This window comes from Bartonella vinsonii subsp. berkhoffii ATCC 51672 (genome assembly GCF_902825225.1).
GTDB lineage: Bacteria > Pseudomonadota > Alphaproteobacteria > Rhizobiales > Rhizobiaceae > Bartonella > Bartonella berkhoffii.
Genome location: NZ_CADEAK010000004.1, coordinates 115,343 through 171,603 on the forward strand (window position 1 = coordinate 115,343; position 56,261 = coordinate 171,603).

At 38.8% G+C, this 56,261-nt stretch carries 45 protein-coding genes, 1 tRNA gene and 4 pseudogenes (1 of these 50 cut by a window edge); 28 read left to right on the forward strand and 22 right to left on the reverse strand.

Annotated features, from left to right (window positions below; all coding sequences use genetic code 11):
• The 3 genes from carB to J7R10_RS03330 all read left to right on the forward strand — a co-directional run.
• On the forward strand, positions 1–2,091 hold the 3' portion of the coding sequence (gene carB, locus J7R10_RS03320; RefSeq protein ID WP_010705460.1) for a carbamoyl-phosphate synthase large subunit. 1,395 nt of this gene lie to the left of the window's left edge; 2,091 of the gene's 3,486 nt are visible here — the last part of the coding sequence; its start codon lies off the left edge, out of view; its stop codon occupies positions 2,089–2,091.
• 250 nt (positions 2,092–2,341) lie between these two features.
• Positions 2,342–2,551 carry a cold-shock protein gene (locus J7R10_RS03325; RefSeq protein ID WP_010705461.1) on the forward strand — a complete coding sequence of 70 codons (210 nt, stop codon included), beginning with the start codon at positions 2,342–2,344 and terminating at the stop codon, positions 2,549–2,551.
• A gap of 900 nt (positions 2,552–3,451) precedes the next feature.
• Entirely contained in the window at positions 3,452–4,654 is a 1,203-nt protein-coding gene (locus J7R10_RS03330; RefSeq protein WP_010705462.1) for a pyridoxal phosphate-dependent aminotransferase, read from the forward strand.
• Between the two features lie 767 nt (positions 4,655–5,421).
• Here J7R10_RS03330 and J7R10_RS03335 read toward each other — a convergent pair.
• Both J7R10_RS03335 and trxB read right to left on the reverse strand, forming a co-directional pair.
• On the reverse strand, positions 5,422–6,327 hold the full coding sequence (locus J7R10_RS03335; protein WP_010705463.1) for a LysR family transcriptional regulator: 906 nt from the start codon (positions 6,325–6,327) through the stop codon (positions 5,422–5,424).
• A gap of 18 nt (positions 6,328–6,345) precedes the next feature.
• The gene (trxB, locus tag J7R10_RS03340) at positions 6,346–7,299 is read right to left on the reverse strand and encodes a thioredoxin-disulfide reductase (protein WP_010705464.1); all 954 of its coding nucleotides are present in this window, start codon (positions 7,297–7,299) and stop codon (positions 6,346–6,348) included.
• A gap of 306 nt (positions 7,300–7,605) precedes the next feature.
• Here trxB and J7R10_RS03345 point away from each other — a divergent pair, with 306 nt between their 5' ends.
• A complete protein-coding gene (locus tag J7R10_RS03345) occupies positions 7,606–9,000 on the forward strand; it encodes a TrkH family potassium uptake protein (protein WP_010705465.1) in 1,395 nt (464 codons plus the stop codon).
• Positions 9,001–9,540: 540 nt separating this feature from the next.
• On the opposite strand, the gene J7R10_RS03350 is transcribed toward J7R10_RS03345, so the two are convergent.
• Positions 9,541–10,599: a glycosyltransferase family 4 protein gene (locus J7R10_RS03350; protein ID WP_010705466.1), complete on the reverse strand. Its 1,059-nt coding sequence runs from the start codon at positions 10,597–10,599 to the stop codon at positions 9,541–9,543.
• A gap of 6 nt (positions 10,600–10,605) precedes the next feature.
• Positions 10,606–11,079, reverse strand: coding sequence for a transcription elongation factor GreA (gene greA, locus J7R10_RS03355; protein ID WP_010705467.1), 474 nt, complete (start codon positions 11,077–11,079; stop codon positions 10,606–10,608).
• 324 nt (positions 11,080–11,403) lie between these two features.
• On the opposite strand from greA, the pseudogene J7R10_RS10330 reads away from it, so the two are divergent.
• The 3 genes and pseudogenes from J7R10_RS10330 to J7R10_RS03370 form a co-directional block, all read left to right on the forward strand.
• A pseudogene (locus tag J7R10_RS10330) lies at positions 11,404–11,697 on the forward strand (SH3 domain-containing protein); the annotation flags it as partial.
• A 244-nt stretch (positions 11,698–11,941) separates the two neighbouring features.
• A complete protein-coding gene (gene uvrB / locus J7R10_RS03365) occupies positions 11,942–14,110 on the forward strand; it encodes an excinuclease ABC subunit UvrB (RefSeq protein ID WP_010705469.1) in 2,169 nt (722 codons plus the stop codon).
• 717 nt (positions 14,111–14,827) lie between these two features.
• Positions 14,828–15,553: a BA14K family protein gene (locus J7R10_RS03370; protein WP_010705470.1), complete on the forward strand. Its 726-nt coding sequence runs from the start codon at positions 14,828–14,830 to the stop codon at positions 15,551–15,553.
• Positions 15,554–15,622: 69 nt separating this feature from the next.
• Here the strand turns inward: J7R10_RS03370 and J7R10_RS03375 are convergent, their stop codons facing one another.
• Positions 15,623–16,267, reverse strand: coding sequence for an MBL fold metallo-hydrolase (locus tag J7R10_RS03375; protein WP_010705471.1), 645 nt, complete (start codon positions 16,265–16,267; stop codon positions 15,623–15,625).
• 142 nt (positions 16,268–16,409) lie between these two features.
• Between J7R10_RS03375 and J7R10_RS03380 the strand changes: the two genes are divergently transcribed.
• Entirely contained in the window at positions 16,410–17,114 is a 705-nt protein-coding gene (locus tag J7R10_RS03380; RefSeq protein ID WP_010705472.1) for a response regulator, read from the forward strand.
• A 7-nt stretch (positions 17,115–17,121) separates the two neighbouring features.
• Positions 17,122–18,465 (forward strand): annotated as a pseudogene (locus tag J7R10_RS03385) (ATP-binding protein).
• A 50-nt stretch (positions 18,466–18,515) separates the two neighbouring features.
• Here J7R10_RS03385 and J7R10_RS03390 read toward each other — a convergent pair.
• Together J7R10_RS03390 and J7R10_RS03395 are read right to left on the reverse strand one after the other, a co-directional pair.
• Positions 18,516–19,016, reverse strand: coding sequence for a type III secretion system chaperone family protein (locus J7R10_RS03390; protein WP_010705474.1), 501 nt, complete (start codon positions 19,014–19,016; stop codon positions 18,516–18,518).
• Positions 19,017–19,380: 364 nt separating this feature from the next.
• Positions 19,381–19,638: an accessory factor UbiK family protein gene (locus J7R10_RS03395; RefSeq protein WP_010705475.1), complete on the reverse strand. Its 258-nt coding sequence runs from the start codon at positions 19,636–19,638 to the stop codon at positions 19,381–19,383.
• A 279-nt stretch (positions 19,639–19,917) separates the two neighbouring features.
• On the opposite strand from J7R10_RS03395, the gene lgt reads away from it, so the two are divergent.
• The 4 genes from lgt to J7R10_RS03415 all read left to right on the forward strand — a co-directional run bounded on the left by lgt (position 19,918) and on the right by J7R10_RS03415 (position 24,104).
• The gene (gene lgt, locus J7R10_RS03400; protein WP_026501302.1) at positions 19,918–20,796 is read left to right on the forward strand and encodes a prolipoprotein diacylglyceryl transferase; all 879 of its coding nucleotides are present in this window, start codon (positions 19,918–19,920) and stop codon (positions 20,794–20,796) included.
• Positions 20,771–21,853 (forward strand): class I SAM-dependent methyltransferase, encoded by a 1,083-nt coding sequence (locus tag J7R10_RS03405; protein WP_010705477.1) that lies wholly within the window; start codon positions 20,771–20,773, stop codon positions 21,851–21,853. The genes lgt and J7R10_RS03405 overlap by 26 nt, the downstream gene beginning before the upstream one ends.
• A gap of 81 nt (positions 21,854–21,934) precedes the next feature.
• Entirely contained in the window at positions 21,935–22,726 is a 792-nt protein-coding gene (gene pgeF / locus J7R10_RS03410) for a peptidoglycan editing factor PgeF (protein WP_010705478.1), read from the forward strand.
• 445 nt (positions 22,727–23,171) lie between these two features.
• Positions 23,172–24,104 carry a ribose-phosphate pyrophosphokinase gene (locus J7R10_RS03415; protein ID WP_010705479.1) on the forward strand — a complete coding sequence of 311 codons (933 nt, stop codon included), beginning with the start codon at positions 23,172–23,174 and terminating at the stop codon, positions 24,102–24,104.
• Here J7R10_RS03415 and J7R10_RS03420 read toward each other — a convergent pair.
• Positions 24,101–25,600, reverse strand: coding sequence for an ATP-binding protein (locus tag J7R10_RS03420; protein WP_010705480.1), 1,500 nt, complete (start codon positions 25,598–25,600; stop codon positions 24,101–24,103). The genes J7R10_RS03415 and J7R10_RS03420 overlap by 4 nt on opposite strands.
• 284 nt (positions 25,601–25,884) lie before the next feature.
• On the opposite strand from J7R10_RS03420, the gene J7R10_RS03425 reads away from it, so the two are divergent.
• Positions 25,885–26,511 (forward strand): 50S ribosomal protein L25/general stress protein Ctc, encoded by a 627-nt coding sequence (locus J7R10_RS03425; protein WP_010705481.1) that lies wholly within the window; start codon positions 25,885–25,887, stop codon positions 26,509–26,511.
• Positions 26,512–26,589: 78 nt separating this feature from the next.
• A complete protein-coding gene (pth, locus tag J7R10_RS03430; RefSeq protein WP_010705482.1) occupies positions 26,590–27,174 on the forward strand; it encodes an aminoacyl-tRNA hydrolase in 585 nt (194 codons plus the stop codon).
• 136 nt (positions 27,175–27,310) lie between these two features.
• Here pth and J7R10_RS03435 read toward each other — a convergent pair whose 3' ends face one another.
• On the reverse strand, positions 27,311–28,054 hold the full coding sequence (locus tag J7R10_RS03435; RefSeq protein ID WP_010705483.1) for a L,D-transpeptidase: 744 nt from the start codon (positions 28,052–28,054) through the stop codon (positions 27,311–27,313).
• A 280-nt stretch (positions 28,055–28,334) separates the two neighbouring features.
• On the opposite strand from J7R10_RS03435, the gene ychF reads away from it, so the two are divergent.
• Positions 28,335–29,438 (forward strand): redox-regulated ATPase YchF, encoded by a 1,104-nt coding sequence (gene ychF / locus J7R10_RS03440; protein ID WP_010705484.1) that lies wholly within the window; start codon positions 28,335–28,337, stop codon positions 29,436–29,438.
• A 133-nt stretch (positions 29,439–29,571) separates the two neighbouring features.
• On the opposite strand, the gene J7R10_RS03445 is transcribed toward ychF, so the two are convergent.
• The 5 genes and pseudogenes from J7R10_RS03445 to J7R10_RS10230 all read right to left on the reverse strand — a co-directional run bounded on the left by J7R10_RS03445 (position 29,572) and on the right by J7R10_RS10230 (position 33,324).
• A complete protein-coding gene (locus J7R10_RS03445; protein WP_010705485.1) occupies positions 29,572–30,012 on the reverse strand; it encodes a PRC-barrel domain-containing protein in 441 nt (146 codons plus the stop codon).
• A gap of 111 nt (positions 30,013–30,123) precedes the next feature.
• Positions 30,124–30,999, reverse strand: a pseudogene (locus J7R10_RS03450) (cytochrome c1).
• Positions 30,993–32,246 (reverse strand): annotated as a pseudogene (locus tag J7R10_RS03455) (cytochrome b). The pseudogenes J7R10_RS03450 and J7R10_RS03455 overlap by 7 nt, the downstream one beginning before the upstream one ends.
• Before the next feature lie 4 nt (positions 32,247–32,250).
• A complete protein-coding gene (gene petA, locus J7R10_RS03460; RefSeq protein WP_010705486.1) occupies positions 32,251–32,796 on the reverse strand; it encodes a ubiquinol-cytochrome c reductase iron-sulfur subunit in 546 nt (181 codons plus the stop codon).
• 402 nt (positions 32,797–33,198) lie between these two features.
• Entirely contained in the window at positions 33,199–33,324 is a 126-nt protein-coding gene (locus tag J7R10_RS10230; protein ID WP_275039542.1) for a hypothetical protein, read from the reverse strand.
• An 83-nt stretch (positions 33,325–33,407) separates the two neighbouring features.
• On the opposite strand from J7R10_RS10230, the gene J7R10_RS03465 reads away from it, so the two are divergent.
• Positions 33,408–33,884, forward strand: a complete 477-nt coding sequence (locus J7R10_RS03465; protein ID WP_010705487.1) for a tRNA (cytidine(34)-2'-O)-methyltransferase — start codon at positions 33,408–33,410, stop codon at positions 33,882–33,884.
• A gap of 313 nt (positions 33,885–34,197) precedes the next feature.
• On the opposite strand, the gene J7R10_RS03470 is transcribed toward J7R10_RS03465, so the two are convergent.
• Positions 34,198–35,448, reverse strand: coding sequence for a CCA tRNA nucleotidyltransferase (locus J7R10_RS03470; RefSeq protein WP_010705488.1), 1,251 nt, complete (start codon positions 35,446–35,448; stop codon positions 34,198–34,200).
• A gap of 238 nt (positions 35,449–35,686) precedes the next feature.
• Here J7R10_RS03470 and J7R10_RS03475 point away from each other — a divergent pair, with 238 nt between their 5' ends.
• From J7R10_RS03475 to J7R10_RS03495, 5 genes are all read left to right on the forward strand, one after another.
• Complete coding sequence (locus tag J7R10_RS03475) at positions 35,687–36,718, forward strand: AAA family ATPase (RefSeq protein ID WP_010705489.1); 1,032 nt, start codon at positions 35,687–35,689, stop codon at positions 36,716–36,718.
• Positions 36,719–37,630, forward strand: a complete 912-nt coding sequence (locus J7R10_RS03480; RefSeq protein ID WP_010705490.1) for a DUF58 domain-containing protein — start codon at positions 36,719–36,721, stop codon at positions 37,628–37,630.
• Positions 37,627–40,434, forward strand: coding sequence for a DUF4159 domain-containing protein (locus J7R10_RS03485; protein ID WP_010705491.1), 2,808 nt, complete (start codon positions 37,627–37,629; stop codon positions 40,432–40,434). The genes J7R10_RS03480 and J7R10_RS03485 overlap by 4 nt, the downstream gene beginning before the upstream one ends.
• Positions 40,431–42,527, forward strand: coding sequence for a membrane protein (locus J7R10_RS03490; RefSeq protein WP_010705492.1), 2,097 nt, complete (start codon positions 40,431–40,433; stop codon positions 42,525–42,527). Before J7R10_RS03485 ends, J7R10_RS03490 begins: the two co-directional genes overlap by 4 nt.
• Before the next feature lie 626 nt (positions 42,528–43,153).
• Entirely contained in the window at positions 43,154–44,056 is a 903-nt protein-coding gene (locus J7R10_RS03495; protein ID WP_010705493.1) for a metallophosphoesterase family protein, read from the forward strand.
• 366 nt (positions 44,057–44,422) lie between these two features.
• On the opposite strand, the gene J7R10_RS03500 is transcribed toward J7R10_RS03495, so the two are convergent.
• A complete protein-coding gene (locus J7R10_RS03500) occupies positions 44,423–45,331 on the reverse strand; it encodes a cation diffusion facilitator family transporter (RefSeq protein WP_026501306.1) in 909 nt (302 codons plus the stop codon).
• Positions 45,332–46,121: 790 nt separating this feature from the next.
• Here J7R10_RS03500 and J7R10_RS03505 point away from each other — a divergent pair.
• Positions 46,122–46,937, forward strand: a complete 816-nt coding sequence (locus tag J7R10_RS03505) for a TrmH family RNA methyltransferase (protein ID WP_010705495.1) — start codon at positions 46,122–46,124, stop codon at positions 46,935–46,937.
• A 65-nt stretch (positions 46,938–47,002) separates the two neighbouring features.
• Here the strand turns inward: J7R10_RS03505 and mnmA are convergent, their stop codons facing one another.
• On the reverse strand, positions 47,003–48,211 hold the full coding sequence (gene mnmA / locus J7R10_RS03510; protein WP_010705496.1) for a tRNA 2-thiouridine(34) synthase MnmA: 1,209 nt from the start codon (positions 48,209–48,211) through the stop codon (positions 47,003–47,005).
• Positions 48,212–48,559: 348 nt separating this feature from the next.
• On the opposite strand from mnmA, the gene sciP reads away from it, so the two are divergent.
• Entirely contained in the window at positions 48,560–48,835 is a 276-nt protein-coding gene (sciP, locus tag J7R10_RS03515; RefSeq protein WP_010705497.1) for a CtrA inhibitor SciP, read from the forward strand.
• 133 nt (positions 48,836–48,968) lie between these two features.
• Here sciP and J7R10_RS03520 read toward each other — a convergent pair whose 3' ends face one another.
• Positions 48,969–49,349 carry a hypothetical protein gene (locus J7R10_RS03520; RefSeq protein ID WP_010705498.1) on the reverse strand — a complete coding sequence of 127 codons (381 nt, stop codon included), beginning with the start codon at positions 49,347–49,349 and terminating at the stop codon, positions 48,969–48,971.
• A 561-nt stretch (positions 49,350–49,910) separates the two neighbouring features.
• Between J7R10_RS03520 and ctrA the strand changes: the two genes are divergently transcribed.
• A complete protein-coding gene (gene ctrA / locus J7R10_RS03525; protein WP_010705499.1) occupies positions 49,911–50,612 on the forward strand; it encodes a response regulator transcription factor CtrA in 702 nt (233 codons plus the stop codon).
• Between the two features lie 171 nt (positions 50,613–50,783).
• Here ctrA and chpT read toward each other — a convergent pair whose 3' ends face one another.
• Complete coding sequence (chpT, locus tag J7R10_RS03530) at positions 50,784–51,422, reverse strand: histidine phosphotransferase ChpT (RefSeq protein ID WP_010705500.1); 639 nt, start codon at positions 51,420–51,422, stop codon at positions 50,784–50,786.
• Positions 51,423–51,639: 217 nt separating this feature from the next.
• Here chpT and J7R10_RS03535 point away from each other — a divergent pair, with 217 nt between their 5' ends.
• The gene (locus J7R10_RS03535) at positions 51,640–52,236 is read left to right on the forward strand and encodes a DUF1134 domain-containing protein (RefSeq protein ID WP_010705501.1); all 597 of its coding nucleotides are present in this window, start codon (positions 51,640–51,642) and stop codon (positions 52,234–52,236) included.
• Between the two features lie 25 nt (positions 52,237–52,261).
• The gene (locus J7R10_RS03540; RefSeq protein WP_010705502.1) at positions 52,262–52,909 is read left to right on the forward strand and encodes a hypothetical protein; all 648 of its coding nucleotides are present in this window, start codon (positions 52,262–52,264) and stop codon (positions 52,907–52,909) included.
• Between the two features lie 195 nt (positions 52,910–53,104).
• On the opposite strand, the gene J7R10_RS03545 is transcribed toward J7R10_RS03540, so the two are convergent.
• Entirely contained in the window at positions 53,105–54,223 is a 1,119-nt protein-coding gene (locus J7R10_RS03545; protein ID WP_010705503.1) for a DegT/DnrJ/EryC1/StrS family aminotransferase, read from the reverse strand.
• A 52-nt stretch (positions 54,224–54,275) separates the two neighbouring features.
• On the reverse strand, positions 54,276–55,229 hold the full coding sequence (locus J7R10_RS03550) for a Gfo/Idh/MocA family protein (protein ID WP_010705504.1): 954 nt from the start codon (positions 55,227–55,229) through the stop codon (positions 54,276–54,278).
• A gap of 169 nt (positions 55,230–55,398) precedes the next feature.
• Between J7R10_RS03550 and J7R10_RS03555 the strand changes: the two genes are divergently transcribed.
• Positions 55,399–55,475: transfer RNA gene (locus tag J7R10_RS03555), tRNA-Met, on the forward strand.
• 389 nt (positions 55,476–55,864) lie between these two features.
• Here the strand turns inward: J7R10_RS03555 and J7R10_RS03560 are convergent.
• Positions 55,865–56,261, reverse strand: a 397-nt coding sequence (locus J7R10_RS03560; protein ID WP_246787406.1) for a DNA adenine methylase, incomplete at its 5' end; no start/stop codon positions are given.

Sequence of the window (56,261 nt, forward strand, 5' to 3'; positions counted from 1 at the left end):
GTCATTCCTGAACATGCAGAAGGTGATAAAAAGAGTTCTATACGTTCCGCCATTGCAATCCCAAGTCCTGATCGCCTACGCTACATTGCCCAAGCAATGCGTGCGGGCTTACCTTTAAATGAAATTCATCAAATCAGCAAAATTGATCCGTGGTTTTTGGAACAAATAGCCTCAATTATTGAAATGGAACAATACATCCGCATCCATGGCTTACCTCAAGATGCGGATAATCTACGCATGTTAAAAGCGATGGGCTTTTCAGATGCACGTTTAGCCACCCTTACGGGACAAAAGCCTGATGATATTGCCGCTTTGCGCAAAGCACTGAATGTTAAACACGTTTTCAAAAGAATTGATTCGTGTGCAGCTGAATTTTCTTCACCTACAGCCTATATGTATTCAACATATGAAGCTCCCTTTGCTGGGATAGAACACTCAGAAGCACAAGTTTCTGAACGCAAAAAAATTGCGATTTTAGGCGGGGGACCAAACCGCATTGGACAAGGCATTGAATTTGACTATTGTTGCTGCCACGCTGCTTTTGCACTCCGTGAAGCAGGCTTTGAAGCCATTATGATCAACTGCAATCCTGAAACTGTCTCAACAGATTACGATACCTCTGATCGTCTTTATTTTGAATCTTTAACAACAGAAGATGTTATCGCTATTCTAGAAACAGAACAGCAAAAAGGTGAATTGGTTGGAGTCATTGTTCAATTTGGTGGACAAACACCACTGAAGTTGGCAAGTACACTAGAAAAACATAATATCCCTATCCTAGGCACTTCCCCTGAAGCCATTGATTTGGCAGAAGATAGAGATCTCTTTCAAAAATTATTGTTCAAACTTAACTTAACTCAGCCTCAAAACGGTATTGCTCATTCAATCGAACAAGCACGTCTTATCGCCTATGAATTAGGCTTTCCATTGGTTGTGCGCCCTTCTTATGTTTTAGGGGGACGTGCTATGCAAATTATCCGAGATGAACGCAGCTTACAAAATTATTTGCTTGAGAGTGTCCCTGAATTAGTTTCAGAAGATATTAAAGCTCGTTATCCCAACGACAAAACAGGACAGATCAATACATTGCTTGGTAAAAATCCGCTTTTATTTGATACCTATTTGACAGAAGCAATTGAAGTTGATGTTGATTGTCTTTGCGATGGAGAAGAGACACTCGTTGTTGGTATTATGGAACATATTGAAGAAGCCGGCATTCACTCTGGTGATTCAGCATGTTCTTTACCAGTCCATACGCTCTCTCATAACATAGTTGCTGAATTAGAACATCAAACCAAAGCATTAGCACAAGCACTTCATGTTCGTGGCTTGATGAATGTACAATATGCCATTAAAGATGGCACGATTTATGTCTTAGAGGTTAATCCGCGTGCTTCGCGTACTATCCCCTTCGTTGCAAAAACAATTGGTCGGCCCATTGCTAAAATAGCCGCACGTATTATGGCAGGAGAAACGCTTCATAAAACTCTTCAAGCTTATGGAGGATTACCCTCTCTGCAGCAAAAACAACATATTGCTGTCAAAGAAGCGGTTTTTCCTTTTGCTCGTTTTTCAGGTGTCGATACACTTCTTGGTCCAGAAATGCGCTCAACTGGTGAGGTTATGGGACTTGATTATGAATTTGCTCTTGCTTTCGCTAAAGCTCAACTTGGAGCTGGTGTTGAACTCCCAAAAGAGGGAGCTTTGTTCGTTTCAGTGAGAGATGAAGATAAAAAGCGTATCTTAAACCCCGTAAAATGTTTAACTGAGCTTGGTTTTACTGTTTTAGCAACAAGTGGAACACAAAAATTTCTGACCGAACATAATGTTGAAGCAAAAAAAATTAACAAAGTCTTAGAGGGGCATCCTCATATTGAGGACGCTATTCGTAATCGTCAAATTCAATTGATTTTTAATACAACCAGCACTGCCAGCGCCATCTCAGATTCCAAATCATTACGCCAAGCAGCACTTATGCAAAAAGTCCCCTATTATACAACAATAGCTGGAGCTGAAGCTGTCGTAGAAGCAATCAAAGCCCTTAAAAAGAAGTGTCTTGAAGTGCGCTCACTGCAAAGCTATTTTACTTGAGTTTCTTGTCATAGTACAATGCATACACACTCCTTCATATTTTTTCTTTATATGAAAACATAAATTAAGGCTTGCTTTTTATTTTAAAGACTTTTATATGGACTTTATCGAACTTTCGGTTATGTGACTTTCTTTCCTGTGCGACATGCACTCTCGACGAAACTTCTCCCACCTAATTTCGATCTAAAACCGTATTGAGAGCTTTTTAGTTCCAATACACAATACAATTATATATTTTAAGGAATCTCCTATGTCTACAGGAACAGTTAAGTGGTTTAATACAACAAAAGGTTTTGGATTTATTCAGCCTAGTGATGGCAGTGCAGATGTATTTGTGCATATTTCCGCTGTTGAGCGTTCTGGTTTAAACAACCTTAATGAAGGACAAAGAATTTCTTATGATGTTCTTCAAGATCGTCGTTCTGGAAAATTTGCTGCTAGCAACCTTGCAGCACTTTAATCTTTTAATTCTGCAATAGTTTAAAAAAAATCTTCGTCTGTAAAGACGAAGATTTTTTCCTTTTTATGAAGCGTAATTTACCTTTATAAAATAAAAAACGAATTCTCTCATAATGCTTTTTCCCCTTCAATCTTCCATGAATCACCGCGCTTGACTCTTTCCTGTAAAACCTCAAAAAACTACAGTACACAAGTCTATTTGAAACAAAAATTCCTCAGCTCTCTGCACCTATCACTCTAAACCAAAGGAGGACGAAGGCATCCTTCAGAAACCTTACAAAGAAAAAGCTTTTTTATCAAATCCCTAGAAAATAGGTTTGGCCTATTTGATCTTTTTGCGTAAACATCCGATAAAATATCCTTCTTTGTAAATGTATTTGTCGTTATGCACTGTTTTTCGTTTGAGCGAGAAAAATGCTAGACATGAGCACAGACAAAAAGAGTATTAAACATTACAGTTTTACACTCACAGCCCTTAGTAATTTTTCTCAATTTGATGTCAGCCCTCTCGTCTTATACAAAGAGACATAACATGTACTGAGACCATACCATATACCGAGCAAAGGAAAAAATTTACCATTGATCCCTTGTTTAAAAAATCAAATGGACAGCTTCAACAAAACAACAAGGAAAGCTTTCAGTCTTCACGTAAGTTCCAGAAATTTCTCTCAATAGAATCATATCTCCCTTTCAATCTCTACTCTTGAGATAAAATCTCTCTCTGCTATGGCTCATATTGTCTATAAATGGAAGATATCACCCATTCACCTTTCTTTCAAATCTTACTGAAGAGCAAAAAGCTTGAGAAATTTTCCGCAATTTTTTATTGCATACAATATAATCTCTTATAAAATAGTTCTAACTTAATAATTATTTTCTGATATATATAAGGATTGAAATTATGGCTTTTATCGCCGACCGGCTTTCCTATATCAAGCCTTCTGCAACAATTGCTGTTTCCCAAAAAGCCCGTAATTTGAAAGCATTAGGTCGTGATGTTATTGCTTTAAGTGCTGGAGAACCGGATTTTGATACACCAGACAATATCAAAAATGCCGCCATTGAAGCTATTCGACGTGGAGAAACAAAATATACCCCCATATCTGGTATTCCAGAATTGCGCCAAGCAATTGCGGCAAAGTTTAAAAGAGAAAATAATCTCACCTATCAACCAGAGCAAATTATTGTTGGTACCGGTGGTAAGCAAATCCTCTTTAATGCGCTGATGGCAACTTTAAATAAAGGAGATGAAGTTATCATTCCCTCTCCTTATTGGGTCAGTTATCCAGAAATGGTTACCCTCAATGGTGGAAGACCTGTCTTTGCAGAAACCAAAACCGAATTTTCTTATAAACTGCAACCGAAAGAGCTAGAAGCTGCTATTACCCCCAAAACCAAGTGGTTCATCTTTAACTCTCCTTCAAATCCATCAGGTGCCGCTTATACACATGACGAATTAAAAAAACTAACAGATGTTTTAATAGAACACCCTCATATTTATATTCTCACCGATGATATATATGAACATCTCACATACGAAGGTTTTACTTTTGTCACTCCAGCAGAAGTAGAACCAAAACTCTATGACCGTACACTCACAATGAACGGTGTTTCTAAAGCTTATGCCATGACGGGTTGGCGTATTGGTTACGCAGGCGGACCGCAAGAATTAATTAAAGCCATGGATACCATTCAAGGCCAGCAAACATCTGGTACAAGTTCTATCTCACAATGGGCGGCTGTCGAAGCACTCACTGGTCCCCAAGATTTTATTACTCAAAATAAAAACATCTTCCAAGCACGCCGTGATCTCGTCGTTTCCATGTTAAACCAAGCTCCCGGCATTCATTGTCCAACACCTGAAGGCGCTTTTTATGTTTATCCTTCCTGTGCAGAACTCATTGGAAAAAAAACACCTGAAGGTAAAGTAATCTCTCATGATGAAGACTTTGTAATAGCACTTCTGGAAGCAGAATCAATTGCTGTCGTTCATGGATCTGCTTTTGGATTCGGACCAGCTTTTCGTATTTCTTATGCAACATCAGAAAAATTACTTGAAGAAGCTTGCTTACGTATCCAGCGCTTTTGTAATAACTTACTTTAAAAACTTTGAACATCATCTCCTGTTATAGTTTTGTTGGAGATTAGTTTATCTGAGGGATTTTCGGCTGTAAGACTACGTGGGTTTTTCAAAAAAGGATCCCAGTGAAATGAGATATCAATCGAAAACAGAAAAAAAAGGAATGCACTATTCCGCCCTGTGAAAAACAAGAAACTTTAAAAACGAGTTCTCTTATATAAGGTACTTTCTCTTCCACATTTAAACCTGTATCATTGACTATTTAAAATGCAGTGATCAAGAAACAACTCTTTCAGAACTCTAGAAACATAGTAAATGATTATCACTCAAAAAGCTTTTTATGGTGCGTAAAGTCCCTACATCTTCATTAAATTTGATAGCTAAAGAAACTTTGATCCTTACAAATACTATGCCTCTCTGTCAAACCTGACATATTCCGCAATGGTCATCACAACCCAAATGATCTTTAAAACTTCTTATCACACCTCGATGTACCGAAAAATATTGGATATCCATAAAAGTGATATTTTTTTATCATCTGCCAAGATATCTGCATTTTTAGGTACTATCCTAAGAATCAAAAAAAAGCCGGACAAATCGCCCGGCAAATTTGGAAAATCCCCAGAGATAAAATCAATCCGAAAGACTTTCATAAGGGAACACTCAAGAAAATGCAATGGGAGGCAACATAATCAAGAGATAATACTCTATGTCATTTTATAAGGAAAAATACAATAAAGACTTCAGCGTATCTGCTATGCAATAAACACATAGCTTAAAATGTTACACCATTAAAAAGACCACTGACGCGCTTTTAAAAAAATATAATCTCGAAAAGCTTTCAACTTAGCCAAATTCTTTAAAGCGTAAGGGTAACAAAAAAAAGTATCAAAGGAAGGAATATCAACTATATCAGGAAAAAGACGTACGAGTCGCTCATCATTATTCACAATATAATCAGGAAGCACAGCAATACCAAGATCACACATAATCGCATTCTTGATTGAGATAATATTGTTGATTCGTAATACTGAAAGACGCAAAGATCCGTCATTTCTACCAGCCTTTTCCAACCAATTTAAACCAGATAAATAAGGTGGAACAGGTTCACCAAACGAAATAATACGATGCGCATCCAGCTCAGAGAGTGTTTCTGGTTTGCCATAATTCACAATATAATTCTCAGAAGCATAAACATGCATATGAATTGTAAAGAGTTTTCTTTGTATAAGATCAGGCTGTTGAGGCTGATGTAAACGAACAGCACAGTCTGCGTGACGCATTGTCAAATCAAGTTCCTTATCATCAAACAAGAGTTGAACCTGTATATCCGGATAAAGCCTAAGAAATTCTGGCATACGCTCCATAAGCCATCCTGCCCCCACTCCAAAGGTCGATGTAACACGTAAACTCCCTGTTGGCTTTTCACAACTTTCACTTAATTGCGAACGTGCACTCTCAAGCTTCATCAAAACTTCATGTGTTGTACGATAAAGAATTTCACCCTGCTCAGTTAAGATTAACCCACGAGCATGCCGCTGAAACAAGGAAACACCAACCTCCTGCTCTAAAGCTGAAACCTGTCGTGAAATCGCTGATTGAGATAAATAAAGCTTTTGGGCTGCATGGGTAAAAGAACCTGCCTCTGCCACAGCATGAAAGACCCTTAATTTATCCCAATCCAACGGTGATGTCACAATTGAATCTCCTATTTTCTACGCTTGCAGATCTAAAAAACGTTCCGCTTCCAAGGCTGCCATACATCCTCTTCCTGCTGCTGTTACAGCTTGACGGAACACCTCATCTGCGACATCCCCTGCAGCAAACACACCAGCAATGCTTGTTGCTGTTGAATCTGGTATAGTCCATAAATAGCCCCCTGGCTTTTGTTTCAGTTGTCCTTCAAACAAAGAAACAGCAGGATCATGACCAATGGCAATGAATATTCCCTCGGCATTCACCTTCATTTCTTGACCAGTCTTAACATTTTTAAGACGTGCACCGGTCACAACAGCTCCCCTTGAATCTTGAGCTGGCAAACCAACAATTTCTTCTACAACATGATCCCAAAGAACGCGTACATTATCATGAGCAAACAATCTATCTTGCAAAATTTTCTCTGCCCGAAAATAATCTCGCCGATGAACCACGCTTACACTTTTTGCCAAATGTGATAAATAAAGCGCTTCTTCAACGGCTGTATTTCCACCTCCCACAACAATAACATCTTTATTGCGATAAAAAAATCCATCACACGTAGCGCAAGCAGAAACCCCACCACCCATAAAAGTTTGTTCACTTTCCAAACCAAGCCAACGTGCCTTGGCCCCTGTTGCAATAATGAGGGCATCGCAACAATATTGCGTTCCTGAATCTCCATATAAGATAAAAGGGTACTTTAATAATTCAGCCTTTGTAATAGTATCATAGACAATTTTTGTACCCATATTTTCAGCTTGTTTTGCCATTTGTTCCATCAACCATGGTCCTTGAATTGAATCAGCAAAACCTGGATAATTCTCAACATCAGTTGTAATCGTCAACTGTCCACCCTGCTGTACGCCAGTAACCAAAACGGGCTTGAGCATTGCTCTCGCTGCATAAATCGCTGCTGTGTAACCAGCTGGACCTGAGCCAATAATAAGCAGACGAATACGCGACTGTACCATAGAATCCCCTTCATTTTTTCTTACTTAATTATTATAAATATAAAGAAATGGAGCCTTTTAAAAAAACATTTTTCAACAACTTAAATTATTGTGTATATGTAATCCTTTTTAAATGTAGTGAAAAGATTATCATCAATTCATCAAGGCACGTATAATATAGAAATTAATCTTTATCCTATAAAGAAAAAAACGTAAATTCTTATGAGCATAAAATTGTAACAAAAAGTCATACAAAGATAGGTAACGGTCATTTTTCAGTTTATTATCAATGTCTGTGCACGCTTTGCATTAATCATGGGAGGAGCAATGCTTCTGCCAATTTTTGTGGATTTGCACGACAACAATCATAATTGGATAATCTTTCTCTACTCTTGCGCCATAACCACCATGCTAGCAACGCTGATTCTTTTAGCAACGAGTGGTGCAACCTGTCGTTTTTCGGCACGGCTTGGCTTTATGCTCACTGTTTGTCTTTGGCTAACAGGAAGTGTTGTGGGTGCCCTTCCTCTTTATCTTTCTCCGCTACCAATTTCGCTAGCAGGAGCAATCTTTGAATCCGTCTCTGGAATTACAACCACAGGTTCCACAGTACTCACTGATCTTGACAATTTGTCACGAAGTATTTTGTTATGGCGTTCCCTCATATGTTGGATTGGAGGTATTGGCTTTATCGGTTTAGCTTTATTGCTTTTGCCTTCACTACGTGTTGGTGGAGTGCGATTATTTCATATGGAATCATCAGATAAATCTGAAAAAATATTACCCCGCATCAACCAAATTGCTAACGGAATTATCATAGCTTATGTTGGACTAACATTGGCTTGTATGCTTTCCTATTTTGCTTCAGGCATGAGCTTATTTGATGCCATCAACCACGCAATGAGCACAGTAGCAACAGCTGGTTTCTCAACCCATGACGCCTCTTTTGGTTATTTTTCTGATAAACCAGCTATTTTGATTGTTTCAACAATCTTTATGTTGCTCTCTGCCTTACCCTTTGTGCTTTATGTTAAATTAGTGCTTCCAGGTCACTCCAAACGCTTTATTGATCCACAAGTAATTGTTTTTCTCAATATTGTTTTCTTCTTTAGCTTTGCCTTAGCAGCATGGTTGCGTCTTCATGATCATCGCACCTTTCACTGGATTTTCCTCGATGTTATTTTTCACCTTTCATCTATTATAAGCACTACTGGCTATAGCGCAGAAGATTACCAACTTTGGGGACCTTTTGCACTTGGAATTTTTTTCATTATTTCTTTTACAGGGGGGTGTGCAGGCTCTACCTCTGGTGGTATGAAAATCAATCGTCTCATTATTCTTTGGCGTATTACACAAACCAATATAGCAAAACTTCTTTCGCCTAATGTTATTGTAAAAACACACTATGATCACTCAAATATATCCAATGACGTTGCCAAAGCAGTTTTGTTTTTTGTATGTCTTTACATGTTCTGTCTTGTTATCGGCACTGCACTTTTGCTCACAACTGGACTTGATTTTACATCTGCATTTACCGGAGTTTTAACCGCCCTTTCAAATATTGGTCCAGGTTTTGGAGATATTATCGGTCCTGCTGGTAATTTTTCCACAATTAATGATAACGCACTATGGATTTTGAGTTTCCTCATGCTCGCAGGACGTCTTGAGATTATAACCATATTTGTCCTTTTTATTCCCGCTTTTTGGCGTGAACAATTTTAATGAATAGCATTTAATTTTGTAATGATAAGAAATTGATACGCTCAATAATGTATGCATAAAATTGAACTTTAATTCAATCTATTGAAGAATCTTTAAAAACTTCACGCACTTCAGCTAAGTTATTTTAACAATGGTTTCTCTTTGAGAAAATAATCGATCCTTTATAAATACTTTTTTCTACTGTGGTGCACCTAATAGAATTTTTATTATTGAAAAATGCACAACCTCTCCTCTCAAGGAGCAATACAAACAGCTTCAAGAGTTCAGGTCCATAATAAAGAACAGCACTCTCTCTTTAAAAAACATTACAAAAGTAAGAAATAATCACCCTTTTACCTATGATCTCCATCATTCTGAAAACATAAAATTCCAATTCTTTTATGAAAAGCCCTGAGAGTTTGTCGTTACATCACTTCAAAAACATATCTCAATTTTATGACATAATATTTGATTATTGAACTGTTTCCTTGAAATATTTATTTATGGAAATCTTTAAAGAAGGCCATTCTTTCCACTTCTCAAGAAAATTTTCGGATATATTTAAAGTGTTTTCTCCGCAAACATTTCCTCGTAAACACTTCCGATTGCTGCCGCCTCCTTTTCCAAAGGGAAATGTGTACGAACATGGGTTAACGCTTTTTGCCCTGCTGCTAAGGTTTTTTCTAAATCAGCAAAATAAGGTTCAATGGCTTCTGTTAAAGCATCTCCATCTCCTACTTTCACAACCGTTCCTGTCCCCTCTACCACCAATTCTTTAAAAATCCCCACATCACTGGTCACGACAGCTGTTTGTGACGCCATTGCCTCCAATGGAGTTAAACCAAAACCCTCCATACGAGAAGGTGCTACATAAAGCGACAAGCGACGATACCACACCGGTATATTCAGCACTTCACCAAGAAAAATAATACGGTCATCCAAACCGGCTTCAGTAATCTTCTGACGCAATTTTTTTTCAAAATGATAATGTTGTTCTGTCGTACGACCAGCAATAAGTGCTGTCCACTCAGGATAGTGTGGTAATAATGTTATCATTGCATCCACAAACAAATCGATGCCCTTTAAATAACGCACACGGCCAAAACACCCCACCGCGTATTTTCCAGGAAACCCCGACGAAGAAAAACAATCTTCAACAGTTTGCGGTGGAGAAAAACGCCTAACATCCACCCCATGCATAATAACCTGATGAGGCACCTCTAAGTAAGTCCCCGTGCATGCACTGATAGCAATAACCTTATCCATACGGCGCAACAACCATTTGGTAAAAGGCTTATGATGACGTCGAGAAGCTGATGTAAAGATGAGCTTTAGCCTCATCCGCAAAACATCACGTAAAAAGACTCCACAAAGCATTTCAATATTGCGTCGTGCATGCCAAATACGAAAAGGCCTTCCCTTCGGACTTTTCCAAAGCCCAAAAAGATCTTTAAAAGTAAGAGCGGGCAAATTCGGCGGTAATCCAAAACCAAAAGTGGATATACACACACCTTGCTTGCGCTGTAATGGAATAAGCTGAACAACCGTAGACGTTACGCCCGATAAGCGCTTTTTAAAATGAGGAGCAATAATCTCAGTTTCTTTTAAAGACACACGCATAACAGTTTAGATATACTGAACCTCAATAATTTCATAATTATGGGCTCCACCAGGTGCATTCACTTCAACCACATCACCTTCTTGCTTCCCAATAAGTGCACGTGCAATAGGTGAGGAAATAGAGATTTTCCCTGTTTTTACGTCAGCTTCTTGATCACCCACAATCTGATAAACCTTTTTTTCTTCAGTATCCTCGTCCAAAAGTTTGATAGTGGCACCAAATTTAATTTTGTTACCTGAAAGACGCGAAACATTAATAACTTCCGCCCGCGCAATATAATCCTCAAGCTCATTGATACGGCCCTCATTATGACTTTGCGCTTCTTTAGCGGCATGATATTCGGCATTTTCTGAAAGATCCCCATGCGCACGTGCCTCAGAAATTGCTTCAATAATCCGTGGACGTTCCTGTTGTTGACGCCAACGCAACTCTTCTTTAAGACTTTCAAAACCAGCTGTAGTCATCGGAACTTTTTTCATAATCCGTCCCTTTCTGTTACACGGAAAGCTCAATAAAAACATAAAAAACGGCTTCCAAAATCACTTTTGGAATCCGAAAAACACAATTTATAATTATATAGTACAGCGTCCTTATTTTCCATATAAAAATAAAAAGGAAGACAAAGCACTCACCAAATTTTGTTTAAATAATTCCAATATTGGTGAGTGAAAATATTCAACTAAACTCTTATAATCAAAAGCTTAAAGAAGAAACAATTGTATTTTTTCTTCTTTATCATAATATAGTGAAGGAGAGCTTATAGGAAATGAAGAGAAATCTCTGAAGGGACCCTCTGTGGAAAAATGAAAAATTTAATATTTTTTCTTGTGTTTAACTTTCTCTTTCTAAACACAACGGCATCCAGAGCCGCAGAGGCTTTTGTTGTAAGCAATCTTAATTTGAGAGCAGGACCAGGAACACAACATGCGCTTCGTGGACTCATTCCTGCAGGGAAATTGGTCTTTGTCCAAACCTGTGAAGGAAATTGGTGCCATATCAGATATAACTCTCAAACAGGTTGGGTATCATCTCGTTACCTCGGATTTAAAGAAGGAAATGATCTTTATCATACATATGCAACATTTCTAGAAACAAATTGCAATATGCATGACCTTAATATCCGTAATCGGCGTAGTGAACATTTTTATGGTATAAACGAAAGCAGCTGTTATCACACTAAAAACGTCAAAAAACTCTTCAGAGAACCAATCAAATATCCTATGGAATATTCAATAAGCCGAAATAAAAATGCTAAATAACGCTTTATCGTTCTTTTGCTCAAACTGGTAAATGGAATATTTTCTTAAAAAACACATATATTTCTATATCAAGGAACAATGAATGAAAAATGGTGTTACTGCAACAGTTGAAGCTCTTTCCGCACTGATTGCCTCGGGGAATCCTCTTTTTAAAAATGGAGTCTTATGGACTCCCCACCGTCCTGTTCGCCCTGAAAAATCTGAAGGGGGCATTCCATTTCAACTCAACACATCCTTTGAACCAGCAGGGGATCAACCTAAAGCAATCAAAACTTTGGTTGAGGGAATTGAAAAGAATGAACGTACGCAAGTGCTTTTGGGCGTTACTGGATCAGGAAAAACTTACACAATGGCCAAAACCATTGAAAAAACGCAGCGTCCAGCTTTGATCTTAGCACCCAATAAAACTCTAGCGGCACAACTTTACGGAGAATTTAAAAATTTTTTTCCCCACAATGCCGTAGAATATTTTATTTCCTATTACGACTATTATCAGCCGGAAGCCTATGTTGCACGCTCTGACACTTATATTGAAAAAGAATCCTCGATTAATGAACAAATCGACCGTATGCGCCATGCTGCAACACGCGCTGTCCTTGAACGTGATGATGTCATTATTGTTGCATCTGTATCCTGTATTTACGGGATTGGTTCAGTAGAAACCTATACTGCGATGACTTTCAAAATAGAAAAAGGTGACAAACTCAATCAACGAAAATTACTGACTGATTTAGTTGCGCAACATTATCGTCGACAAGATATCAATTTTATTCGCGGTTCCTTTCGTGTCCGTGGAGATACAATTGAAATTTTTCCTGCCCACCTTGAAGATCGCGCTTGGCGTATTTCTCTTTTTGGTGATGAAGTAGAAACAATTACTGAATTTGATCCACTCACAGGACAAAAAACAGATAACCTTCAATCTATTAAAATTTATGCCAATTCACACTACGTAACACCGCGCCCCACATTAAATCAGGCAATAAAGTCAATCAAAATGGAACTTGTTCAACGCCTCGATGAGTTGAATGCAGCAGGACGTCTTTTAGAGGCACAACGTTTAGAACAGCGTACAATTTTTGATTTGGAAATGTTAGAAACAACCGGCTCCTGTTCGGGAATTGAAAATTATTCACGCTACTTAACAGGAAGAAAACCCGGTGAACCACCGCCAACCTTGTTTGAATATATTCCAAACAATGCTCTTGTGTTTATTGATGAAAGCCATGTCACGATACCCCAAATTGGAGGTATGTACCGAGGAGACTTTCGAAGAAAAGCAACCCTAGCAGAATATGGATTTCGCCTCCCTTCCTGTATGGACAATCGTCCTTTACGTTTTGAAGAATGGGATGCCATGCGCCCACAAACTATTGCTGTCTCCGCAACACCTGGACGCTGGGAAATAGAACAATCTCGAGGCATTTTTGCTGAACAAATTATTCGTCCAACAGGCCTTATTGATCCCTCAACAGAAGTTCGCCCAGCGCACAATCAGGTTGATGATGTTGTGAACGAAATTCGCAAAACGATTCATAAAGGCTACCGTACATTGGTAACTGTCTTGACCAAGCGTATGGCCGAAGATTTGACAGAATATCTCCACGAACAAGGTATCCGCGTACGCTATATGCATTCTGATATTGATACATTAGAACGCATTGAAATTCTACGTGATCTTCGACTTGGCACCTTTGATGTCCTTATCGGCATCAACCTGCTTCGAGAAGGCTTAGATATTCCAGAATGTGGTTTTGTCGCCATTCTAGATGCCGATAAAGAGGGTTTTCTGCGCTCTGAAACTTCACTCATACAAACAATCGGACGTGCTGCACGTAATGTAGATGGCCGTGTTATCCTCTACGCCGATACAATGACGGGTTCCATAGAACGAGCCTTACGGGAAACACAAAGACGTCGACAAAAACAAATCGCTTATAATGAAGAACACCATATCAAACCGACCAGTATCAAAAAAAATATCAGCGATATTCTTAATTTAGTGTGTGAAAATGAGCATACTCCTACAAATATTCCTGATTTCATGATGCAAAACAATAGGACCGGCAACAGTTTAGCACTTCATATTCAATATCTCGAAAAATCAATGCGTGAAGCAGCCGCCGACCTTAATTTTGAAGAAGCAGCACGCCTTCGTGATGAAATTAAACAACTACAGAAAATTGAATTGGCAATTGCAAATGATCCCTTAACACATCATAGCGAACAATCCATCCATGAAACTACATGATACAATAAAATCTTTTTGCTCAAAAATATTTTTCTAAGAAAGAGCTTAAGCAGGTAATTTCAACCAAAAGCTCCATCATTTTGGAGAATCATAAGATAAAAAGAAGATATCAAACTGTCTAAAATAGATCTCAGCTTCTCTAAAACTTGATAAAACAAGCAGTAAAAGAACCCTTTCCCATAAAATGCCCCCTTAAGGTCAATGATGTTCCAATTGAGCTAAAAAACAATTGAAAGAGAAGATTTCCGATATATAAAAACTTCCTATATAGAGTATCTGCATACAATTGTATCATGATCGCTTATCAGCCCTATAAAGGCAATCAAACAGGGCAGTGCTCTATAAAACAAAGAGGTAAAATAAGATTTTATGACCATTCTATAAGTCTATGATGACAAAATCGAAACCCTGTGTTCTCACATCTTTTGTTTAGTCTCTATTTATCAAAATGATGTAAAGAAAGTATTAGAGAGAGAATTTTTCCCTCAGCAATAAAAAATCAGCTGTTATCCATAAGAGTTTATAACTTAATCTGAGCAGAATATATTTTTTAAAACAAATTTCTATCACTATAGTATTCTATGATTTTATAAAATATACTAAACTCAATGGATTTTTATTCGTTTTGACATAATAAAGTCTAAAATTGTTCAGGCTCTATTCAGTTTGAGATGTGTAGGATGTGAAAAAATACGAATTTACATAAGGAGTATCGCTATGCAAAAAGTGATTAGGCTAACAGTATTATCCGCAGTATCAACAGCAAGTGTTTTGACGCCACTAGAGACAACACTTGCAGACAAGTCATGGACTCATAGTGATCATATTTCAAGAGAAATAGATAGACGAATGCAGAGTGTAAATAAAAAAATAGATGATACGATGAGGAACATGCGGGTAGGCACCCATTTCCCTTCTCACAACTCTAGCATCCGTTCTAATCATTCTAGCTCTCATACAGCTTTTACGAAGTATCACCCTTCTCATTCTTCTGAGAGACATCACCACCATCATAATGTTGACCATAGAAGGACAGAACACAGTCATCATCATATTGAAAGCAAGACACATCGTTATGTGGAACGTCATACGACAACGAACCGTAATATTCATGTGAATTCTGGTAACTCCGGTGATGCTTTAGCTGTAGGTATTTTAGGACTTGCGACCGCTGCAGTTTTGGGTAAAGCTCTCAAAAAACCAGAACAGCCTCAAATTATCTATCAAGCCCAACCACAAAATCAGATAATTTATCAAAAAGGTCCAAAAAATCAGGTGGTTTATAAAGTACAACCACCAGTGCAAAATCCACCACTCAACCAATCTTCAAAAGCTAAGTGGCTTGAATATTGCACAAAAAAATACCGTTCATTCAACCCTAAAACAGGAACTTTTCGGGGTTATGATGGCTTAGATCATCCCTGCTATGCTCCGGTAGATTGAATTAACTTGGTAATTAACATAACATTATAAAAAAACCCGCTCTCAAGCGGGTTTTTATGGATCTTTCTCTTAAATTTCTTGAAGAAAAGGATTGTTTTGGCGCTCATAACCTATGCGACTTCCTGGCCCATGTCCGCAAAGAAAACAAACATCATCACCTAAAGGCAAAACTTTTTCTCGAAGAGATGTCATTAATTTTTCATGAGAGCAGAATGGAAAATCGGTGCGTCCAATAGAGCCACGAAAAAGGATATCACCCAAGAGGGCAAAACGTTCTTTTTCACTGAAATAAATGACATGACCAGGAGAATGTCCTGGTGTGTGAAAAACCTTGAAGACATGTCCAGCAAAATGAACGCACTCATCATCTTCTAACCATTGGTCAGGAATACAAATGCGTGTGTCAGTGATGCCATAATTTTTTGCACTTTCTCTTGCCGCATCCATCACAGGCTTATCATCGCGATGGGAACCAATAATTTTAACACCAAGCGCTTGTTTTGCCTGCATTGCAGCTCCCACATGATCAAAATGACCATGTGTTATCCAAATAGCTTCAACAATAACACCACTCTTTTCAATCACTTCTTGAATGCGAAACCAATCACCACCAGGATCAACGAGAACACCCACTTTTTGTTCATTATCAAAAAGCAAAGTGCAATTTTGTTGAAAAGGTGTAACTGGAATAATATATGTGCTAAGCTTTCCCATGATATCCTTTTCAAAAGTAAGATTTCTCAACTTACAAGCAGCATTCTTCTCCTGTATAGGAAAATAGCCTTCTCAACAGTTTTATGCAAGTTATGTAAAGTTGGGCTTTATTTAAACTCAATTTTTGTCAAGGTTTTGAAGAATGACCGATCACATTCAAGTTTTATGTGACGATGCCCCTCACCTTCTTGTGATTGATGATGATACTCGTATTCGCAATCTTTTATCTCAATTTCTCATGAAAAATGGATTTCGTGTTTCAGTCTCAGCCAATGCCGATCAAGCAAGACGACAGCTCGCAAGCTTAGATTTTGATCTTCTGATAGTTGATGTCATGATGCCCGGCGAGAATGGCATCAATCTCACCTCTTCATTATGTCAGACAAAAGATATTCCCATTCTCATGCTCACAGCTTTATCAGAAATAGACAATCGTATCGATGGCCTAGAAGCCGGAGCAGATGATTACCTCGCTAAGCCGTTTGACTCTCGTGAGCTTCTCCTTCGTATCAATGCCATTTTGCATTGTGGTTTTCCGCTGAACCAACCCAAAATTGAGCAGATCGTTTTTGGACCTTATATATTTTCAATTTCACGACGCGAACTTAAAAAAGAAGGAGAAATTATTAAATTGACAGAGAAAAAACAAGAGATGATGTCTATTTTTGCGGAAAATGCGGGCAACACAATTGCCCGCCATAAATTTGTAACGGATGACAGCAATATCAGTGAACGTTCTATTGATGTACAAATCAATCGTCTTCGCCGTAAGATCGAAAAAAATCCAACAACCCCCATATGGCTCCAAACGGTGCGAAGAATAGGTTATAAACTCACAATTGAATAGACATATAATGATCAAACCTTTAAAAAAATTTGTCCGATGGTTAACAAAGAAAATGCCTAAACGGCTTTATGCCCGCTCTTTGATCATTATTATCGCTCCTATGGTACTCCTGCAAACAGTCATTGGCTACATCTTTATGGAACGCCACTGGCCAAATGGTGACAGAACGTCTTTCAACCGCTGTCGTCCATGATATTTCTGCAATTATTGATATTATTGAAACCTATCCGCAACAAGAGAACTATGAAGAGATTAAGCGTATTGCACAACAGCGCATGGGGTTAAACATTTCTATCCTCCTCCCCCCCAGCTCCTCTTCCCTCTCCAGAGCTTAAACCATTTTTTGCCATTCTTGATTATTTTCTCAGTGAGGAAATTACCCACCAAATTAACCGTCCCTTCTGGATTGATACAGTAGGCGATTCTGATCTTGTAGAAATCCGCATCCATCTTGGTCATCATATCTTGCGTGTTTTTGCACTATGCAGCCAAGCCTACGCTTCCAATACCGCTATTTTTTAAGCTGGATGATAGGAACAGCTCTCGTTTTATTGCTGATAGCAATTTACTTCTTGCGCAATCAAATTAAACCAATTCAACAATTAGCTGAAGCAGCGGAAAGTTTTGGACGTGGTCGTCCTTTGCCAAAAGGATTTCACCCACAAGGCGCTGATGAAGTCCGTCGTGCTGGCATTGCTTTTCTACGCATGCGTGAACGTATTGAACGCCAGATCGAACAACGCACTATGATGCTCTCAGGTGTAAGTCATGATCTAAGAACCATTCTTACACGTTTTAAACTTCAGCTAACGTTAGTCAATACTGACTTTGATATGAAACCACTTGAGCAAGATGTGAGCGACATGCAAAATATGTTAGAAGATTATCTTGCTTTTGCCTGTGGCGAAGGAAGTGAAAGTGTTAAAACCTTTGATTTAGATGCTCTTATGCAAAAATTCTCCGCCGACGTCCATCTCCACAAACGTCAATTTTCCTATAGTATTGAAGGTCTTACACACATACAAGTACGGCCTCGTGCCTTCACCCGCCTCGTTAATAATCTTGTATCAAATGCATTTTGTTATGCGAACACTGTCCACCTAACAGCGATATCCAAACAAGAATCCCTCATCATAACTATCGACGATGATAGTCCTGGAATTCATGAAAATATGCATACAGAAGTTTTCACGCCATTTTTTAGACTCGACAAAGCACGAAATCAAGATGCAAGTGGAACGGGTCTTGGCCTTTCTATTGCACAAAATATAGCACGTAGCCATGGAGGCAATATTCAATTAAATGATAGCCCTTTGGAGGATTGCGCGCTATTCTTGATATCCCCCTCTAAAATATTATACAAATTGTCTATCAAAAAAACTGTAAAAGAAATTTAATAATTTAGGCATTCCCTATAGTTTCAAACAAAGTGTATTGCAGTGCCTTACAAGCACTTTCCCCGCACAAAGCAACCATCTGAAATGCAACATAATAGCTTTCACAAATTTTAAGCGCATGTATCAACAATGTTTCAACCTGTACATGAGATGGATGCACCCCACCAGCCAGAAGAAGCCCCTGCCGATAAATAACCGAATTATTCCCTTGCCAGTAATCAAAATGTCCGAGCAACAATTTTTCATTAATTGCCAACAATAAGCGATGCATTTCTGTTGTTCGAGCACTTTCAATAGCAAGATCAAAGGCACAAGCTAAATGAAGAGCCTCCTGCTCTTCCATCCATGAAAAAGCGAGGCGATAATTTGTCCGCTTCCCTTCCACACAAACACTGATCTCATCTTGTACATCCCGCTCAAATGACCAATCATATTTGCAGGCAATCTGTTCAATAAAGTCAACGGGATGCTCTACCCTTTCTGTGGCGCAAAATGCAAGCCTCATCATAAACCCTCAATTATATTAAAACATTGTCAACAGAACATAAACCGCCTAAACTGTAACAACATCTTGCTACAATCAAAGCTTCTACACCAAACAAATACACATTAAAAACAATCGACAGTACACACTACCCAGAACATAAGAATGCTTCCCGTGGTAACTCGATAATAACAAAACGAATCATCAAGCCCTTCCAGTGTATTGATACAATTTCAGAGTACTAGCCCCCCTGATTGAAAAAAATGTTTTCTACAAAAAACAAATCAAAAAATAAAGAGGCAATCTGCTCTAACAGACTCAGGATTAAGCATTTTTTAGTTTCACGCATCACATTGAAAAATTGGGGATATTTTTTCTAAGACTGTTATTTTTTTTGTGTCTTTGTTTTTTCTAACGCGTCAAGACGTTTTTTCAAATCAGCATTATCGGCATATGCTTTCAGTACCATTTCCTTAAAAGTCTCAAACTCTTCACGTGACACAAGATCAAGTTTATTGGCTATCTTTTCAGCTTGCGAACGAAAAGCTGTTCCTGCTTCCCGTCGTATACCTTGTGCAACACCAGCTGCATCCGTTGCTAATTTTGCTAATTCATCAAGAATACGATTTGATCCATTACGCATGAGATTTTCCTTTAATTAAAATGTCTGACACAGGCATTATAGCGTATTTTCACAACATTTAGATATGATTTTTGTTCCTTTATATCTTACAGATTTTATTTTACCACGCAGATTTTACCCTAAGTTTTTTACACTTCTTTCACCATCATAAAGTTTTAGCTCTAGAAACCAGTGGAAACCCACCACTCTCCTAGCTTGACCATTGCGCATTCATCTGTCATTCCTGTGTTATTTCTGACCATTATCTATAACCCTATATAATGTGAAATGCCTAACTCTATGAACAATCTTTCTTGTCCAGCCATTGCTTTTCCATCTTTTCTCAATCCCGTAATTATACAGTTAGGCCCCATATCTCTCCATTGGTACGGACTTGGCTACGTAGTGGGCATTCTTTTTGCTTGGTGGTATGCGCAAAAATTATTAAGAAAACAATCTCTATGGTATGCAAATCACCCTCCTATGGATGAAGAAAAGATAGGAGACTTTGTTGTCTGGTCTGCCATCAGTGTCGTTGTTGGTGGTCGCTTAGGACAAGTGCTTATATGGGATCCCAATTATTATTTTAGCCATCCAAGCGCAATCGTCGCAGTATGGGATGGAGGAATGTCCTTTCATGGAGGACTGATAGGCATCATCATTGCAATGATCTGGTTTGCCCGCAAAAACAATATCAATATACGAGCAATGTTTGATATAATTGCTGCAGGTGCTCCTATTGGTGTCGGCATTGTAAGAACATGTAACTTCATTAACCAAGAATTATGGGGCAACGCTACCACAATGCCTTGGGCGGTTTGTTTTCCACTAGATCCCTATTATTTACCGCGCCATCCAAGCCAACTTTACGAAGCATTCACAGAAGGGTTTGTTCTTTTTATCACTTTATCCTTCATTATTTTTGCTTTCAAAGCGTTAAAATGCCCTGGCACCGTAGCAGGGACATTTATTATAGGCTATGCAATAGCACGAAGCATTTCAGAAGTTTACCGCGCTCCTCAAGAAGATCCAGAATGGTTTGCTACCCTGTTTCATTCTACTGGATTTACCTATGGTATGGCTTTATCTCTTCCTATGCTTTTTTTAGGGCTTTATCTGCTTTTCAAAGCCTTTAAACACAAGTCTACAAAAAATGGTTACCCTCAAAGAAAAAATTAAAGAAATTATTGCGCTTAATGGACCAATCACAGTCAGTCAATATATGACCTTAGCCCTTACTGATTCCCAATTTGGCTATTATCAAACGCAAAAACCCTTTGGGCGTGCTGGTGACTTCATCACAGCACCTGAAATAAGCCAATTATTTGGAGAGATGATTGGCATTTGGGCCCTTGCAAGCTGGAAAGCCCAAGGTTGTCCGAAACCTTTCATTCTCGCTGAAATGGGTCCAGGACGTGGAACGCTCATGGATGATGTTCTGCGTACTATTCAAAAATTATCGACAACAGCATTTCATGCTGCTGAAATTTTTCTTATTGAAATAAGCAAAAAGCTCATCGAAGAACAAAAAAAACGTCTTTCTTCATATCAAAAAAAAATCTATAATATTCAAAGCTTTGATCAAATCCCCTCAAAGCCTCTCTTCTTAATTGCTAATGAGTTTTTCGATACACTCCCCATCAACCAATATATTAAAATCAATGGAAAATGGAAAGAACGCCGTATTTCAGTGAATCAAAATGGAAACTTCATCTTTATTGCTGTTCCAGATAAACTTCCCTCTTCTTGCTTACAGTCTTATTGTTCTGAAATAGCTGATGGAACAATTTTTGAACATGCGCCTGCACGACATCAATTAATGCAACAGATAAGTCACCACTTAGTCCAAGTAAAAGGTTCTGCTTTGCTTATCGATTACGGCGTTTCTGATCTTGCCTTTGGCGATACACTACAAGCTGTCTCAAAACATAAATTCCGTGATATTTTTGAAGCTCCAGGCGAACATGATTTAACATCCCATGTTGGTTTTTCTTTTTTAAAAACAATAGCCCTTGAACAAGGCTGTTTTGCTGAAATTCTAGAACAAGGAGAATTTCTTTTAAAAATGGGGTTGCTGGAACGCGCAAAACAGCTTGGAGCAGATAAAAGCGCTACACGGCAAGACAAAATCCGCCAAGATATCGAACGATTAGCCGGTCCAGATCAAATGGGCAAATTGTTTAAAGTCTTACATGTGAGTGATAAAAATATACCTTTGCCTCCTCAATTTTCATGACCAGCAATAATGCTTATTGACAAATGCATCTCACACACCATTCTTACTTTGAAAATAGCTATCCCTACTTAAGGAACTTTTATGAATCCCGTCCCTGTTCCTATCCTTGCAAAAGAGCTTTCTGCTTTACACGTGCATGGGATAAAGCATGGCTTTTTTACACGTCAAGGAGGTGTTTCACAAAGCCTTTATCAAAGTCTGAATGTCGGCAAAAGTTCCAATGATCAACCTGAACATATTGCACAAAATCGTCTTTTAATTGCTGATTATTTTGGTGTTGAAGTGCAAGATTTAGTGACTGTCAATCAAATACACTCCTGTGATGTTGTCGTCGTTGATCAAGCTTTTATTGATGTTCCTCCTAAAGCAGATGCTCTTGTTACCACCACACAAGGACTCCTCATCGGCGTTCTTACAGCAGATTGTGGTCCAGTTCTCTTTGCTGATCCACAAGCAGGTGTTATCGCCGCAGCACATGCTGGCTGGCGAGGAAGTTTAAATGGAATTATAGAAAAAACAATTTCTGTTATGGAAGATCAAGGAGCAAAAAGACAATCAATCATTGCAGTCCTTGGACCTTGTATTGGTCCTTATCACTACGAAGTAACAAGCGAATTTTACAACCAATTTATTGATCGCCACAGCAAGTTTGAAAAATATTTTCTAAAAACAGATAAAGTCAATCATCTTCGCTTTAACCTATGGGCATTCATTATGGAGCAATTAAAAGAAGCAGGAGTCCACGCTTCTTGTGTAGAGCTTTGTACCTATCAAGAGGAACAGCGCTTTTTCTCCTATCGTCGTGCAATACACCGCAACGAACCTGATTATGGACGGCAAATTTCTGCTATTATACTGAAAAATGATAGATAAACGTCTTTTTTGACTAAAAAGAATACCAAAACTACCCCATAATTTGCTTATCTCAATAACACAAGAAGCTTTCTTATACTGTGCTACTGTGCCTTTTATTAAAAAATGAGCCCTTAACTTACAGGATATGAACGCTTTTGCTCATATTACTTTCAAGAGTTGGTTGTGAGAAAAGACAAAACATTTCATATATTTTAAGACAGTATACATATTGAAACCGTTCTTTTATAAAGTAAAAAAGCTTCATGAAGATGTATTTCCTTACCTCACGGTCAAAAAACTTTTCTTTAAAAGTAACAAAAATTTTGGAAAAAGCGAAAACCAAATGCATAACTCTTTAACAATGAGAGATAAAGTTGTAATGCTTTTGTAATTGTTTCCTTGCACTCTGGTAACAAGAAGAAGTTAAAAACCGTCTCTCCCGTGATCATTCAGAGGTTCTACTATGAAACTTTTCTGTGGCAATTCCAACCCACGCCTTGCTGAAGATGTTACAAATTATTTAAATATTCCCTTAGGAAAAGCGACCGTGAAACGCTTTGCTGATCAAGAAATCTTTGTAGAATTGCATGAAAATGTACGCGGACAAGATGTGTTTGTTTTGCAATCCACATCTTATCCTGCAAACGATCATCTGATGGAATTGCTCATCATGATTGATGCTCTTCGCCGTTCTTCAGCACGTCGTATCACGGCTGTTATACCCTATTTTGGTTACGCCCGCCAAGATCGTAAACCTGGACCACGGACCCCCATTTCCGCAAAACTTGTTGCCAATCTCATTACTGAAGCAGGAGCACACCGCGTTTTAACATTGGATCTCCATGCAGGACAAATTCAAGGTTTCTTTGATATTCCAACAGACAATCTCTATGCTGTTCCGGTTATTGCACGGGATGTCAAAATGCATTACTCTCTTGAAAATGTTATTGTTGTTTCTCCTGATGTTGGTGGTGTGGTACGTGCGCGTTCCCTTGCTAAACGCTTGAACAGTTTGCTAGCCATTGTTGATAAACGTCGTGAACGTCCTGGTGAATCAGAAGTTATGAATATCATTGGAGATGTATCTGGAAAAGATTGTCTTTTGCTTGATGATATTGTTGACTCAGGTGGAACCCTCTGCAATGCAGCAAGCGCTCTCCTTAAACATGGTGCTAATAGTGTTACAGCTTACATTACACACGGTGTTCTTTCTGGAAGTGCTATCGAACGCATTACCAACTCAGAAATGAAAGAATTGGTTATTACAGATTCAATTATGCCAACAAAAGTAATTGAAAATGCACATAATATTCGTGTTTTACCAATTGCGGACCTCATTGGAGAAGCAATTGCAAGAACAGCAGCAGAACAATCTGTTTCAAGCTTATTTGGTTAAGCTGGTCCCTTGGGATCTCCTGGTGCTGTTTCTACACCAAGTTCAGGAAAAGCTATAATGCGCTGACCGTTGAAATGTGTATGAATAACAATGAATCCGCGTTCTTCAAAGTAAGTTAAAAGTCGGCGAGCTCGGCTTAAAGAATGTGTCCCATAAAGGCGTGCCAAAAATGCATCTGATGGGCATGGTTTTCCACCTAAAGCAGCCTGTGCTACATGCAAAAAAACGCCTTGGACATCATCTTCCAAACTTTCTGAGAGATGCAAAATGCGTTTCCAGCTTTCACTTACCGCAGTTTCTTCGTCAACGAAAGCCTGAGCAATAGCCAACTTACGCCGAAATTGCGAAAGATTTAAAAGATCTCCTGAGTGACCATGAATACGACAACGAACCAAAAAATCTTGATAAAGCACCGCTGTTGAACGATAAAAAGCTTCAGGATCATCAAGAATTTCTCGAATAACACGTTCTACTTGGAGATCACGATCAACAACAGAAAGTTCAGGAAATAAGCTTGGTTCTTCTTCTAACAATTCTTGTTTTTTATGCACCGCCTCTTCTAACATCTCGTGAATTGATTTTTCTCTCACCGGCTCTCGTGATTGCTTAAAAGGAATTAAAACTTCTTCCGGCGAAGCAGTAAAAACGAGTTCCTTTGCATCGACCCGCTCTGTTGGAAGGGGCATTAATTTTGGGCTAGAAGACCGTGCCAATGTTTCGACAGGACCAATGATAATGGGTAAAGGACGTCGTGATAAAGCGGGACCCAAAGCTATAAAATGCCCTCGCTCAAGATCTCTAAACATTTCCGCTTGGCGACGCTCCATTCCCAAAAGATCAGCAGCCCGTACCATATCAATATCTAAAAAAGTTCGCCCTATTAAAAAATTTGATGCTTCAGCAGCTACGTTTTTGGCAAGTTTAGCTAAACGCTGAGTCGCAATGACACCGGCAAGACCACGTTTGCGCCCTCGACACATAAGATTGGTCATAGCACTAAGCGAAATCTTACGCGCTTCATCAGAAACCTCTCCTGCCGCAGTTGGAGCAAACAATTGTGCTTCATCAACAACAACAAGCATGGGATACCAATAATTCCGTTCCACATCAAACAGTGCACCAAGAAAAGCACCAACAGCGCGCATCTGTTGTTCAGTCTCCAAACCTTCAAGATTGAACACCACCGAAACCCGATGTTGGCGAATGCGATGGGCAATACGTGTCAATTCGAGTTCGCTGCGTTGCGCTTCAACGATCACATGACCAAATTTATCTGCTAAAGTTACAAAATCACCCTCTGGATCGATCACACAATGTTGCACCCATGAAGCGCTTTGTTCAAGAAGACGACGAAGAAGATGTGATTTTCCTGAACCAGAATTGCCTTGCACAAGAAGACGCGTCGCCAATAATTCTTCCAAATCGACAAATGCCGGCACTGATTTATGCAAAGCTCTACATTCTGCCGTCTCACCCAAGGCAATCTCAACCTTCATAACATCTCCAGTATTTGATTTTGAATATATCAGCTAGGATTTATTTATTCCCCATCACAATCATACTTGTAACATTTCCTCTTATCCAACGATAGAAAACATCAAATTTTCCCACAACTCTTGCATCTGTGAAGAGTTTGAATTATAGACAAGTCTTCTGCGTAGACACCCTTGGAGGCAGCGCAGGATGGAGCAATCGCTATTAACAGCGTATATCTTCATATTCATACAAAAATTACTGTTGGTTTTTGATGGATCTCCAATCATATAAAAGGACTTAAATTATGAGCAAAAGCTATACTCTTAAGGCCGAAATACGCGAACGGGTTGGTAAGGGGTCCTCCCGTGAACTTCGTCGTAACGGTCTTATTCCTGCTATCATTTATGGTGAAAAACAGCCCCCTTTGGCAATCACAGTTCCCTATAAAGAAATTTTCTACAAAATTCATGCTGGTGGCTTTCGTACTACCATTGCAACTCTTGTCATTGGCAAACAAAAAATTACGGTATTACCAAAAGATTACCAACTCGATCCAGTACGTGACTTTCCCCTCCATGTAGATTTTCTACGTATTTCAGAGAAATCTGTTGTGGAAGTGAATATCCCTGTGCACTTCCTCAATGAAGACACAGCTCCCGGACTTAAAAAGGGAGGTGTTCTTAATATTGTCCGCCACGAAATTGAATGTACCGCTCCAGCAAATGCTATTCCTGAAGCGATTGAGATTGATCTCGCCAGCTATTCTATTGGTGATTCTATCCATATTTCAGCGGTGCAGCTGCCAGAAGGGGTTACTCCAGTCATCCAAGATCGAGACTTTACCATTGCAACTATCGCAGCTCCTGCTGGTCTGGATATCGGTGATGAGGCTCCCGAACAAGAGAATGAAGAAAACAACGACAAAAATTGATTATTTTAGCAGGCGGGAGTTTTCCCGCCTTAACTTATAAGACATTTATGAATTCCTCCCACTTTATTGAAGGTGCGCATGTGGCTTATTGCTGGTCTTGGCAATCCTGGTTCACAATATCAAAATAACCGCCATAATATCGGTTTCATGGCTGTTGATGCCATTTATCAGACCTTCTCTTTTTCTCCATGGTCTAAAAAGTTTCAAGCCGAAATCTCCAATGGTTTTATAAATGATGAAAAAACTTTTCTTATAAAACCTCAAACTTTCATGAATCTCTCTGGCCAAGCCATTGGTGAAGCCTTGCGGTTTTATAAATTAGACTTAAAGAATTTGATTATCATTTATGACGAGTTAGACTTACCACCGGGAAAAGTACGTGTAAAAATCGGTGGAGGCAATAATGGACATAACGGTATAAAATCCATTGATGCCCATTGTGGTACTAATTATTGCCGTATACGCTTAGGAATTGGACGCCCCAATTCCAAAGAACTTGTTTATAAGCATGTTTTGGGCAATTTTACAAAATCCGACCAACAATGGCTGTCCCCTCTTTTAGAGACAATTGCAAAAAACATCATGCTTCTCATAAAAGGTGACCAATGTCTTTTTATGAATGAAATCGCACAAGCAATAAAAAACAAAGATCTGCTCTCATAGTCCATTCTCTGGAAGACAAAATAAATCACACGTCATACAATTCCTGTGCAGAATGCTCTCTTTTTTTGAAAAGAAGAGCATTGAGCAAAAAACAAAAAACATCAAATGATGCTAGCCGAACGCATCCTGCTTGGAATTAAAAAAATCCATCTGGATTAATAGTAGACTGTAGCGGATCATACATATTTGATTGTTGACTTAAAACTCTAGATGCAGCGTCATTGCGTTGCAATACCACCACGCGCGCGCCAACAGGAACACGATCATAAAGATCAATGATATCTTGATTAAGCAAACGAATACATCCGCTTGAAATAGCACGACCAATTGACCATGACTCGTGTGAACCATGAATGCGGAAAAGTGTATCCTGCCCATTTTTGAAAAGATAAAGCGCTCGTGCACCCAATGGATTATCAGCTCCTGGTGGCATTCCTTTCCCCAAATGACCATAACGTTCTGGTTCTCGCGCCATCATTGCAGCCGTAGGAGCCCAATTTGGCCACCGGCGCTTGCGCTGCACAACCCCCTCACCTTCAAATGCCAATCCTTCTTTACCAACCCCAATACCGTAACGCAAAGCTTTCCCATTTTTACCAATAAGGTAAAGGAAACACTCCTGAGTATCTATAACCAATGTCCCAGGTGGATAAGACGTATAATAAAGCACTTCTTGGCGCCAAAACTTCGGTTCAATAGTCGAAAGATCGATAGCAGGTAATAAGTAAGGCTCATTGGTTACAGGTCCGTATAAGGCCTGCATTTCTGCTGGAATATATCGAACTTGTTGAGAAGGAACAAACGACATATCTGAATGACGAGTAGCACATCCAACCAAAGCCAAAAGCACTGCAATTAAAAAAGCACAACGAGATAACACTCTTATATTTTCTCCAATTAATTCTTTATGCGGATTGGCATACTATGAAAAACTTAGCGTATTATTAACGTTAATTTGAAAGTCCCTTATTATGAGAGAAAAGGCCTTTAAATATAATCAAAAAAAGCCCCCCTCTTCTACATAGACTTTTTTCTTATCTACAGTAACAGAAGACTATGACTCTTCTTAAAATGTGCTATAAAAACGCCAAAGACACTTTATTTTGACCATAAAATCAATAGAAATCTTGATCATAGAATGAATAGAAAAGAAGACACTCATGGGTTTTAAATGTGGTATTGTGGGATTACCTAATGTTGGTAAATCAACTCTTTTTAATGCGTTAACAAAAACAGCTACAGCACAAGCTGCCAATTATCCTTTTTGTACAATCGAACCCAATACCGGTGAAGTCGCTGTTCCAGATCTGCGAATGGAAAAAATTGCATCTATCGCTGGTTCAAAAGAAATCATTCCCACACGCATCAGTTTTGTTGATATCGCCGGACTCGTACGAGGCGCTTCAAAAGGCGAAGGCCTAGGCAATAAATTTTTGGCCAATATCCGTGAAATTGATGCTATTGTCCACGTTTTACGCTGTTTCCAAGATGATGATATTACCCATGTAGAAGGACGTATTGAACCTGTTTCTGATGCCACAACTGTTGAAACAGAACTTATGCTTGCAGATCTTGAAAGCTTAGAGCGAAGAATCGTACAAATCCGTAAACGTGCAACCGGAAAAGATAAAGAAGCTCTCACAATTCTCCCCATGATGGAAGCAGCATTAAATCTATTGCAAAAAGGAAGCCCTGTCCGGTTACTCCTTAAAGAAATCTCTTCCGATGAACGTCGCATCCTCGATAATTTGAATCTTTTAACTTCCAAACCCGTACTGTATGTCTGCAATGTGAGTGAAAATGACGCTGCTCATGGAAATAGCTTTACAAAAATGGTTGAAAAAATAGCAACAGAGCAAAATGCTCAAAGCATTATCATTTCTGCTGCTATCGAAGCTGAAATCACCCAACTTAATGATGCAGAAGCCTCAGAATACCTTCATGCTTTAGAACTCTTTGAACCGAGTCTCAATCGCCTCATTCGCGCTGGCTATTCTTTGCTTGACCTCATTACTTATTTCACCTGTGGACCTAAAGAAACACGAGCTTGGACAATTACGCGTGGTACGAAAGCACCTCAAGCAGCTGGTGTTATCCATTCAGACTTTGAACGTGGCTTTATTCGCGCTCAAACTATCAGCTATGAGGATTATATTGCTCTGGGTGGAGAAAATGGCGCAAAAGAAGCTGGAAAAGCCCGCGATGAAGGCAAAGAATACATTGTACAAGATGGCGATATCATGCTGTTTAAACATAATACTTAAAACCCACCTCGTCTCAATATTTCATCTTGAAGGATATAAAATTTCATAGGGAAAACTTGTTGCATGACCATAAAAAACAATGCTGTCATATTATGGCAGCACTGTTCTATCACAAGAGAATGGAAATACAAAATCAGCGTGTCCAACGTCCTTCGTACTTAAATGTTGGAGCCTCTTTTAAAGAATCCCTCGTTGCATTGGTAATAAGCTTCCATTTGCCATAATCATTTATCATTTGGATTGTTTCTGGAGAAATAACCACATAACTTTCTCCTATCCCAAGAAAACCACCAACAGCAACAACAAATCCCGCAATATTATTTTCACGCAAAATAATATCTTTTACTTCACCAATATTTTCATTTTCTACATTGTATATATTTGCACCAATAAGGCTTGAAGCAACAAAATCAGTTGCTAAAGGTGTAACATAACGCACAGATACATCTGACCGCACCTGTACGATACCCGTCGAAGAAACCATTTCAGGTGCAGAAGGTGCTGGGAAAGACTGAGCATACGCACTAGAAGCTATCAAAACTGACATAAGAGTCGTACATACAATTTTCTTCATTTTAACATCTCCGTTTTCACTTTGCTTTTAATTTTATAAAACTCAATGCATCATAAACAGATTTGTTCCCTACGCTCTTCCAAGATTAGTATCTCTAGGCTTTTCTCCTTTTCAGTCTTTTGTCCTCTCTCCCAATTTTTCTTCTAAACCACGCCAGATACAGACTTTTAAAATAGAAATCAGTCCTCCCAAAATGATGAGAAATAAAATGACACGAAAACTAGTTTTTTCCGAATTTCCATGTGGGGATCAGCAGCCCACATTAAAAAAGCAGAGACATCGTGCGCGTAACGTTCAACTGTTTCTGGTGTTCCATCTTCATAAGAAACAATACCATCACTCAATGCAGGTGCCATAGCCAAAGAGCTGCCTGCAATAAAATAAGGATTATACCAATAACCCTCAGCAACTTTTGTGTTCTCTGACACCTTCTGATATCCTGTTAAAAGAGCTGTAATATAATCTGGACCAGCAGTATTATAATATGTCAGGACATCAGAAATAACAGCAGGAAATGGCAAAGATATGGCGCGCGCACGAGCCATGAGTGATAAATCTGGAGGATAAGCACCATGAAGAATAAACCTTGTTTCTTCTTCATTCACAAAGGGGGAAGGAAAACTATCTGTTGCAACACCAGCGCGTTTAAAAAATTTCCCTTCTCGATTAGGTCCATCGCTCACTTCATATTGTTTAGCAAAAATTTGAATCTGTTTCTGATCATAGCCTAGCGCCTTTAAATCACGAAAAGCCACATATTTCAGCCCATGGCAACTGGAACAAACCTGTTTATAAATTTAACCCACGCCGCAACTGTGCCTCATCATAAACTCCAAATGGTTCTGAAAAACTCCATTCTTGTCTTTTAGGAACCTGTAAAGGAAAGGAAACAAGTTCTTCTTCCTTATCAGAGGTATGACTCGCAACACTCTGAAAAGGAAAACTTATCATTGCGATAAAAATCAACCCAATAAAAACATTTACCATAATTTATTTTTTCTCTGTTTCAGATCTTCAGTCATTGAAGAAGGAAGAGAACGCCTCTTTTCAAAAGTCGGTAGAATTGGCAAAACAATCAAAAAGAATGTAAAATAATAAACTGTGGCCAACTATGTCCATAAAAGAGTGCTGTCACTGATTTCTCCTGATCCAAACCAACCAAGAAAAACGACATCAACAATGAATGCCCAAAAGAAAATCTTATAAAGAGGCCTATATCTTGCAGAGCATATTTTAGAACGATCTAACCATGGAACAAAAATCAAAACGAAAACTGAACCAGCCAATATTACAACGCCCAAAAAATTTGATGAAAGAGCACCAATATTAAAAGTGATAGCACGCAGCATTGCATAAAAAGGCAAAAAATACCACTCTGGTACCACACGAAGAGGAACCCTTAAAGGATCAGCAGCACTATAATTTTCAGCCTGTCCCATATAATCGGGCATATAAAACAAAAACCAAAAAAAAAGATTAAAAAAACTATGATGGCAAAAATATCTTTGATAAGCACATAAGGTGCAAAGGGAACAATCTCCTTCTCTGATTGTATTGGAAGACCGGTTGGATTTCCCTGTCCAACCTGGTGAAGTGCCCAAATATGCAACCCAACAAGAAAAAGCAAAATAAATGGTAAAAAATAATGAAAAACATAAAAACAGTTCAACGTCGGTTGTCCTACGCTATAACCACCAAGAAGGGTCTCACGCAACCATGTCCCCACCAAAGGAAGCTTTTACAAGTCCAGAAACCACTGAAGCCGCAGAAACAGACATCATCCCCCAAACCAGCACATAACCAAAAAATGCTGTTGCCATCATAACCATATAGATACAAATGCCTGTGACCCAAACCATTTCTCGCATATTCTTATAAGAACCATAATAAAGGCCACGTGCTAGATGGATATAAACAGCAATAAAAAAGAACGAAGATCCTACACAATGCCATGGACGAAAAAGCCAACCAAACTGCCCCTCACACCTAAATCTTTCTCCAGTTTCAAAAGCCAAGTGAACATCTGGCACATAATGCAGCGCCAAGATAATGCCAGTCAAAAGTTGTGATAAAAGCATAACGGTCAAAATACCGCCAAATGTATAAAATAATTCAGATTACGTGGAACAGGAAAAATAACAAATGCATTGTAAAAAAAAACGGGGCAAAGGTAAACGCTTATCAAACCACCGAGCAACAGCATTTTTAGGAACATAGGGAGAAAATTTGGTCATCATCTTATCCTATTTTCAGCAAAGTATCGGAAAGAAAGCGATAAGGTGGAATAGCTAAATTATAGTGTGCTGGCTCTGAACGCACTCTTCCAGCTGTATCATAAACAGATCCATGACATGGACACAACCACCCTCCAAATTTCCCTGATTGTCCAAGTGTTACACTACCTAGATGCGTACAAAGATTAATAATAAGCCAATTCTCACGCCCTTTCCCTGCTGAACGGGCGAAATCTGTCGCGTCTTCTTCACTTTCAAGATTAGGATTGCGCACTTGACGATCTCTCAGAATACTCAATTCGATAGCACGCGCTTCAGCAATTTCTTTTGCAGTACGATTGCGGATAACGACAGGCTGACCACGCCACTTAACCGTCACCGACATGCCCTCTTCAATCCCCGAAAGATCCACCTCAACAGAAGAAGAAGCCAAAACGGACTCATCTGGAGGCAGCTGACGAATAAAAGGCCATGCAATGGCACTCAATCCAACCGCCCCTGTAAGACCTGTTAGCAAAAACAGAAAATCGCGCCTTGTTTGCTCACTCATTACCTTAACTAAAGAGCTCTTTCTTCAAAATACCCTTTTACTAAACCCTCCTCCATTGCACAATCCCTGATCATTCAGTTCCCTAAACCATGAAAAAATCCCTTAAAAACTTTCTACTATTTTTGTGATCTGTCTTTTCTTAGTAAAAAAAATTATGGCATCTATTCCAGAAAATGGTGCCTCCTCTCCTCTGTCTCTTCTACTTTCCATCTTCATTTCCCTCAAATATAAAAGAATAATCAAATATATTCTCTATTACCACTGATTGTGAAGACCAGAAATTATTTCAACTCAAACAACGTTCCAACCATCCATTTTCAACTCAAAAGTCTTTGTTGATAGGAAACAGTTATACCCCCCTTTCACAACCAAACTTCTACAAACAAGACCTAAATTTTGCATTCAATGGAATGCTTCGTCGAAACCATAGAGTTTGGGTTCCATTGGTACGGGTAAAGACGAATGCTTATTTTTAAGCGCTATTCCCCAACACGTTATTTTAATGACCAATAAAGTTTTCGCTCTCATAAGCATTCTCCCCATACAATAAAGTTATACAAAGAAAACAGAGCTTCTTTACAAACATAAAGAAAAAATCATACTTATAGCATATGACACTTCACATCGCTCTTTTTCAACCTGATATTGCTGGTAATACCGGAACAATTTTGCGCCTTAGCGCTTGCTTTGGTTTACATGTACATATTATTGAACCAGCTGGCTTTAATCTGTCGGATCGCAATCTTAAGCGCGCAGGGTTGGATTATCTCGAATACGCTTCGCTAGAAAGGCACATGGATTGGCAACATTTTATGCACAACATGAAATGCTGTAACCGTCGTCTTTTGCTTTTAAGCACAAAAGCACAAACATGCTATACGCAAATATGCTACCAGAAAAATGATGTTTTACTTTTTGGTCGTGAATCAGCAGGGGTTCCAGATTATGTTCATGAAGCTGTTGATAGCGCATTGAAAATTCCCATGCAACCTCATGCGCGCTCTTTAAATCTTGCAATGAGCGTAGCTATGACGACAGGTGAAGCGCTTCGCCAAATTGGTTATTACGAAAAAAGAGAAACTTTATAAAAAGGACAAAAATCTTATTGCGTGATTTAATATACTGATAAAAACACCAATGTTCTGTGGATAATAAACGGTTTTTAAAAGAGTGAAATCATCATATTTTTAGAATCTGAAAAGAGCATGAAAATCTTACACTTCTCAATTATGCTTCTAGAATAACGACAGAACGCTTTTATAAATCATCAGAAAAACTACGAAGCGTTCAATAAGCTTAAAACTTAGAATACTTCATCGCACCATTTCCACTACCAATCATCAAGACGCGAAAAATTCCCCTCCTCTAAAAATAACAAAAACTTCTTTATAAAAATCCATATTACACATTAATTTTTTCTAACAATGCATTACGATCCAATAAAAATCCACTTTCAATCCATATCCTTTCCAGCTCTTTAAGCTTTTTTCCCAAAAGCACCCCTTTGGACAAACCCTGCTCCATCAAATCCTTGCCATTAACAGGAAAAGTGGGAACCTGCCAGTTTTGAGCAAGATGATAAAGCTTGATATAATTTTCTTTTTGCAAAGCCTCCTCTCCTTCTAGAGCATCAACATGTGCTGCTGCCATCCGCAAGGATAATTGATCCAAAACTGGCTGACGACCATGAAAATAAATCAGTTTTTGCACCTCCCCCTCTGAACAGTTTTGGTGAATCATTTTTAACTCTGCCCATTCCTTTAATCGCGTTGTTTCCTTATGAGAAAAACGCAAACGCTGTGCCATTTCATGAAGGCGTATAGGATCAGGAGGGAGAAGACTTTCCAACCGTAACAATGGATCTATTTTCCAACCAAGAACTTTTTCTGCTTTTACCAATGAGTGAATTGCATCAATGCCCCATTTTTCTGTTTCGGGAAAAATGCGTGTCAAAATTCTACTTTGACGCATCCATAAAAGAGCACGTGTTGGATCTGAAGCAGCGAGAAGTTTTTTCATCTCTGCCCAAATACGCTCAGAGGAAAGTTTTTGTAGCCCCTCTTTTAAACTCACACATGCTTTTAATCCTTGCACATCAGGACGTCCTACTCCATACCAAGCAAAAAAGCGAAAAAACCGCAAAATACGTAAATAATCTTCACGAATACGATTTTCTGCAATACCGATAAAACGTACTGTTCGGCTGGCAATATCATTCAAACCTCCCACATCATCATAAAGGCGGCCAGCAGCATCACAATAAAGTGCATTAATCGTAAAATCCCGCCGTTCCGCATCTTTTTGCCAATCACGACCGAATGCCACTTTTGCATGACGGCCATCCGTTTCAATATCAGAGCGAAGCGTTGTTACCTCATAAGAACATAAAGGAGAAACCACTGTCACGGTACCAAACGCAATCCCTGTAGGAATAGCCTTAAATCCTGCTTCTTCTACACACATTATAATCTGTTGTGGCAAGCAGGTTGTTGCAATGTCAATATCACTAATAGGCTGCCCTAACAGCTGATTGCGCACAGCTCCCCCGACAATACGCGCCTCTTCACCATTTAAAGACAAAACGCGAAGAAGTGTTTGAATGTCACTATGCTGTAACCATTTAACGTGTTTGAAATTTTGTCTTCTATTCACCCTTTAACCTTTCAAAAAATTGCTCTCATTACCTTCCACAGATATTCTCATGAGAATTTTCTAAGGGAGTCCTCAATATATCTGTTTATTTCCCCAAAAAAATGATCTGTATGTAGAGAATATGAAAAAACAATATATTACTCTTCTTTTCTTCTCATTTTCTGCTACAAATTATAAAATATTCATTATCATGCAGAAAAAATTACCGATTTTGCGACAAACGCCTTAAGGAAGCAATATGAGCCAATGTGATACATCATCCAATTCTCTTAAAAAGGTCAATATCAAGGATGAAGCCCAAGCGATCATTGATGATATTGATGCAGCACATAAAGAATTGAACATTTTACAACAAGAAATTGACAAAGTTATTTTTGGACAAAATCATGTGATTGAATATGCTTTAACAGCTATTTTTGCTGGTGGACATGCTCTTCTTGTTGGTGCTCCAGGACTTGCTAAAACACGTCTTGTCCAAACTTTGGGAACAGTATTAGGACTTGATGAAAAACGCATCCAATTTACTCCAGATTTAATGCCTTCAGATATTATCGGTTCTGAAATTATGGATTTAGATAAAAGTGGTAAACGTTCCTTCCGCTACGTTAAAGGTCCTATTTTTACCCAACTTCTTATGGCAGATGAGATTAATCGTGCCTCTCCTCGAACACAATCAGCTCTTTTACAAGCCATGCAAGAATACCATGTCACCGTTGCTGGGACCCGTTACGATTTGCCACAACCTTTTCATGTGCTTGCAACCCAAAATCCTCTCGAGCAGGAAGGGACCTATCCACTTCCTGAAGCACAATTAGATCGCTTTTTGATGCAAATTGATATTGACTATCCTGATCTAACCACAGAACGACGGATTATTTTAGAAACAACAAAAGAAAAAAAACAAAATGCAAAACCGATTTTGTCAACAGAAAAACTACAAAAAATTCAAAAGATTGTTCGTAAAATGTCCCTCTCAGAAAATGTTGTAGAGGCCATTTTAAAGATTGTCCGTTTGGCTCGTCCTCATAAAGACAACACTCTTGCAAATACTTATGTTGCTTGGGGGCCAGGCCCACGCGCATCACAAGCACTTTCACTTTGTGTGCGGGCGCGTGCACTTTATTATGGGCGTTTAGCGCCTTCACTTGATGATGTTGAAGCATTAGCTCTTCCCGTATTACAACACCGCATGGCACTTAATTTTTCTGCACACGCTGAAGACATCTCCGTAAAAGATATTATTCATAATCTCATGAAAGACGTTCTCTAAATGGCTATTGGCAAAAAAGTTTCCCCAAAGCCTCCCATATCACTTGCAGCTAAACTGCATGAAGATGTTGCAAAAATGCCGTCTTTTCTTCTACAAGCACGTCGGATTGCAAATACATTGATAACTGGATGGCATGGACAACGTAAACGGGGTAACGGAGAAAATTTTTGGCAATTTCGACCTTATGTTGAAGGGGAATCCATTACACGCATTGACTGGCGTCGCTCAGCACGTGATGAACATACTTACCTACGCGAAAATGAATGGCAAACGACACAGACAGTTTGGCTTTGTCCTGATCAAAGTGCCTCTATGCATTATTGTTCACGCTTTTCCAAAATCTCTAAGGGTGATTATGCCATCATTCTCACCCTCATCTTGGCATCCCTGCTTACACACAGCGGCGAACATATTGCTATCCCTACTTTAATGCCCCCCACGAGAACATCCAATGTATTAGAACGCACGGCACTAGCCCTAGCAAATCATCAAAATGAAAATCCATTTGCAAATTTTTCAACTCTTACGCGTTTTTCACACGCCATTATAATAAGTGACTTTCTCGATCATCCTGAAAAAATCATCAAACATTTAACCCTTTTATCCACAAAACAGGTCACTGCTCATTTAATCGAAATTGCTGATCCCGCAGAAGAAAATTTTCCCTACACAGGTCGTACAGAATTTTTTGATCCTGAAACAAAAGAAAAGCATATTTTCGGAAAAGCAGAAAACCTTCGTAATCACTATTGCAAACTCTATCAAGCAAGGCGACAAGAATTAGCAAATTTTTGTGCACGCCAAGGATGGACCTATCACGTGAGGAGAACAAATCAACCCTTCACAGAGACCATTTTGCATCTTGCAAACAAAATGAGGAGCTCTTCATCTTACTCTAGGAGGTTGTCTTGAGTTTTGCTGCTCCCTTTCTTCTACTAGGACTTTTATCGCTACCCGTCATTTGGTGGTTGTTACAGATAACACCTCCATCCCCACATAAAGAACCCTTTCCTCCTTTGCGCTTTCTACCAAAACCAACGCATCAACAGGAAAGCGCAAAACATACACCTTGGTGGTTACTGTTATTACGCTTAACCATAGCAGCGCTCATTATTATCTCTCTGGCACGGCCTACTTGGAATCAAAAACCAATAATACTTTCCGGCTCTCAACCGCTTGCACTCATTATTGATAACGGATGGGCATCAGTGAAAGAATGGAAAAAACGCCTTTCTGTTGCCGAATCCCTCCTTACGCAAGCAGAAAAACACCAAAAAGATATTTATTTTCTTGCCACAGCTGAAAATGACACCGCCAATATAGGTCCCCTTCCTGCAAAAGTCATAAAACAACATTTAATGCATTTGCAGCCCCGCCCTTGGTCTGTCAATCGTATGGATGCATTAAAAAAACTGATGGAAAGAGCCAAAGGAAAACCTCTTGATATTACATACTTAAGTGATGGGTTACAAACAAATGAAAATGATGAAACTTTTGCGCTGATTGAACAATTAAAACCCAAAACCTTCTTTTGGTACTCACCTGATATTTCCGATTTAACCGCCATAACAGCCATAGAAAATGATAACGGAAACATGGTAGCGCGCGTCATCCGTTCAACGACACACAACGAGACTCCCGTCACACTAAATCTTTATGATGCAAATAATCAACTTCTTGGTCATTTTACAACAAAATTCCTTGAAGGAGAAATAACAACGCTTGTTCCTTTTAATGTACCACTTGAACTACGCAATGACATTGCTTGGATAAAAATTAACAACCAAAACCATGCTGCTGCGACCTTCTTAGTGAACAGTCATAATAAAATGAGTCGCGTTGCTCTCCTTTCACCCAACACGCGTGAAATGGCACAACCTTTGCTTTCTCCATTTTACTATATTATCAAAGCGTTAGAAGGCTATACACAGCTTATAACAGCTGGAGGAGGAGAACTTTCAACAGATCTTGATCATTTACTCAAACAAAATCCTTCTGCTATCATTATAGGTGACATTATAAACATGTCAGAAGAAGCAGAAAAAAAACTGTCTGATTTTGTGAATAAGGGGGGAACACTCATCCGCTTTGCAGGAGAAAACCTGAGTACCGCAGAACACTATGATAGTCTGCTCCCGGTGCCGCTGCGTCAGGGGCAACGTTCACTTGGCAGTATTATGTCTTGGACAAAACCGCAAAAACTTGCACCATTTGCAAAAAATAGTTTATTCTCTGATCTTCCTTTTCCAGAAGAAGTCACTGTCTCACGCCAAATTTTAGCAAAACCAAGCCCAGAGCTTTTTGAAAAAACGTGGCTTAGTCTCTCTGATGGAACACCCCTTATTACAGCAGCTGGACGTGGCAAAGGAACACTCATCCTTATTCATATTGCTCCCGATCCCACATGGTCAAATCTTCCACTCTCTGTTTTTTTTGCACAAATGTTGCAAAAATTGATCACATTGAGTGGCCATCAAAATACCAATCCAACACCCATAAAAAAAGAAACAACAATAAAAAATCCTTGGCGAACAATAACCACTGATGGACAGTTACAAACACCTCCCTCCTCTGTTGTTCCACTGGTCCTTGATGCCCAAAATCCACCTCGTCCCTCCTATCGTACTCCACCTGGACTCTACGGCGTCAAAAATAATTTTTATGCACTCAACCTCCTCAATCATTCATCGCACTTTGTGAAACAATCGTCATTGTCCCCCTCCTTAAGTGGAAATCCTTTATCTTATGACATAAAAGAAAAACATCTTACTGGTCCACTTTTAGGATTAGCCATCTTATTATTTGCCTTTGACAATTTTCTGACTTTATGGATGGGAGGCGCTTTTTTTCTTAACCGACAGCGCAATATGCTCCTTTTTCTCCCCCTCACAATAGGTTTCATTGCTTTTTTTTGCCATGATCCAAGAGTTTATGCAAAAGGCACAGAAAATTATAATGAGGACATCATTCAAGCAGCTGGCGCGACACATCTTGCTTACGTTGTAACACATAACCATGAAATTGATACAACGAGCAAGAATGGTCTAGAAGCCCTCAGTCAATTTATCGCGGAACGGACCATGCTTTCGCCCAGCTCTGTGAGAGCACTTGATCTCGATAAAGATGAACTTGCTTTCTATCCTCTGATTTACTGGCCCATTGATGCGAACAGTCCTCTCCCAACACAAAAAAGCCTTGAAAAAATAAATAGCTTTATGAAAAATGGAGGCACAATTTTATTCGACACACGCGATCAGATAAAGAGCAGCCTGAATCTTGAAAGAGCAGCAACCCCAGCCACACAAAGATTACAGCTCATTTTAAAGGGATTAAGTATTCCAGCCCTTGAACCAGCATCAACAGACCATGTTGTTGCACGCTCTTTTTATATTATGCCGGATTTTCCTGGTCTCTATCGTGGTTCACCTTTGTGGGTTGAATCATCATCAACCAACAAAAAAGAAAAAAATTCTCTCGGCTTGGGTGATAATGTAAGTTCTCTTCTGATTACCGCAAATAACTTTGCTGGTGCTTGGGCCCTAGACGAAAAAGGCACGTGGAAATACCCCCTTGTTCCCAATGACCCCATGCAGCGCCTATGGGCATTTCGTGCAGGATTAAATATTGTTATCTACGTGCTTACAGGAAACTATAAAGCTGACCAAATTCATGTTCCAGCTCTCTTAGAACGTTTTAAAAGAGAAAGAAGGCAATGATCCCATTTTTCACTTTTCAGCCTTTTTTGCCTCTCTCTTGGATCCTCTTCTTAGGGGGAATATCTACCCTTTTTGTTATCATTGGTCTCGTTAGGCAGCGTCAAGGATCTTTATTACGCCTCATGGTATTGGCATCACTCATCCTTGCTTTGCTGAATCCAATGATTATAAAAGAGCAGCGTGAACCACTTAAAAGCACCGTAGGCATTGTCATTGATCGTAGCAAAAGCCAAACATTTGGTACACGTACAAACGATACTGAAGAAGCACACACACAACTAACCAATCTATTAGCGCATTATCCACAATTTGAACCACGCTTTATTGAAGCTGGAAAACTTGCAGATCATCAATACGCACCTTCAACGAATTTGTTTCATGCTTTAACACAAGCTCTCTCTGACGTCCCACCAGCACGTTATGCAGGAACAATTTTGATCACCGATGGACAAGTGCATGACATTCCTCAAATTTCAGACCTTCATCATAAAGCACCTGTCAATGCTCTTATAACAGGGAGAGCAAATGAATTTGACCGCCAAATCAAAATCATTTCTCCTCCTCGCTTTGCTCTTATCAATAAAACACAAAAGCTCTCCCTCTTGGTAGAAGATAAAGGGCACCCTCAAGAATCTCTACCAGCGCAAGCAAATATTACTGTAAGCATCAATGGACAAGAAGTGGGCCATTATTCTGTAACCCCTGGTATTATTTTTCAAACTGAAATCACTCTTTCTCATGCTGAAAAAAATATCATTCAAGTTGCTACTGATATACATAAAGGTGAATTAAGTTTTGAAAACAACCGCGCCGTAGCGATTATAGAAGGAATCAGAGAAAACTTACGTGTCCTTCTTATCTCAGGCGCGCCTTATAATGGTGAACGGACATGGCGTGATCTTTTGAAAGGTGACTCCAATATCGATCTTATTCATTTTACTATTTTGCGTCCCCCCAACAAAGCAGACAATACACCATCAAGCCAATTGTCCCTAGTGATCTTTCCCACAAGAAAACTTTTTGTTGAAGAGATTGATAATTTTGATCTCGTCATTCTTGATGGCTACCAACATTCTAGCGTTCTCCCACTAATCTATTATGATTATATTGCCCAATATGTCCAAAAGGGCGGTGCTTTGCTGATCGTAACAGGACCCGAATTTACCAAAGGAAACTCGCTTGCGAAAACACCTTTAATCAGTGTCCTCCCCGCATTACCCAATGGTGTTATTCTGCAAAAGCCTTTTCGCCCTCAATTAACTAAAGAGGGTGAACGTCATCCCGTTACAAGAGATCTTGCAACTCCTGCTTATCCAGCTTCTCATTGGGGACAATGGCTACGACAAATCGCCATTCAAAATCCACACAAAGGCACCGCTCTCATGAAAGGCGCAGACGAACAACCACTCTTACTTCTTTCCCATGTTGGGAAAGGGCGTGTAGGCATGCTGCTTTCCGATGAAAGCTGGCTTTGGGCAAGAGGTTTCGAAGGTGGTGGCCCTTATGCAGCTCTTTATCGCCGCATTGCTCATTGGCTTATGAAAGAGCCAGAACTTGAAGAGGAAAAATTAACTGCTACCAGCAACCATAATCGCTTAACAATTCGTCGCCAAACGCTCAAAGATCATCCAGAACCAGCTGAAATAACTTTTCCTTCTGGAAAAAAAGAAAATATCATCCTTACAAAAGAGCAAGAAGGCGTCTTTACAGCAACTCTTCATACAGATGAAATAGGAATTTTTACCATCCAAAACGGTGAGTTAACAGTGCTTTCTTCTGTCGGGATAGTTGATAATCTCGAATTGTTTGATTTAATTTCCACAAAAGAAAAACTCACTCCCATCAGTAACCTCACAGGTGGATACACCGTGCGTTTACATAACAAAGAAAAAGAGGGCTTTCATCTTCCTCCCCTTAAAGTGATTCAATCGCCAACAGACCGAACATCTTCTCTTACTCATTCAATTGTTCTGAAAGACGCAACAGAAAGCCGTTTAATCGATCGTTTCTATTTTGCAATCTTTTCTGGTTTTTTTGCGCTCATTTGTTGTCTTCTACTCTTGAACAGCATGTGGTATCATGAAAGCCGTTAAGAAGCCTTAAATTTAACAACACATTGATTTATATGGATAATTCACTGTTTTGCATGTTCAATAAGAGGCCCGAATCTCGTAAGATTCTCTCGTTTTAATCCTGTTTCATGTTGAATCAATCAAAATCATTCCCTTGCACATAACAAGCAGGATTAGCGTGTGGATAAAAATACTAGAAGAAAGGAGTAAAATTCCTTTCATGAATCGTCTAAATGCAAAAACTGTTCCAACATTTGGAGGCTGGCAAATAGAATGACGGTACCGACTTGCACTTTCATAAGCGTAAAGATGGTGGTGCTCAATAGATTCACCGATATACTATTCACGAGCATTGTCGTGAAATGAGTTTGGAAGCATTGAGAAATGTTTCTTTAAAACAAGGCTTAAGAATTTATGCTATAATTTTAAAATACAGCGTATCTTATGGAAAATTACGCCCTGATAAGACGACAAAGAACATGATATATGATATCATCTTTTTGTTATTGCAAAACCAATGAAACATAAATTTCCCAAAAGCTTTTTTACATTTTCAATAAATTGTTTTTCATTTTGCAAGCCTCTCTTGCTGCAAAAATGTTCTCACTTGTCTTAATATTCTTATTGCCTAAATCGTTTTCAACGCTATGCTATCGTCTATGTTTTACCTTGCCCATATATCAGATGTGCACCTTTCACCTCTGCCACAGCCTTCTTTATTTGAACTTTTTGGAAAACGCCTTACTGGCTATCTTAATTGGCAAAAAAAACGCAAGCACAAAATGGCGACAAATGTTCTAGAAACTTTAATGGATGCCTTAAAAAAAACAAATCCTGATCACCTTGTAATCTCCGGTGATCTTGTTAATCTTGCTCTAGATAAAGAATTTGAACAAGCACACAATTGGTTACTCATCCAAGGACAGCCTCAAAATATTTCTGTAATTTTTGGCAATCATGACGCCTATGTCCGTGGAGCATTCCAAAAAGCCTGTACTTTCTTTAAACCTTGGATAACAGATGATTTCCCTCAAAACTCTCCTCATCCTTTTCCTTATATGCGCATTCGCAAGAATGTTGCCATCATAGGGGCTTCCTCAGCTATTGCTACCCCCCCTTTTCAAGCTTCTGGTTATTTTGGCAAAAGGCAAACGCAAGCTTTATCAAAACTTTTAGACGAAGCTGCAACACGCAATCTTTTTCGGGTTGTCATGATACATCATCCTCCCTTTCATCATGCAACTTCTTGGCATAAAAAATTATGGGGTATTGATCGTTTTCTAGATGTTATCAAACACCACGGTTGTGAACTCGTTCTTCACGGTCATACCCATCTTCCCACATTGCATACTCTTAAAGGAATAAGGGGAACAATTCCTCTTGTTGGTGTTGCTTCCGCATCACAAGCTTTTGATGATAAAAAAACACCTGCAGGCTTCAACCTATTTGCTATTGAAGGCTCTCACCAACAATGGAGCTGCAAATTGCAACGTTATAGTCTTATCAATCAAAACAATGAAATAGCCTGCACTGAAACAATTAATCTTTAAACACTTTATAAAAACACTCCCAAAGCTGCTAAAACAAGCCAAAATATTTCTGCGTCATATCCTTTTAAATGATAGCTTAAGTCTCCTCCTCACTTCCAAGTTAAACCACCAATCTAATGATAGATTACTTTCTCTTGAGATGTATTTTATCTTCTGATCACTTAATGAGAATGCTGGAATTCACTCCACAAGCTCTACGAGTGAATCTTTCTTTAAATATCCTGTTTAATATTATTTTTCTATGTTGACTTGATGCAAAAAAGAACGAAAATGAGATACAAACAACCCTTATTTACATATGATGTACCTTTATATCTCTCCTGAAACACAATATTTTACGATACCACAGACACTGAAGGAAAATTTTTATATAAAAGGAACGACCGTTGTACCGAGAGGCAACTTAGCCTCATTTTCAGGCTCGACATGAATAGAAATACGCACATTATCAAATTCTTTTTGAAGAACAGCTTCAATTTTATCACAAATCTGATGTGCTTCTCCTACAGACATTGCAGCTGGTACAACCAAATGAAACTCTATAAAAGTGACTCTCCCAGCAACACGCGTAAGCAAATCATGAACTTCAAGTGCACCCTGTGCATTTGCAGAAATAAGTTCACGAATCCGCATAGTTTCATTCAATTCAACTCCAACATCCATCAACCCTTGTACGGCACTTCTAATCACCTTCCAGCCCTGCAATAGAATATTAACAGCAACAATGATTGCTAAAATCGGATCTAAAATACCCCATCCCCCCACAAAACCAGCAACCAAACCAATTAAAATAGCAAGAGAAGTAAAAACATCCGTTATAAAATGCACCCCATCAGCTTTAAGAGCCGGTGAACGGTGGATATTTCCTTGTCGAATAAGAACAAAACCCCACACGTAATTGATGATACTTGCAACAAGATGAATAACCAACCATATTCCAGGTTTTTGTAATAATTTAACGGTCGAAAGAGCTATCCATGCTTCTCTTAAAATGATAATTGCTGCAATAATGATGAGGATTCCTTCAAGAATCGCAGAAAAATATTCCGCCTTATGATGTCCGAAAGGATGATCATAATCCGCAGGCTTCATACTGACTTTAACTGCCCACCAAGCTGCCAATGTAGCAAATATATTGACGATTGATTCCAATGCATCAGAATAAAGTGCAACCGAACCAGTAATGTGATACGCCCAATATTTCAAAGTAAAAACGATACAAGCAACGAAAATAGAGTATAAAGTTAAGCTTTGTATATTGGTTTTTACATTCATAACCATACCCTCTTCTCCACTCAATAAGAAAGAACACTTTCAACCACATGCCCTATGGTATTTTTGACATGTCACCAATATTTTCTCAATATCACAAAAACTTATTATACAATAAACGGCTCCCGCAGCGCATCATTGTTTTGCAACAACAGCCAAGCTATAGGATATAACACATAGAGTCATGTGGATATGACTCAAACAAGAAAAAAGAATTCTCTCAAAAGAAACCAAACCCTTTACTCTCATGATCAATAAATGCTTGAGTCGTTTAATACCGCTAAGTTCCTATAATCGCAAAAACATCTGTTATCTTTTCTCAACCTTATTGTATTTCCTATGCCGTTTATCAAACTTTTATGCCTATCAAACGCCTCAAGAGAGCAGCATAATTGCCCACAAGCAGAAAAGGATCGTTTAGCATTCTGCTGCAATACCTTAACTGCATCAAAAAATACGACGGCTAAAACAACTTAAAAAACTATTTTCAGAAAAAAAGAAAGACAATCAATCCCCAAAAAGAATCTGGGCATTGGGGACCCAGATTCTTTTCCCTTAAGAAATTTAAGGATATGCAGAGCTTAGGAAATAGCGGGGACCTAACGCCCTGCACCCGACACGAGAACAAAATTAATTGTATCGCTCTCGGTATTTTCTTAATATACCAAAAGTTGTATTATGTCAACATAAATTCTACTATAGGTTTAAAATAATATTTTTTGTTTCTCTCTTCAAAATAAAGCAAACATTTAACATCTAGCAATTTTAAAAAAAAGAACACTAAAACCCGCCTATGCATTTGAATATTACAATAATCTCCGAACCTGATGATACACGTTTGAGAGACTATCAGAACATCCGCGAAAAAGATCTTATTGGTCGGCAACAGCAATTTATTGCAGAAGGCAAAATAATAGTGTTAGCATTACTGCGTTCGAAAGAATTTTCTGCTCTCTCGCTGCTAATAGTGACAGAACGCCTTCCTGGACTTATGCCTCTTTTAGAGCAAACACAGCCAACACGTCCCATTTATTGCGTTCCGCAAAAAATTATGGACAATATTGTAGGGTTCCATATTCATCGTGGTATATTGGGTATAGGTAAACGTAGAATATTACCATCATTACAAAATTTTTTACAAGATTTACCAGAAGAAGCTTTGATTCTCGTTTTATGCAGTATCTCTAATCATGATAATATAGGCGCTATTTTTCGCAACGCAGCCGCCTCTGCTAGTAATGGCATTATCGTTGACAAAACCTCATGCGATCTCCTTTATCATAAATCAATCAGAGTTTCTGCGGGCACAGCTCTAAAAATACCCTATACGCAAGGTGCTGATATGAATAACATTCTAGAAACTCTCCATAATGCCAATTTTCATACTTATGCACTGTCCCCCTCAGCTTCATGCACTCTCAAGCAAGCAAAAACACTCGAAAGAACAGCGCTTATTTTAGGAACAGAAGGTGACGGCTTGCTATCCCATGTACTAGAAAAATCAGAAACCTTACGTATTCCCACGGCTCACGGTTTCGATAGCCTCAATGTTGCTACAGCCTCAGGGATTGCATTCACCCATTTTTGTGATCTTGCTAAACTTTACTAACAATGATAGCAGTTCAAGGAGAGAAATATCCCCCAATCACAGCATTTTCCTTCATAAAAAGCAGTTTAAGTTTGGAAAGCAACAGCTGTTTTTGTTTCCAGATTGCACAAAATGCGCTTCAACATCACTTCAGTATCAGCAGCACGTTCCGAATGTATTACAAACCCACCCCCAAGAACACGTGCCGCATCACCATTTCCATCATAAAGAACACAAGCTTGCCCTGGTGCTACCCCATTCTCACGTTCCAACAAGTCAACAGAAAAAACACCCTCTTGATAATGTAAACGGGCAAGATGTGGAGGGCGCGTTGAACGAACTTTTACAGCCACCTCAACACCCTCAGGAGGAAAATTATCCAACCGCTCATCGCCAAGCCAATTTACATCACGCAAAAAAAGCTTATGCGTTTCCAACATTTCACGCGGACCAACAATAACACGCGCATTTTCTACATCGAGATAAACCACATAAAGTGGTTCCCCCGTTGCAACACCAATACCGCGACGTTGACCAACAGTATAATGAACAATCCCCGAATGTGTTCCTAAAACCTGCCCATCAATATGCACAATAACTCCAGGATTGGCAGCTTCTGGACGCAATTTTGTGATAACATCAGAATATTTGCCTTGCGGAACAAAGCAAATATCTTGGCTGTCATGTTTATGAGCAACAACAAAGCCCATTTCTGCTGCTATTTCACGAACACGTGCTTTCGGAAGATCCCCCAGTGGAAAACGCAAATAATCAATCTGCTCTTGTGTCGTTGCAAAAAGAAAATAACTCTGATCACGATCATGATCGAGAGGACGAAAGAGTGCCCGATGCACACCATGGGGACGGGAACGAATATAATGTCCCGTTGCCAAAGCATCCGCACCTAATTCGCGCGCTGTGGCTAATAAATCAGCAAACTTGACAGTCTGATTGCAGGCAACACAGGGCACAGGTGTCTCTCCGTGGGCATAACTTTCTGCAAAAGGATCAATCACCGCTTCACGAAATCGCTTTTCATAATCAAGAACATAATGAGGTATCGCCAATGTCTCCGCTACACGGCGGGCATCTTCAATATCTTGTCCAGCACAACACGCCCCCACCCGATGTGTTGCAGCACCATGATCATAAAGCTGTAACGTAATCCCAATGACATCATACCCTTCCTTTTTCAAAAGGCCTGCAACAACTGATGAATCAACTCCCCCCGACATTGCTACGACAATGCGAGAATTCTCAGGTTGTCCTGGTAAATCAAGACTGTTCAAAAACATATATTCATTCTCTACTAATGGATACCCATTGGTTCATGCTCTTATGGGCACTCTTCATTATTCGTTTATATTGTTTTTTTATCCTTTTCACAACCAAGAGCATCATTTTCTTAAAAGTGCTTGCAAACAAAAAAAGAGTGATAGAAATAAGGCACAACAAAAATCCTTTTTGCTCTTTTAAAAAATCCGATAAAAATATTGCAATAGGCTCTTCTGCGCACGTCATTTGGCGCCCTATTTTTATGTACTAGCTTACTTTATTAATTTTTTCTTTCGACGTGTTTAGCTCTTTTTTAAATTTCATGTTTTAAAAACGAATCAAGTCCTTGACTCAAAGTAGAGGATACAATGACCAATTTGATAAAAACACAAATGAAATATGTTATTGGGCCAGATGGAAGTCCACTTACAATCGCCGATCTACCGCCGAAAACAACAAAGCGCTGGGTAATCCGTCGCAAAGCTGAAGTTGTTGCAGCTGTGAGAGGTGGATTGTTAAGTCTTGATGAAGCGTGTCAGCGCTATACTTTGACCGTAGAAGAATTTCTTTCATGGCAAAGTTTAATTGATGAACACGGTTTAGCTGGATTACGAACGACCAGAATCCAACATTACAGGCACTAGTTGTCATTGATAATGTTTCGATAGCGGCTCAAAAACACTTTAAAACAGCCAACCTTTTAGCAAGTTTGGTTGTTTTTTTGTGTTCTCAGTATATAAGTATCTTAAAGAACTTATTTTCAAAATCTCACTTTTGTCATCCAGTCATTGAGTGAGAATGGATTGAATTATCATCCACAATTATTTTCTTTTCCCGTGCTTCAAGAAGCTGTGCATATTGCAACTCTGTATTAATTTCATGGAGAGTAATTTCAGCATTTGTTTTTTGAATCTGCAAATCACGAATCGAATTTATAAGATTATCGCGCCTTTGCCGCGCCGCACGAGCAAGAGCAGAATAAGCAAAATGGTTCACATCATTATTTCCAGATTTACGCTCTTCGTTAATAATTTGTGCTTCCAGCTCTAACACCATTCGCTCAAATTCTGCGATCATCATCTTAAGCTGTGCAATTTCACGACGCTTTCCACGCACTTGAAACATCCTTAATCGCACCATACTTTCCCGTGGCTTCATACTCACTACTCCTCGATTGCGCCAACTCAAAACGCGTATTCGCATTCTTACATGAACTTTTCGTTATAGCTTTCTAACGAAAACAGTCCTTTTTGTAATTTAAAACTATAATTTCTCGACATCCTTAAAGCGTCTGTGAACACAACCTGCTTTAAAAAGATATAACTCTTTCTTTACTTTTCATCTGCACTATAGAATGAAGAGGTTTAAAGCTCGGTAAATAAAAACTGAAATCGTAAAAAACTGCTTTAAAATGATCTTTTATAAGATTTTTTTTAAAGTTAAAGTCCGTGAAAAAGTGCTTCAATTTTTCATGAAATGAAAAGATCTGTGATTTTTCTAAATAATTTTATAGCCTCTTTCAAAAATAAAAATATTTTGTTAACCACTATCATGGATAGTGGGGAATTCAGTGGTGATTGTTACGCGTACTACTGAAATATTCATAGACGCTTTTATTATAAGTGTTTGATTTCATGAATGGTTTTATCAAAAGCGGTTTTTCCAGCTGTGATAAAAAATGCTTCTTTTGATTCGGAGAAGCAAAGTGAGGGATCTAAAATGCGCGTATTATTAATTGAAGATGATAAAGCGATGACTCAAAGCATTGAATTAATGCTCAAGTCAGCAAACTTTAATGTTTATATCACTGATCTCGGTGAAGAAGGAGTCGATTTAGGCAAGCTTTATGACTATGATATTATTCTGCTTGATCTCAATCTCCCTGATATGTCAGGCTATGATGTCTTGAGAACCCTAAGATTGGCAAAAATAAAGACCCCCGTCCTCATTCTTTCCGGTATGAATGCCATTGAAGATAAGGTCCGTGGTTTTGGCTTTGGTGCAGATGATTATATGACGAAGCCATTCCATAAAGATGAACTTATTGCGCGTATTCATGCGGTTGTTCGTCGCTCTAAAGGGCATGCGCAATCGGTCATTGTTACTGGCGATCTCATCGTTAACCTTGACGCAAAAACTGTAGAAGTTGCTGGGCATCCTGTTCATTTAACTGGTAAAGAGTATCAGATGCTAGAGCTTCTTTCTCTACGCAAAGGTACTACACTCACCAAGGAGATGTTTCTCAATCATCTCTACGGTGGAATGGATGAACCAGAACTTAAAATTATTGATGTCTTTATCTGTAAACTGCGGAAGAAACTGGAAGCAATTTCTTCTCATGTAAACTATATTGATACCGTTTGGGGACGTGGTTATGTGTTACGTGATCCAATTGAAGAGAATGCCCGTAAAACCGCTTAAGTAGTGAAGTACACATTGTGAAATCTCGGAGTGTAGCGGGCCGAGATTTTTCTCTGTTACAAGGAACGGCTCGCACACAAATAATCTCTTGGTTTAATAGTCCACACGTTCGATTTGCCGATACAATCTAAGACCCCTTTTCCTTACATGACTTAAGTGCTTCTTTTTTGTTCAAAGCTTCTTTACACTTTCCAAAATAATACAGCCTTCAGTTTCCTCGATATTTATTTGCATATCTGTTATCTCAGCAAGCAACAATGTGTAATAAAATTGGGTGGCATGAGCATCAATAAATTCTTCTTGGATGTCACCTTTATATAACGCAATAAAATGAGACGGAATACGTAAAATTTTACCACAAATCTCAAATCGAAAAGAAAGCTTCTTTTCATCTTGCAAAATCATAACAACAATTTCTCCTTCACGAGAAACTGTTGCCTTTGCAATCAACAATAAATTAAGCAAAAGCTTAACTTCATTTTTTGGTAAAAACAGAGAAGGAGCCTTCCATTTTAAAATTGCTTTTTCTTCCTTCATATATTGTTGTGCGACTTGCTCAGCAGAACGTGTATCTATTTGCCCCCCACTTGCTCCTGCAAAACCAAAAGCCAATCGCGCAAATTGTAGACGTGCAGAAGCACTTGCAACGGACAAACGCACCAATTGCAAAGCGTCTTCTTCAGCTCCTCCTTCATCATAGAGCTCCATCGCATTTTGAATAGCGCCAACAGGTGAAATCAAATCATGGCAAATACGACTACAAAGCAAAGCAGCAAGATCGGTAGGTTTCAAAGAAAGAGCTAACGTCATAATTATTGAGAACTCCTCGATTTAAAAATAAACTTCATTTTAAAGAAAAACTCTTAACATCCAATGCATACATACAAGGAAACTTTAACAATCAGGATCATTTTTTTCAGAAACAAATTCAAGAATTAAAATAAATTTATATCTTATTTTTTATTTGAATAGAATAAAAATGCTAATATTATCTTGTTGTTTGTAACTAATAAAAGGAAAAAACTCTATGGCTCTCTCTCTTCTCATACGCTGGACCAAAAGTATCGTATCTATCATCTTCCTTTTTTTTGTTATCATAAACACTGCAAATGCTCAACTCCGACCAATAAAACAAAATGAACCCCATTATTCGCTGCAAGAAATTATCGATTCCGGTCATACTTTTTTTGGAAAAACTGCTAGCGGTATAGCAGTAGCAATTCAAAATATCTTTTCACAATACGGTTATCCCAATGCCTATATATTAGGGGAAGAAGCTTCTGGTGCTTTTTTTGCTGGATTAACCTATGGTGAAGGAAAAATTTTTACCAAAAACTACGGTCAGCATAAAGTTTTTTGGCAAGGTCCCTCTGTGGGGTGGGATCTTGGCGGACAAGGTTCTCGTTTAATGATATTAGTTTACGATCTCAATACTATAAATAATTTATGGGGACGCTATGGTGGTATTTCAGGTTCGGCCTATTTAATTGCAGGTGTTGGCTTTCATGTTCTTAAACGCCACAATGTTTTATTAGTTCCAATACGTACAGGAATTGGCGCACGTCTTGGCATTAATGTGGGATATTTAAAATTAACGCCCAAACCAACATGGAACCCGTTTTAAACGAACTTTTATCGAAAGAGGTTTTATGCTTATCCAATCATTTCTTTTTTTTATTTTTGGAGTCGCTCTTACCTCTTGGTTACTCGTGCTTTTTGCTCCTCTTATTTGGCGCAGAGCTATTCATTTTGCGCAGAAATATGTTTCTGCACAAATCCCGTTATCCTACACTGAAATGCAAGCAAATTACGATTTTCTTCGTGCACAACATGCTGTAGAACAAGCGCACAATGAACAAAAATACGATTCTTTGCAAAAAAAATATGCTCAACAGAAAATACAACTCAGCCAAGTAACAGAGCAGCTTTATCGATTATGTCTTTCCACACAAGGCCCCTCTTCCTCCCCAAAAGAAACACCCGCAATCGAACAAAACTCTGATGCAACGAATACTTTCATAATGGAAATAAAAACTATGCATGAAAAAATTGCACATTATCAGAAATGTTTAGAAAAAATTCAAACCAATGCGCTTGACAACACGATGAACCCAAAACTCCTAAATGAATTGCGTGAAGAAACAAAGGAATTAGCAGCAATGTTAGCTGCTCAAATAGCATTACAAGAGGGTGAATCATCTCCCATCAACATATTGACAAAAAATTCTAAAAGTAAAAATGATCTAGCCTCACATATTCAGAAAAAAATAGCCTACAGCAAAAAAACACCTCTTTAAATTGTCTTTTAAAACCACTTAAGTGAAGATCGAGAGTGATAAACACTAACGGTCTCGTACAGAGAGGGAAGCTATTCTCTTAGCAGAAGAGCTACTCATTCTGACTTTATTTTTTAATTACAAATCAAAAATACCTTTCAAAATGGGACAAAAACAAAACCCACTCTTAAACGACCTTTAAAATAAAATATCCTCTCAAGAATGATAAAAATCTCTTATTTTCTGAATAACCATATCCTGATCAGTTTGCGTTAAATAAGGATGCATCGGTAAACTTAAAACGCAATTCCCTAAAGACTCCGAAACAGAAAGAGAATTTTTTACAGAAGAAAAGTGTTTATAAGCGGGCTGTTGATGCAATGGAGTTTTATAATAAACCATTGTAGGAATAGATTCTTTCTGTAAATAGTCCTTTAATTTGTCACGTTCTTCCACCTTAATCGTATATTGTGCATAGGCACACCGCACATTTTCTCCCAATTCTGGAACTGTGACAATATCTCTTAAACCCTCGGAATAACGTCGAGCAATTGCCATTCGCCTTTCTATCTCATCTTCAAAGATCTCAAGTTTTTCTAACAAAATTGCAGCCTGAAGAGTATCCAAACGTGAATTTATACCGATACGCACATTATCATATTGCGTTTCACCTTTACCATGAAACAAAATAGAACGTAAAAGTGCTGCCAAGTTATCATCATTGGTCATCATAGCGCCTCCATCGCCATAACACCCCAATGGTTTTGCAGGATAAAAGCTTGTCGCAGCAACATTACCAAAAGCTCCGCACATAATATTACCGCTTCTTCCACCCATCGATTGAGCAGCATCTTCAATAACAAAAAGATTTTCCTTTCCCGCGACTTTAGTAATTTGCGCATAATCAGCAGGAAGCCCAAATAAATCAACAGCAATAATTGCCTTTGGTTGAAGGCGCCCCTCTTCTTTAATCATTTTGATTGCTTCACAAAGTTTTTCAACATCCATATTGAATGTATCAGGCAAAACATCCACAAAAACAGGCTCTGCTCCAACTAAAGCAACAACTTCCGCGGTTGCAGAAAACGTGAAACTAGGACAAAAAACAGCATCCCCTAGACCAATATTATGAGCCATAAGAGGCATTTTTAATGCATCAGTTCCATTAGCGCATGCAACCACATGCTTAACCCCAAGATAATCTGCCAATCGCTCTTCAAACTCTGTGACTTTTGGCCCTAAAATATACTGACCACTAGCGACCACATGCGCAATTGCAGAATTAATTTTATCTTTAATGCGCACACGCTGCGCTCCAAGGTCGATGAATTGCATATTAACTCCATTGATCATCACAATAATGTATGAGCATTACTTCTCTTCTATTTTAATAAGAATTGACACTAGCAGCAGTTAAAATCCGTAAAACAGCAATAGCATCACCACCATTTGTGCGAGGCGATTGACGCGTTTCAACACAATGAAGGAAATGTTGTAATTCGCAAGTAAGTGGCAAGCCTTCACAAACATCAATGTAATTCAACGCATCAGTGCTAAAAACCCACTCTTGATTCTCTTTCCAAACAGCAAAAGGGTGCAATGCTAATTTACGGTTCCATGGTTCCATATCATCAAAAACAAGCATAGCTTTTGTGCCAACAACCGTTAAGCGCCTTTCACGATAGGGACTAAGACGTGAAGTAAAAAGATGACTTCCTATACCATTTGGAAAAGTCATATGAATATGAGCAAAGTCAGAATGCTGATCAATGACACTAGCCCCCTCGCCACGAATCTCAGAAGGTTCACATCCTGTCAAAGCCAAAATCATTGAGAGATCATGAGGAGCAAGATCCCATAAGGCATCACTTTGTGTATGAAATTTTCCAAAACCTAATCGGTGAGAATAAATATAACGGATATCACCTAGTTCTTCCTTTTCTATCAATTCACACATTTTTTCAAAAGCAGGGTGAAACCGTAAAATATGGCCAACCATAAAAATTCGTTCATATTCACCAGCAACTTGGACTTGATGTTCCGCATCTGCTACATTTAATGCAATTGGTTTTTCAACCAAAACATCCTTACCATTTTTGAGAGCACAGAGGGCATTTTCTGTATGAAATTGTGGAGGCAAAGCCAGCACCAATGCATCAATATCTTTACGAATAAAAAGATCTTCAGGCGCAATGGCTTCAACCCCATACATACAAGCAAAGCTTTCAGCACGCTCCACATTCATATCAGAAACTGCTGCTAAAGCCCCAAATTGTTGGAGTGTTCGTATATGATTCCCCCCCCAATGACCGCATCCTAAAACCGCTACACGTGGCACCATTTTTATGTTTTACCCCTGCCAATCAATAAAAAATATATTTCTCTTCATTCCATATCGGGGATGAAATAGAATGACAAGAGAAAAGCTTAAAAACGATGCTTGACATCTTACTATTCTACCTCTTATATCCGCAAAAGATAAGATTGGTTGCAATGATTTTATCTGTTGCGGCGGAGTAGCTCAGTAGGTTAGAGCAGAGGAATCATAATCCTTGTGTCGGGGGTTCAAATCCCTCCTCCGCTACCATCTTATTTCCAATGTAGCTTGCCACTAGGTTTTGTGTATGTAGCTTGCCAGCAGGTTTTGTATAATTTGACAGTAGGTTTTGTACCAATTTATTTTTTTCAAAGAGGTTTTGAAGGATCATTTAGAGTTGCTTTTATGAGCCTTATTTTGCTCTGCTCAGGAATCGCAATTTGAGATGCTTCATCTTTTCCATCAATCCCATTATTTGACAGCTAAAATCTGTAAGATATGCATACAGAGACCAACAAATTTTGTCTAATTCGCATCATATTTTGTAAAAATGACCTCCTTTTCAAAGGATTTTCATTTTTTCAAAGGGTTCTCAAAGGGTCTTCAAAGACCTTTCAAAGGTCATTTAAAGCCCCCTTTCATGAATTTTTTTTCTTTTCCTAAAGATCGCAATTTGAGATGATCAGCTCTTGAGCGGGCATCGGATTATTTGAACCACATGTATAAGATGTATTCACCTCTTTTCGTTTAAATTGGCTAAAGGTTGATCGGATCTCTGGCACATCATTAAGAGACAGAACAAACTTTCCCTTTAATTGGGCAAGCAGTGTGGACATTTTCTGGTAATCCTCTCGCTTAAACAAATCTTTGCCATAGCAATTCTCAACGCCAAAATAAGGTGGATCAAGGTAAAACAAGGTCATTGGCCAGTCATAACGCCTAATAAAATCAAACCAGTCTAAATGTTCAATGGTCACATTTGATAAACGCCGGTAAATCAGCTTTAAGAACCCTTCAAGTTTGAAAGAGTTAAACCGTGCACCACGGTAGGGATTA

What these genes read in the sequence shown, in the direction of transcription:
- J7R10_RS03375 (WP_010705471.1), bottom strand. Translation starts at nt 16,267, where the DNA reads ATGGGAAAGCTTAGCACATATATTATTCCAGTTACACCTTTTCAACAA.
- ctrA (WP_010705499.1), top strand. Translation starts at nt 49,911, where the DNA reads ATGCGCGTATTATTAATTGAAGATGATAAAGCGATGACTCAAAGCATT.
- J7R10_RS03520 (WP_010705498.1), bottom strand. Translation starts at nt 49,349, where the DNA reads ATGAAGCCACGGGAAAGTATGGTGCGATTAAGGATGTTTCAAGTGCGT.
- J7R10_RS03350 (WP_010705466.1), bottom strand. Translation starts at nt 10,599, where the DNA reads ATGCGTGTGTCTTTAAAAGAAACTGAGATTATTGCTCCTCATTTTAAA.
- J7R10_RS03415 (WP_010705479.1), top strand. Translation starts at nt 23,172, where the DNA reads ATGAAACTTTTCTGTGGCAATTCCAACCCACGCCTTGCTGAAGATGTT.
- lgt (WP_026501302.1), top strand. Translation starts at nt 19,918, where the DNA reads ATGAACAATCTTTCTTGTCCAGCCATTGCTTTTCCATCTTTTCTCAAT.
- J7R10_RS03490 (WP_010705492.1), top strand. Translation starts at nt 40,431, where the DNA reads ATGATCCCATTTTTCACTTTTCAGCCTTTTTTGCCTCTCTCTTGGATC.
- J7R10_RS03465 (WP_010705487.1), top strand. Translation starts at nt 33,408, where the DNA reads ATGACACTTCACATCGCTCTTTTTCAACCTGATATTGCTGGTAATACC.
- sciP (WP_010705497.1), top strand. Translation starts at nt 48,560, where the DNA reads ATGACCAATTTGATAAAAACACAAATGAAATATGTTATTGGGCCAGAT.
- petA (WP_010705486.1), bottom strand. Translation starts at nt 32,796, where the DNA reads ATGAGTGAGCAAACAAGGCGCGATTTTCTGTTTTTGCTAACAGGTCTT.
- mnmA (WP_010705496.1), bottom strand. Translation starts at nt 48,211, where the DNA reads ATGTTTTTGAACAGTCTTGATTTACCAGGACAACCTGAGAATTCTCGC.
- ychF (WP_010705484.1), top strand. Translation starts at nt 28,335, where the DNA reads ATGGGTTTTAAATGTGGTATTGTGGGATTACCTAATGTTGGTAAATCA.
- J7R10_RS03480 (WP_010705490.1), top strand. Translation starts at nt 36,719, where the DNA reads ATGGCTATTGGCAAAAAAGTTTCCCCAAAGCCTCCCATATCACTTGCA.
- trxB (WP_010705464.1), bottom strand. Translation starts at nt 7,299, where the DNA reads ATGGTACAGTCGCGTATTCGTCTGCTTATTATTGGCTCAGGTCCAGCT.
- J7R10_RS03425 (WP_010705481.1), top strand. Translation starts at nt 25,885, where the DNA reads ATGAGCAAAAGCTATACTCTTAAGGCCGAAATACGCGAACGGGTTGGT.
- J7R10_RS03345 (WP_010705465.1), top strand. Translation starts at nt 7,606, where the DNA reads ATGCTTCTGCCAATTTTTGTGGATTTGCACGACAACAATCATAATTGG.
- J7R10_RS03420 (WP_010705480.1), bottom strand. Translation starts at nt 25,600, where the DNA reads ATGAAGGTTGAGATTGCCTTGGGTGAGACGGCAGAATGTAGAGCTTTG.
- J7R10_RS03390 (WP_010705474.1), bottom strand. Translation starts at nt 19,016, where the DNA reads ATGAGGCTTGCATTTTGCGCCACAGAAAGGGTAGAGCATCCCGTTGAC.
- J7R10_RS03545 (WP_010705503.1), bottom strand. Translation starts at nt 54,223, where the DNA reads ATGCAATTCATCGACCTTGGAGCGCAGCGTGTGCGCATTAAAGATAAA.
- pgeF (WP_010705478.1), top strand. Translation starts at nt 21,935, where the DNA reads ATGAATCCCGTCCCTGTTCCTATCCTTGCAAAAGAGCTTTCTGCTTTA.
- J7R10_RS03500 (WP_026501306.1), bottom strand. Translation starts at nt 45,331, where the DNA reads ATGAATGTAAAAACCAATATACAAAGCTTAACTTTATACTCTATTTTC.
- chpT (WP_010705500.1), bottom strand. Translation starts at nt 51,422, where the DNA reads ATGACGTTAGCTCTTTCTTTGAAACCTACCGATCTTGCTGCTTTGCTT.
- J7R10_RS03505 (WP_010705495.1), top strand. Translation starts at nt 46,122, where the DNA reads ATGCATTTGAATATTACAATAATCTCCGAACCTGATGATACACGTTTG.
- J7R10_RS03330 (WP_010705462.1), top strand. Translation starts at nt 3,452, where the DNA reads ATGGCTTTTATCGCCGACCGGCTTTCCTATATCAAGCCTTCTGCAACA.
- J7R10_RS03495 (WP_010705493.1), top strand. Translation starts at nt 43,154, where the DNA reads ATGCTATCGTCTATGTTTTACCTTGCCCATATATCAGATGTGCACCTT.
- J7R10_RS03550 (WP_010705504.1), bottom strand. Translation starts at nt 55,229, where the DNA reads ATGGTGCCACGTGTAGCGGTTTTAGGATGCGGTCATTGGGGGGGGAAT.
- J7R10_RS03535 (WP_010705501.1), top strand. Translation starts at nt 51,640, where the DNA reads ATGGCTCTCTCTCTTCTCATACGCTGGACCAAAAGTATCGTATCTATC.
- pth (WP_010705482.1), top strand. Translation starts at nt 26,590, where the DNA reads ATGTGGCTTATTGCTGGTCTTGGCAATCCTGGTTCACAATATCAAAAT.
- J7R10_RS10230 (WP_275039542.1), bottom strand. Translation starts at nt 33,324, where the DNA reads ATGAGAGCGAAAACTTTATTGGTCATTAAAATAACGTGTTGGGGAATA.
- J7R10_RS03540 (WP_010705502.1), top strand. Translation starts at nt 52,262, where the DNA reads ATGCTTATCCAATCATTTCTTTTTTTTATTTTTGGAGTCGCTCTTACC.
- J7R10_RS03475 (WP_010705489.1), top strand. Translation starts at nt 35,687, where the DNA reads ATGAGCCAATGTGATACATCATCCAATTCTCTTAAAAAGGTCAATATC.
- J7R10_RS03405 (WP_010705477.1), top strand. Translation starts at nt 20,771, where the DNA reads ATGGTTACCCTCAAAGAAAAAATTAAAGAAATTATTGCGCTTAATGGA.
- J7R10_RS03370 (WP_010705470.1), top strand. Translation starts at nt 14,828, where the DNA reads ATGCAAAAAGTGATTAGGCTAACAGTATTATCCGCAGTATCAACAGCA.
- uvrB (WP_010705469.1), top strand. Translation starts at nt 11,942, where the DNA reads ATGAAAAATGGTGTTACTGCAACAGTTGAAGCTCTTTCCGCACTGATT.
- J7R10_RS03380 (WP_010705472.1), top strand. Translation starts at nt 16,410, where the DNA reads ATGACCGATCACATTCAAGTTTTATGTGACGATGCCCCTCACCTTCTT.
- J7R10_RS03395 (WP_010705475.1), bottom strand. Translation starts at nt 19,638, where the DNA reads ATGCGTAATGGATCAAATCGTATTCTTGATGAATTAGCAAAATTAGCA.
- J7R10_RS03325 (WP_010705461.1), top strand. Translation starts at nt 2,342, where the DNA reads ATGTCTACAGGAACAGTTAAGTGGTTTAATACAACAAAAGGTTTTGGA.
- J7R10_RS03445 (WP_010705485.1), bottom strand. Translation starts at nt 30,012, where the DNA reads ATGAAGAAAATTGTATGTACGACTCTTATGTCAGTTTTGATAGCTTCT.
- greA (WP_010705467.1), bottom strand. Translation starts at nt 11,079, where the DNA reads ATGAAAAAAGTTCCGATGACTACAGCTGGTTTTGAAAGTCTTAAAGAA.